The 57671-nt window shown below is 37.0% G+C and carries 54 protein-coding genes and 2 pseudogenes (2 of these 56 cut by a window edge); 34 read left to right on the top strand and 22 right to left on the bottom strand.

What is annotated here, in order from left to right; all coding sequences use genetic code 11:
• A protein-coding gene (locus tag LPB89_RS13490; RefSeq protein ID WP_230702296.1) for a cysteine desulfurase family protein crosses the window boundary here: on the bottom strand, positions 1-401 show its 5' end (the start). It extends 724 nt beyond the left edge of the window; 401 of the gene's 1125 nt are visible here — the first part of the coding sequence; its start codon is at positions 399-401; its stop codon lies beyond the left edge, outside the window.
• 83 nt (positions 402-484) lie between these two features.
• Between LPB89_RS13490 and LPB89_RS13485 the strand changes: the two genes are divergently transcribed.
• Complete coding sequence (locus tag LPB89_RS13485) at positions 485-1477, top strand: hypothetical protein (protein WP_230702295.1); 993 nt, start codon at positions 485-487, stop codon at positions 1475-1477.
• A gap of 154 nt (positions 1478-1631) precedes the next feature.
• On the opposite strand, the gene LPB89_RS13480 is transcribed toward LPB89_RS13485, so the two are convergent.
• Together LPB89_RS13480 and LPB89_RS13475 are read right to left on the bottom strand one after the other, a co-directional pair.
• Positions 1632-2183, bottom strand: coding sequence for a Smr/MutS family protein (locus tag LPB89_RS13480; RefSeq protein ID WP_230702294.1), 552 nt, complete (start codon positions 2181-2183; stop codon positions 1632-1634).
• On the bottom strand, positions 2173-2358 hold the full coding sequence (locus LPB89_RS13475) for a hypothetical protein (protein ID WP_230702293.1): 186 nt from the start codon (positions 2356-2358) through the stop codon (positions 2173-2175). Before LPB89_RS13475 ends, LPB89_RS13480 begins: the two co-directional genes overlap by 11 nt.
• Before the next feature lie 104 nt (positions 2359-2462).
• Between LPB89_RS13475 and LPB89_RS13470 the strand changes: the two genes are divergently transcribed.
• On the top strand, positions 2463-2741 hold the full coding sequence (locus tag LPB89_RS13470) for a DUF2752 domain-containing protein (RefSeq protein WP_230702292.1): 279 nt from the start codon (positions 2463-2465) through the stop codon (positions 2739-2741).
• A 129-nt stretch (positions 2742-2870) separates the two neighbouring features.
• Here the strand turns inward: LPB89_RS13470 and LPB89_RS13465 are convergent, their stop codons facing one another.
• Positions 2871-3572, bottom strand: coding sequence for a DUF1003 domain-containing protein (locus tag LPB89_RS13465; RefSeq protein ID WP_230702291.1), 702 nt, complete (start codon positions 3570-3572; stop codon positions 2871-2873).
• A 191-nt stretch (positions 3573-3763) separates the two neighbouring features.
• Between LPB89_RS13465 and epsC the strand changes: the two genes are divergently transcribed.
• From epsC to LPB89_RS13445, 4 genes are all read left to right on the top strand, one after another.
• Positions 3764-4555: a serine O-acetyltransferase EpsC gene (gene epsC / locus LPB89_RS13460; protein ID WP_230702290.1), complete on the top strand. Its 792-nt coding sequence runs from the start codon at positions 3764-3766 to the stop codon at positions 4553-4555.
• 1 nt (position 4556) lies between these two features.
• On the top strand, positions 4557-5444 hold the full coding sequence (gene cysM, locus LPB89_RS13455; RefSeq protein ID WP_230702289.1) for a cysteine synthase CysM: 888 nt from the start codon (positions 4557-4559) through the stop codon (positions 5442-5444).
• Between the two features lie 141 nt (positions 5445-5585).
• Positions 5586-6572: an aldo/keto reductase gene (locus tag LPB89_RS13450; RefSeq protein ID WP_230702288.1), complete on the top strand. Its 987-nt coding sequence runs from the start codon at positions 5586-5588 to the stop codon at positions 6570-6572.
• 346 nt (positions 6573-6918) lie between these two features.
• Positions 6919-7362: a hypothetical protein gene (locus LPB89_RS13445; RefSeq protein WP_230702287.1), complete on the top strand. Its 444-nt coding sequence runs from the start codon at positions 6919-6921 to the stop codon at positions 7360-7362.
• Here LPB89_RS13445 and LPB89_RS13440 read toward each other — a convergent pair whose 3' ends face one another.
• Positions 7363-8193 (bottom strand): sensor histidine kinase KdpD, encoded by an 831-nt coding sequence (locus LPB89_RS13440; protein ID WP_230702286.1) that lies wholly within the window; start codon positions 8191-8193, stop codon positions 7363-7365.
• Between the two features lie 376 nt (positions 8194-8569).
• On the opposite strand from LPB89_RS13440, the gene rlmD reads away from it, so the two are divergent.
• From rlmD to LPB89_RS13425, 3 genes are read left to right on the top strand one after another with little or no spacing between them, the layout of a single operon-like run.
• Positions 8570-9982 (top strand): 23S rRNA (uracil(1939)-C(5))-methyltransferase RlmD, encoded by a 1413-nt coding sequence (gene rlmD / locus LPB89_RS13435; protein WP_230702285.1) that lies wholly within the window; start codon positions 8570-8572, stop codon positions 9980-9982.
• Positions 9983-9994: 12 nt separating this feature from the next.
• Positions 9995-10522, top strand: a complete 528-nt coding sequence (locus LPB89_RS13430) for a DUF6452 family protein (RefSeq protein ID WP_230702284.1) — start codon at positions 9995-9997, stop codon at positions 10520-10522.
• The gene (locus tag LPB89_RS13425; protein WP_230702283.1) at positions 10494-11303 is read left to right on the top strand and encodes a DUF6048 family protein; all 810 of its coding nucleotides are present in this window, start codon (positions 10494-10496) and stop codon (positions 11301-11303) included. The genes LPB89_RS13430 and LPB89_RS13425 overlap by 29 nt, the downstream gene beginning before the upstream one ends.
• A 171-nt stretch (positions 11304-11474) precedes the next feature.
• Here LPB89_RS13425 and LPB89_RS13420 read toward each other — a convergent pair whose 3' ends face one another.
• Positions 11475-11714, bottom strand: coding sequence for a hypothetical protein (locus LPB89_RS13420; RefSeq protein WP_154340849.1), 240 nt, complete (start codon positions 11712-11714; stop codon positions 11475-11477).
• A gap of 86 nt (positions 11715-11800) precedes the next feature.
• Positions 11801-12964 (bottom strand): class I SAM-dependent RNA methyltransferase, encoded by a 1164-nt coding sequence (locus LPB89_RS13415; protein ID WP_230702282.1) that lies wholly within the window; start codon positions 12962-12964, stop codon positions 11801-11803.
• 159 nt (positions 12965-13123) lie between these two features.
• Here LPB89_RS13415 and LPB89_RS13410 point away from each other — a divergent pair, with 159 nt between their 5' ends.
• The 11 genes from LPB89_RS13410 (at position 13124) to LPB89_RS13360 (ending at position 24147) form a co-directional block, all read left to right on the top strand.
• Positions 13124-13888: a bifunctional 2-polyprenyl-6-hydroxyphenol methylase/3-demethylubiquinol 3-O-methyltransferase UbiG gene (locus LPB89_RS13410; protein WP_230702281.1), complete on the top strand. Its 765-nt coding sequence runs from the start codon at positions 13124-13126 to the stop codon at positions 13886-13888.
• Between the two features lie 92 nt (positions 13889-13980).
• Positions 13981-14649, top strand: a complete 669-nt coding sequence (locus LPB89_RS13405; RefSeq protein ID WP_230702280.1) for a ZIP family metal transporter — start codon at positions 13981-13983, stop codon at positions 14647-14649.
• A gap of 206 nt (positions 14650-14855) precedes the next feature.
• A complete protein-coding gene (gene murQ, locus LPB89_RS13400) occupies positions 14856-15668 on the top strand; it encodes an N-acetylmuramic acid 6-phosphate etherase (RefSeq protein WP_230702279.1) in 813 nt (270 codons plus the stop codon).
• Between the two features lie 61 nt (positions 15669-15729).
• Positions 15730-15951, top strand: a complete 222-nt coding sequence (locus tag LPB89_RS13395; RefSeq protein ID WP_230702278.1) for a DUF6095 family protein — start codon at positions 15730-15732, stop codon at positions 15949-15951.
• Positions 15952-16035: 84 nt separating this feature from the next.
• On the top strand, positions 16036-16608 hold the full coding sequence (locus tag LPB89_RS13390; protein ID WP_171570638.1) for a pentapeptide repeat-containing protein: 573 nt from the start codon (positions 16036-16038) through the stop codon (positions 16606-16608).
• Between the two features lie 90 nt (positions 16609-16698).
• A complete protein-coding gene (locus LPB89_RS13385) occupies positions 16699-17274 on the top strand; it encodes a DUF1572 family protein (protein ID WP_230702277.1) in 576 nt (191 codons plus the stop codon).
• Positions 17275-17567: 293 nt separating this feature from the next.
• Positions 17568-17939 (top strand): DNA topoisomerase IV, encoded by a 372-nt coding sequence (locus tag LPB89_RS13380; protein WP_230702276.1) that lies wholly within the window; start codon positions 17568-17570, stop codon positions 17937-17939.
• Between the two features lie 152 nt (positions 17940-18091).
• The gene (locus LPB89_RS13375; RefSeq protein WP_230702275.1) at positions 18092-20011 is read left to right on the top strand and encodes a DUF294 nucleotidyltransferase-like domain-containing protein; all 1920 of its coding nucleotides are present in this window, start codon (positions 18092-18094) and stop codon (positions 20009-20011) included.
• A 2-nt stretch (positions 20012-20013) separates the two neighbouring features.
• Positions 20014-20640: a PolC-type DNA polymerase III gene (locus LPB89_RS13370; protein WP_230702274.1), complete on the top strand. Its 627-nt coding sequence runs from the start codon at positions 20014-20016 to the stop codon at positions 20638-20640.
• 164 nt (positions 20641-20804) lie between these two features.
• Positions 20805-22289, top strand: a complete 1485-nt coding sequence (locus LPB89_RS13365; protein ID WP_230702273.1) for an alkaline phosphatase PhoX — start codon at positions 20805-20807, stop codon at positions 22287-22289.
• Positions 22290-22356: 67 nt separating this feature from the next.
• Positions 22357-24147 carry a cytochrome-c peroxidase gene (locus LPB89_RS13360; RefSeq protein WP_230702272.1) on the top strand — a complete coding sequence of 597 codons (1791 nt, stop codon included), beginning with the start codon at positions 22357-22359 and terminating at the stop codon, positions 24145-24147.
• Positions 24148-25393: 1246 nt separating this feature from the next.
• Here LPB89_RS13360 and LPB89_RS13355 read toward each other — a convergent pair.
• The 11 genes from LPB89_RS13355 to ychF all read right to left on the bottom strand — a co-directional run bounded on the left by LPB89_RS13355 (position 25394) and on the right by ychF (position 39109).
• Positions 25394-26761: a T9SS type A sorting domain-containing protein gene (locus LPB89_RS13355; protein WP_230702271.1), complete on the bottom strand. Its 1368-nt coding sequence runs from the start codon at positions 26759-26761 to the stop codon at positions 25394-25396.
• Positions 26762-26855: 94 nt separating this feature from the next.
• Positions 26856-29573, bottom strand: coding sequence for a DNA gyrase/topoisomerase IV subunit A (locus LPB89_RS13350; RefSeq protein WP_230702270.1), 2718 nt, complete (start codon positions 29571-29573; stop codon positions 26856-26858).
• A gap of 36 nt (positions 29574-29609) precedes the next feature.
• Positions 29610-30218, bottom strand: a complete 609-nt coding sequence (locus LPB89_RS13345) for a hypothetical protein (protein WP_230702269.1) — start codon at positions 30216-30218, stop codon at positions 29610-29612.
• 137 nt (positions 30219-30355) lie between these two features.
• Positions 30356-32230: a DNA topoisomerase IV subunit B gene (locus LPB89_RS13340; protein ID WP_230702268.1), complete on the bottom strand. Its 1875-nt coding sequence runs from the start codon at positions 32228-32230 to the stop codon at positions 30356-30358.
• 161 nt (positions 32231-32391) lie between these two features.
• Positions 32392-33567 carry a nicotinate phosphoribosyltransferase gene (gene pncB, locus LPB89_RS13335; RefSeq protein ID WP_230702267.1) on the bottom strand — a complete coding sequence of 392 codons (1176 nt, stop codon included), beginning with the start codon at positions 33565-33567 and terminating at the stop codon, positions 32392-32394.
• 82 nt (positions 33568-33649) lie between these two features.
• Complete coding sequence (locus LPB89_RS13330) at positions 33650-34630, bottom strand: transglutaminase domain-containing protein (RefSeq protein ID WP_230702266.1); 981 nt, start codon at positions 34628-34630, stop codon at positions 33650-33652.
• Between the two features lie 3 nt (positions 34631-34633).
• Entirely contained in the window at positions 34634-35158 is a 525-nt protein-coding gene (locus LPB89_RS13325; RefSeq protein ID WP_230702265.1) for an NADPH-dependent FMN reductase, read from the bottom strand.
• On the bottom strand, positions 35155-36105 hold the full coding sequence (locus tag LPB89_RS13320; protein ID WP_230702264.1) for a YihY/virulence factor BrkB family protein: 951 nt from the start codon (positions 36103-36105) through the stop codon (positions 35155-35157). Before LPB89_RS13320 ends, LPB89_RS13325 begins: the two co-directional genes overlap by 4 nt.
• A 114-nt stretch (positions 36106-36219) precedes the next feature.
• Positions 36220-36894 carry a hypothetical protein gene (locus tag LPB89_RS13315; protein WP_230702263.1) on the bottom strand — a complete coding sequence of 225 codons (675 nt, stop codon included), beginning with the start codon at positions 36892-36894 and terminating at the stop codon, positions 36220-36222.
• A gap of 409 nt (positions 36895-37303) precedes the next feature.
• Positions 37304-38002: an outer membrane beta-barrel protein gene (locus LPB89_RS13310; RefSeq protein ID WP_230702262.1), complete on the bottom strand. Its 699-nt coding sequence runs from the start codon at positions 38000-38002 to the stop codon at positions 37304-37306.
• A 12-nt stretch (positions 38003-38014) separates the two neighbouring features.
• The gene (ychF, locus tag LPB89_RS13305) at positions 38015-39109 is read right to left on the bottom strand and encodes a redox-regulated ATPase YchF (protein ID WP_042564141.1); all 1095 of its coding nucleotides are present in this window, start codon (positions 39107-39109) and stop codon (positions 38015-38017) included.
• Positions 39110-39437: 328 nt separating this feature from the next.
• On the opposite strand from ychF, the gene LPB89_RS13300 reads away from it, so the two are divergent.
• Both LPB89_RS13300 and LPB89_RS13295 read left to right on the top strand, forming a co-directional pair.
• Positions 39438-42128 (top strand): TonB-dependent receptor, encoded by a 2691-nt coding sequence (locus LPB89_RS13300; protein ID WP_230702261.1) that lies wholly within the window; start codon positions 39438-39440, stop codon positions 42126-42128.
• Between the two features lie 82 nt (positions 42129-42210).
• A complete protein-coding gene (locus LPB89_RS13295; RefSeq protein ID WP_230702260.1) occupies positions 42211-42957 on the top strand; it encodes a class I SAM-dependent methyltransferase in 747 nt (248 codons plus the stop codon).
• Positions 42958-42985: 28 nt separating this feature from the next.
• On the opposite strand, the gene LPB89_RS13290 is transcribed toward LPB89_RS13295, so the two are convergent.
• Positions 42986-44149 carry a hypothetical protein gene (locus LPB89_RS13290; protein ID WP_230702259.1) on the bottom strand — a complete coding sequence of 388 codons (1164 nt, stop codon included), beginning with the start codon at positions 44147-44149 and terminating at the stop codon, positions 42986-42988.
• Between the two features lie 157 nt (positions 44150-44306).
• Positions 44307-44657: a 4Fe-4S dicluster domain-containing protein gene (locus tag LPB89_RS13285; protein ID WP_132037845.1), complete on the bottom strand. Its 351-nt coding sequence runs from the start codon at positions 44655-44657 to the stop codon at positions 44307-44309.
• 158 nt (positions 44658-44815) lie between these two features.
• Between LPB89_RS13285 and LPB89_RS13280 the strand changes: the two genes are divergently transcribed.
• The 6 genes from LPB89_RS13280 (at position 44816) to LPB89_RS13255 (ending at position 49908) form a co-directional block, all read left to right on the top strand.
• Complete coding sequence (locus tag LPB89_RS13280) at positions 44816-45889, top strand: acyl-CoA reductase (protein ID WP_230702258.1); 1074 nt, start codon at positions 44816-44818, stop codon at positions 45887-45889.
• 92 nt (positions 45890-45981) lie between these two features.
• On the top strand, positions 45982-47052 hold the full coding sequence (serC, locus tag LPB89_RS13275; protein WP_230702257.1) for a 3-phosphoserine/phosphohydroxythreonine transaminase: 1071 nt from the start codon (positions 45982-45984) through the stop codon (positions 47050-47052).
• A 163-nt stretch (positions 47053-47215) separates the two neighbouring features.
• Positions 47216-48166, top strand: a complete 951-nt coding sequence (locus LPB89_RS13270) for a D-2-hydroxyacid dehydrogenase (protein WP_230702256.1) — start codon at positions 47216-47218, stop codon at positions 48164-48166.
• A 104-nt stretch (positions 48167-48270) separates the two neighbouring features.
• Entirely contained in the window at positions 48271-48831 is a 561-nt protein-coding gene (locus LPB89_RS13265; protein WP_230702255.1) for a DUF937 domain-containing protein, read from the top strand.
• Positions 48832-49141: 310 nt separating this feature from the next.
• Positions 49142-49573 (top strand): DUF6146 family protein, encoded by a 432-nt coding sequence (locus LPB89_RS13260; protein ID WP_230702254.1) that lies wholly within the window; start codon positions 49142-49144, stop codon positions 49571-49573.
• A 32-nt stretch (positions 49574-49605) separates the two neighbouring features.
• Positions 49606-49908, top strand: coding sequence for a DUF6787 family protein (locus tag LPB89_RS13255; RefSeq protein ID WP_230702253.1), 303 nt, complete (start codon positions 49606-49608; stop codon positions 49906-49908).
• A gap of 7 nt (positions 49909-49915) precedes the next feature.
• On the opposite strand, the gene LPB89_RS13250 is transcribed toward LPB89_RS13255, so the two are convergent.
• Complete coding sequence (locus LPB89_RS13250; protein ID WP_230702252.1) at positions 49916-50203, bottom strand: hypothetical protein; 288 nt, start codon at positions 50201-50203, stop codon at positions 49916-49918.
• A 168-nt stretch (positions 50204-50371) separates the two neighbouring features.
• Between LPB89_RS13250 and LPB89_RS22005 the strand changes: the two are divergent.
• From LPB89_RS22005 to LPB89_RS13230, 5 genes and pseudogenes are all read left to right on the top strand, one after another.
• Positions 50372-50587, top strand: a pseudogene (locus tag LPB89_RS22005) (ATP-binding cassette domain-containing protein); the annotation flags it as partial.
• Between the two features lie 213 nt (positions 50588-50800).
• Positions 50801-51250 (top strand): annotated as a pseudogene (locus LPB89_RS22000) (ABC transporter ATP-binding protein); the annotation flags it as partial.
• 1 nt (position 51251) lies between these two features.
• Positions 51252-52952 (top strand): hypothetical protein, encoded by a 1701-nt coding sequence (locus LPB89_RS13240; RefSeq protein ID WP_230702250.1) that lies wholly within the window; start codon positions 51252-51254, stop codon positions 52950-52952.
• Complete coding sequence (locus tag LPB89_RS13235; RefSeq protein WP_230702249.1) at positions 52939-53703, top strand: TIGR02757 family protein; 765 nt, start codon at positions 52939-52941, stop codon at positions 53701-53703. Before LPB89_RS13240 ends, LPB89_RS13235 begins: the two co-directional genes overlap by 14 nt.
• Positions 53704-53880: 177 nt before the next feature.
• Positions 53881-55233 (top strand): DEAD/DEAH box helicase, encoded by a 1353-nt coding sequence (locus LPB89_RS13230; RefSeq protein ID WP_127337105.1) that lies wholly within the window; start codon positions 53881-53883, stop codon positions 55231-55233.
• A gap of 132 nt (positions 55234-55365) precedes the next feature.
• Here the strand turns inward: LPB89_RS13230 and LPB89_RS13225 are convergent, their stop codons facing one another.
• The gene (locus LPB89_RS13225) at positions 55366-56478 is read right to left on the bottom strand and encodes a lactonase family protein (protein ID WP_230702248.1); all 1113 of its coding nucleotides are present in this window, start codon (positions 56476-56478) and stop codon (positions 55366-55368) included.
• Positions 56479-56900: 422 nt separating this feature from the next.
• On the opposite strand from LPB89_RS13225, the gene LPB89_RS13220 reads away from it, so the two are divergent.
• On the top strand, positions 56901-57671 hold the start of the coding sequence (locus LPB89_RS13220) for a BatA and WFA domain-containing protein (protein ID WP_230702247.1). Its footprint extends 1158 nt past the window's final position; only the first 771 of its 1929 coding nucleotides appear in the window; it begins with the start codon at positions 56901-56903; the stop codon falls past the right edge of the window.

The following is a 57671-nucleotide window of genomic DNA, read 5'->3' as shown; positions in this document are numbered from 1 at the left end:
TTAGACAAGTGTGTCAAATCGATTGTTCCGTCAGGGTGTATATTCACGTAATCTACCTGAATATTATAATCGGACTGTAAAGCCAGGACACTGTACAAAACGGCGTGATGTTCCGTTTTAGCCGTAATAATGCGCTCTGTTTTCAGGTCTTCTATCGCTGAACGCAGAATCCAGTTATCAGCTTCCGTACCGCCGGAAGTAAAAATAATTTCCTGCGCTGTGCAATTTAAATGTTTCGCAATGCTTTTTCTGGAAAGTTCCAGAATAGTTTTTCCGTTTCGTCCAAAACTGTGGGTAGAAGAAGGATTACCAAAATCCTCTGTCATCACTTTCGTAATTTCCTGAATCACTTCAGGACGCATGGCAGTAGTAGAGGCGTTATCGAGATATACTTTTTTCATTACGGCAAAGTTATGAAATATCAATTGTGAATTCTTAAATATCAATTGCCAAATTTTTCACTATTTTTGACCCAAATAAAATCATGATGAGAAAATATGCATACCTCCTGTTATTCGCCCTTTTATTAAATGGATGTGATGATGGTGATATAACTGTTGAGACCGTAAACTTTAGTGATGTTACTGCTGACGCCTGTAACCTTACCACGAATGAACTAATTTTCAAACTAAAAAGCCAGGAATCATTGCTCTTGCAATTGGCACCGGGTACGCTGCTTAACGAACCAACACCTGTAGGTGATCCCAGAGAATTCAGCATTAATAATGATAGTAATTTCAGACTTGTTTACAGAAGTTATGACGGAGCTGTGGCTAAAACTAATATTTGCAGCCTGATTCCGCCAACAACGCCAAATATCATTAACGAATGGTATGCCAAGTCGGGAACAATTGAAATTACCACTACCGCGCAAAAGACAACAAACGAAACTACTGGTGCCATCACCATTACAGGATATACCCATAATATCATCATTAAAAACCTTACGTATTCGATAGCAAGCTTAGATGTCACACAGCCTCAAGTCATTTTTGGTGATTTTAAAACCACTATAGCGGATGCTGACAAACTGAACCTGACTTTCACTAAAGCGGTTAAGCAATGTGCAAGTGGAGGACAAGTTTACACATACAATGACAATTCAGCAATGACCATTGACAATATTGACCCTACGTTAATTCAGAATGTTGTAACTCCGGCAAATGCTCCGAGAACAGGATTAATAGGTACAACTGTAAACAAACTTCTCTTTAAGGTTTACACAGGCAGCGCCCTTAATGATAGTTATTTCTGTACAGCAACACCACCAACAACAGCAGTATTAAAAGAAACATGGGCAGGAGTTCCGGGTGTAGCCAATACCAGCGGAATTATTGAAGTAACCACAACCACCGATGTGGCAAATACATTTAAACATACGATAAGACTTAGAAATACGACGCTGCAAAAAACAACAAATACTGTTAATTTAGGGACCAGTTACGTATTGGGCGACATCTATACCACAACAAATTAACCCACTTTAATTTTCCGGTTTTCCGGAATTTCACAAAGTGTTTTATTCCTACAAAAAAAACATCCGTTTCCATTCTAATTTTAAAGTAAGATTAGTTTTGAAAACGGATGTTTTTTATGTTTCAATTTAAGCTGTTTCGGACAGCGAAAATGTTTTATTTATTATTTTGCCTGAAATAAACTTCCGTTGCTCCCAAGCCATATTTTTGATAATTGGCATCCTGAAAATCAATTCCGTCATAACGCCCCAGTAAAAAGTCAAGTTCCGCTTTCAGAATTCCTTCGCCAACACCGTGAATAAAAACAATCTTCGGAATACGGTTTCTGATCGCAAATTCAATATGTCTTTTTGCCGTTTCGGTTTGCAGTGTCAAAATATCGTAATTGGACATTCCGCGTTTGTTCGGAACCAGTTTTTCGATATGCAAATCAAATTCCGGAGCTGCAATTTCGCGTTTATCCTTCTTTTCTTTTACGAAACTTCTTGGTTTGGGCTCTGTTTTCTCCTTTGAAATTTCATCTATATCAATTCTTTTAATGGAATTCATTAAATTACTGGAATCCTGAATTTTAATTAATTCATTGACAAAAAATGTCATCATAAATCCGTCTTCCGTTTCAATTAAAACCTCCTTGTTTTTAACAGAAACCACTACTCCGTTTATGGCCTCATCCAAAACCGAAACTTTATCACCTTTACTTAACATCCTCTTCTTCTTTTTCCTGATTCTTACTTGGTGTTTTTGCACTCAACTGCATCATTCCATACATGAAAACTGCCATTGCAATTACCATAATATAAATATTTTTTTCTGCCGATACCTGTTCATAAAGTGCCACAGCAATAGCAAGTACCATTATTAAAATTTTAAAAGCTTTCATATTTTTAAGTCTAAGGATCCAAAAGTAAGAAACTTTAAAATAGTACTTCTTAACTTCCTGAAATGTTGTCCTTTTTTTTCGTAAAATTGTAAAAATCAAAACCTGTGAATTTAGAGAAATTTATGCTGCCCTGTTTATTCAAAACCCTGTTCGGAATCGAATGTCTGGGATGCGGTTTCCAGCGCGCTTTATTCTTACTTTTTCAGGGTGAGTTTTCAGCCGCTTTTCAAATGTATCCGGCACTCTATTCTACGCTTATTTTTCTGGGTTTTGTGGGTTTATACTTTTTAGAAAAATCTAAAAAGTACAGCAAATTACTTTGGATTTCCGGAATCATAAATGCTGTTTTTATGGTTGGCGGCTATTGGTACAAACACTTTTAATTTTCGACTGATTCTGTTTTTTCCACGGATTGTGCTGTTTTTTTTTTTGTAAATCTTTGACTTTTTTTCACGCAGATTTTGCAGATAGTGCAGATTTTTTCTTTGACACGGATTAGCTGTCCGGTTAAATCATTTTTTGATTTGATCCAGAATATCGTTCATCATTTCGATCTGGACTTTCTGAATTTCGATTAATTCCTGTTGCTGGTGCATAATCAAATGGTCTATTTTATCGTGAATCATCCTGATTTCCAATTCGGATTTCAGGTTAATCATATAATCTTTCTTAGCACGTGTACGGTCTTTTTCTTCCTGGCGGTTCTGACTCATCATAATGACCGGAGCCTGCAATGCAGCAACGCAGGATAAAATTAAATTCAGCAAAATAAAAGGATACGGATCAAAACCTTTATTGACCAAAATCAGGACATTTGCACTAATCCAGATTAGGATAAAAAGTAAAAATGAAATTATAAAAGTCCAGCTTCCGCCAAAATCAGCAACTTTATCGGCTATCTTTTGCCCAAAATTCCTGACTTCTCCTTCGTCTTCCAGTGTACTAACTATAGATTTGTCTTCCTTCAGCGATTCGATAACGCCTTTTTCGAGATCCGAAAGTGCCCCGATTTCCGTAGATAAATAGTTGGATATGTATTTCTGGCGATACGCATTTAACTCTTTTACAGCAATATAATCGCTATCACAAAAAGAAGGATGATCTTCAATAATAAGTCCCAAAATAGGATTTTGGATAGATTTTCCTGAAACTTTCTCTTTTGCAGGAAAAGACAGGTTAGAAATTGCACTTTTAAAAGTCGTATTATTTTTCATTATGGATGTATTTTACCTGCTAATTTAAGCATTTAACTTCTTATGAATCACATAAATTATTTCTGTTTCCAATTCTTTTATTTATCACAAATACAATTCACAAAACGAAATTTCTTTAAGTTAATCGTGCTTCTATTTACAAAAAACACCTTACTTTTAACGCTTCAAAACATTCATTCAATTCTACAATTGTGTCAAAAGATCTTATCATACAAAATATAAAAGCTTTAAAAAGCCATTCAAATATAAATTACGGAATCAAAACGAAGACTGAAGATTTTACCGAAAAGCTTTTTTATACCCTTTTTGATTCAAATGCGGCTTTAGATGAAAGCATTGATGAACTAGAAATACGATTTAAGGAAATTGCCGTTCTGGCCTGCAAAAAGCCTGAAAATTTATGCGAATCGATCTGGGACCGCTTCCTTGAAAAATTGCCCGGCGTTTTGGAAAAATTAAATCAGGATGCCGAATATATTCTGGAAAATGATCCGGCCTCCAACAGTATCAGTGAAGTGTACTTAGGTTATCCGGGTTTTTATGCCATTGCTATTTACAGACTGAGCCACGAATTATACCTGCTCGATTTATTGCTTTTTTCAAGATTAATGAGCGAATATGCCCATCGCATTACCGGAACCGACATTCATGCAGGTGCCCGGATAGCTTCACCGTTTTTTATTGATCACGCGACCGGAATTGTAATTGGTGAAACGGCTGTAATCGAAAAACATGTAAAAATTTACCAGGGTGTTACTTTAGGTGCTTTAAGCGTGAGTAAAGAAATGAAAAATGAAAAACGACATCCTACCGTGGAGCAAAATGTCTGCATTTATGCGAATGCTACTATTTTGGGAGGAGAAACCGTTATTGGTAAAAACAGTATTGTGGGTGGAAATGCCTGGATCACCAAATCGGTTCCGGAAGATTCTATTGTACTCAATACCACTACTACAGAAGTTAAAATAAAAGAGAAAAAATAATATGGGTCCACAGAAACTGCTAAACCTAATTGGAAATACACCTCTGATGGAAACAGTCCATTTGGTGAAAAATAAAAACGTAAAACTTTTACTGAAACTGGAAGGGAACAATCCGGGAGGAAGCGTAAAAGACAGGGCCGCTTACAATATGATCGCGTCGGCACTGGAAAGAGGCGATATCAAAAAAGGAGATAAACTTATTGAAGCCACCAGCGGCAATACCGGAATTGCCCTTGCCATGATTGCCCAGTTGTTCCAGATCGAAATAGAATTGATTTTACCGGAAGATTCGACAAAAGAACGAACCCAGACCATGCGTGCTTATGGCGCTACGGTTATTTTAACGCCCGCCAGTGAAGGAATTATCGGTTCGCGTGACTATGCCGACAAAAAAGTCGCTGAAGGCGGCTACCTGATGCTAAACCAGTTTGCCAATGAGGACAACTGGAAAGCGCATTATAAAACGACAGGACCTGAAATCTGGAATGATACCGAAGGGACAGTAACTCATTTTGTTTCGGCCATGGGAACAACAGGAACGATTATCGGAACTTCAACGTACTTAAAACAAAAAAATCCAACTATTCAGATTATAGGCGCACAGCCAAGCGATGGTTCCCAAATTCCCGGAATCAGAAAATGGCCGGAGGAATATTTACCTAAAATCTTCGATGCCTCGAAAGTAGACACTGTTATTGACGTCAGCGAAGAAGAAGCTCGCGAAATGACCAAACGTTTAGCCCTTGAAGAAGGTGTTTTTGCCGGAATGAGCAGCGGAGGTTCTGTTGCCGTAGCTTTAAAAATCGCAGAACAGCTTGAATCCGGAGTGATTGTAGCCATTATATGCGATCGCGGCGACCGTTATCTTTCTTCTGATTTGTTTGATTGAAGAATAAGGTACTAAGGTTCTGAGTGGCTAAGGTTCTAAGTTTTTTCAATAATTACAAATCTTAGTAACTCAGAACCTTAGAATCTTAGAGCCTCGAAAACTTAGTACCTCAGAACCTTAGCAACTTAGCACCTAAAAAAAATGAACTACCGTAAACTAGGCAAAACCAATTTTAATATCTCGGAAATCTCCCTTGGCACCTGGCAGGTTGGAGGAAAATGGGGTTCCGCTTTTGACAATAAAACTGCGGACGAACTTCTCAATACTGCTATCGATCATGGCGTTGATTTTATTGACACTGCCGATGTGTATGAAAATGGACTGAGCGAAACTGCCGTGGGAAGAGTCGTTCGTTCGCGTTCTGAACGTATTTATGTGGCTACAAAATGCGGGCGCCATATTAATCCGCATGTCAATGAAGGCTACCAGCCTAAAGTGCTGCAGAAATTTGTAGAAGACAGTTTAAAAAGAATGGGACTTGAAACAATTGACCTGATTCAGCTGCACTGTCCTCCTACTGAAGTTTTCTACAGACCTGAAATTTTCGAAATGTTTGACCGTTTAAAGGATCAGGGGAAAATATTAAATTTAGGAGTGAGCGTCGAGAAAGTCGAAGAAGCCCTGAAAGCAATCGAATTTTCGAATGTGACCACGGTTCAGATTATTTTCAATTTGTTTCGTCAGCGCCCTTCGCAATTGTTTTTCTCTGAAGCCAGAAAGAAAGACATTGGAATAATTGCCAGAGTTCCCTTAGCAAGCGGACTTTTAACCGGTTTATTTGATGCGAAAACTACTTTCGAACCTCAGGATCACCGTAACTTTAATCGCAACGGAGAGGCTTTCGATAAAGGCGAGACCTTTTCGGGAATTGATTATGATCTGGGACTTAAAGCGGTACGGGAATTAAAGTCCCTATTTCCGGAAGCTTCCAATCTGGCGCCTTATGCTTTACAGTGGATTTTGAGTTTTGAAGACATCAGCTGTATTATTCCTGGCGCGTCAAAAACCAGTCATGTCCTGTCGAATTTATCCGTGTACGATTTACCAAAACTTACTCCCGATAAAATTGCCGCTATGAATGCTATTTACGAAAAATACATCAAATCGTCGGTACATCAGCTGTGGTAGGTTTTAAAAAGGTTCAAAGGGGCAAAGGTGCAGAGGGACAAAGGTTTTCTAACCTTAAAGAAAGGTTTAAAGGTTCAAATGTTTTATAAACTTCCCTGCAAAAAACCTTTGCAACTTTGTAACTTTGCCGCTCTGAACCTTCAAAAAAAGGTGCAAAGGGACAAAGGTGCAGAGGGACAAAGGTTTTCTAACCTTAAAGAAAGGTTCAAAGGGAAAAAGCCTTTTATAAACTTTCCCTACTAAAAACCTCTCTGAAACTTCCAAAAAAAGGTTCAAAGGTTTTATGAACTTCCCTGCAAAAAACCTTTGTTCCTTTGTAACTTTGCCTCTCTGAACCTTCAAAAAAATGCTTACAAAATCAAATTTCAAAGAGTGGTTTAACCGGTATAAATATGCTGAACTGGCAAGTACGACAGCGGCACTGCTGACTTCACTTTTCAGTAAAATTTATAGCGGACTTACAACAGCTTATCTGATTACTTTTGCTGAATATCTGGCTTTTTACGGGGTGATCCTGATCTCCTCTTACAGAAAAATGGCACTAAAGCATAAAAATGAAAACAAAGCAACAGGTTTTAGGGAAATTCTTTCGCTTGTCAAAAATCTGGTTTTGGAATTTGGGTATCCGGCTTTTTTGGACTTTTTACTCGTTCGTCCGTTTTGTATGTACTGGATGCCGATTTTGTGCGGGAATTATTTTTTCGGAATTATACTGGGTAAAATTACAGCCGATTCCTGCTTCTATTTTTTCACGATTATCAATTATGAGATTATCAAGAAAAGATCCTGATTAAAGTTCAAAAACTAACTTAAACTCTGCCCCTTTGTTTTTTCCTTCACTGGCAGCGCTTAATTCACCTCTGTTTCTTTCTATGATTTTCTTACACAAATACAAGCCAATTCCTGTAGAAGATTCTTTCGCGGTACCTAATCGGCTCATGGGAGTGAATTTTTTGAACAATTCCTCGATCTGATCTTTGTTGAAACCAATTCCTTTGTCGGTAACCGTGATTACTAATTTTTCCTTTTCGAAGTAAATCCGAACCTTGACTTCACTGTCAAAATAAGAGAATTTAATGGCGTTGCTAATCAGGTTCACCAAGACCTGAATCAGCAAACCTTCATCGATTCTTAGCTTCGCTTCATTTAATTCTAAACTCAAAGACAGTTTTATATTTTTATCAATCAGGCGTTGTTCTACCTGCTCGTTGATAAAGGGCAGAATATTCGGGAATATGATAGTCTTTACTTCCTGATTGATTTTTGCAATCTGATCCTGCTCATTCAGTAATTTAATAAAATTTTCAATGTATCGAAATTGCAGATTGGTTGATTCGCAAATTAATCCTGCCAGATTTTTTACGGAATCTGACGGATTTTCACTTATAATCAGATTGGCCAGTCCCTGAGGATTGCCTGCAAAATTTTTTAAATCGTGCGACAGCATATAAATCAAATCCTGTTTTTCATTGATATAACTTTCGGCTTCATAAATAGACTCCTGGATATTGCACATTAAAAGACCTGCCTCATCGCTGTATTCGGTTGGCAGGACAGACAATCTTCTGTTATTACGGTAATCATCCAGAGATTTGGAAGCAATTGCAATTGGTTTTATCAACTGCTTTAAAACTACAAGTGTAATTAAAGTAGCCAACAATGTCATTATCAGCGAAAAAATTAAAATAGAAGAGGGCGAAATAGTAATATCAAAATAAAGTACAAAAAATAAAATTCCGATTAAAGGGATTTGTAGACCTATGAAAGCAACAAACAAAAATTTGAAGGCATAACTTTTTTTCAAAAAGCCAATTTGTGAAAGATTGTGATACAACTTCATAAAAAAATAACAAATCGATAGGTTAAAAATGTAGCATTTGGGATTTTGCTAAAACAAAGTTACTTTTTAAACTCGATTAAACTAACAATTTAAAAAAAATGGTAAAATATTTTAAAAATTAAATTTATAAAAGTTTACAAACCCTTATTTTTGCGCTATGGGAAGAAAAATTACAGACAAAGTTGTCTTTCATCAAATTCAGGTTCTTGATGCCGGAGCAAAGGGAGTATCAGTAGCAAAGGCTCCTGACGGAAAAGTTATCTTTATTCCGAATGTAGTACCTGGTGATGTGGTTGATGTGCAAACTTTTAAAAAGAGAAAAGCCTATTATGAAGGCAAAGCCGTAAAATTTCACGAATTTTCAGAACACCGCATTGAACCGATCTGCGAGCATTTTGGAGTTTGTGGAGGATGTAAATGGCAAAACATGAAATACAGCCAGCAGTTGTATTACAAACAAAACGAAGTAAAAAACCATTTGCAGCGAATTGGAAAAGTTGAACTTCCTGAATTCGAAACTATTCTGGGTTCAGACAAACAGTTTTTCTACAGAAATAAAATGGAATTTTCATTTTCAAACAGCCGCTGGCTAACTGAAAAAGAAATCGACAGTACGGAAGATTTAGGAAACAGAAACGCCTTAGGTTTTCATATTCCGAAAATGTGGGATAAAATTCTTGACATCACCAAATGTCATTTGCAGGAAGATCCTTCCAATGCCATCAGAAACGAAATCAGGGATTTTGCAAACGAGCATAACTTAGCCTTTTTTAACCCAAGGGAGCAGTCCGGTTTACTTCGTACTTTTATGATTCGTACGGCTTCTACAGGTGAAATCATGGTTTTGATTCAGTTTTTTGAAAATGATAAAAAGAACCGTGAACTTCTTTTGGATCATTTGTATGAAAAATTCCCTCAGATTACCTCGTTACAATATGTCGTAAATTCAAAACAAAACGATACGATTTACGACCAGAATATTAAACTATATAAAGGAAGGGATTATATCCTGGAAGAAATGGAAGGTTTGAAATTCAGCATTAATGCGAAGTCTTTTTACCAGACCAACTCTGATCAGGCTTATGAATTGTATAAGATAACACGTGACTTCGCGGGCCTTTCCGGTAATGAGACCGTTTATGACCTTTATACCGGAACCGGAACGATTGCACAGTTCGTTTCTAAAAAAGCAAAAAAAGTAATTGGCGTAGAAAGTGTTCCCGAAGCAATTTTAGACGCTAAAGCCAACGCAGAACGCAATAATATTACCAATTGTGAGTTTTTTGTTGGAGACATGAAAGTCGTATTTAATGAAAGTTTTATCGCTCAGCACGGTAAACCTGACGTTATTATCACAGATCCACCAAGAGATGGAATGCACGCTGCGGTTATTGATCAGATTTTAAAAATTGCACCTGAAAAAATAGTGTACGTAAGTTGTAATTCGGCTACACAGGCACGTGACCTGGCTTTGATGGATGAAAAATACAAAGTAACACGCGTTCGCCCGGTAGATATGTTTCCGCAAACGCATCATGTTGAAAATGTTGTACTTTTAGAACTTCGATAACAAAATTTATACATGAAAAAAATAATCTCGTTTTTATTGATTTTTGCTTTTGGGCTGTCCAGTTGCGAGAAAGATGATATTTGTGATCCGGATACACCGACAACACCACGATTAGTAATCACTTTTTACGATATAAACAATTCAACCTTAAGAAAAAGGGTGAATAATCTTAGGGTGACCGGAAAGGATCAGGCACAGAGTATTGTTTTTAATAAAACGGCCACAGATGATACAAGATTCCTAACCAGCGGCGATTCTATAGCTATTCCTCTTAGGACAGATGTAGATATCACCACTTATAAGTTTACTATAAATTATGGCAATCCTAATGCATCCCTGATTAATTCTGATGAAATAAATTTTAATTATTCCCGTCAGAACTCATACGTTTCCAGGGCTTGCGGCTTTAAAACCATCTTTAACCTAAGTGCTTTTCAACGAACAGATCCGACCGGAGACGGAGTATGGATGCAGGATATTTTTATCATAAACCCTAACATTGAATACGAAAATGAAACACATGTTAAAGTATTTTTTTAGTATTCCGCTATTGTTTTCAATGTTTTTGGTTCACGCTCAGGAAACCGCCAAACCAAAAGAAACTGTTCAGGAAAAACAAAAAGCAGAATTTCAAAAACCAATGGCTCAGGAAGCCGTTACAGATACGATTCTTCCCAAAACAAACCGATACGGACTTCGCGTTGGTGTTGATTTGTACAAACTGACACGCGGCTTTTATGACAAAGATTATAAAGGCGTTGAATTTGTGGGAGATTTTCGTTTAACGAAAAAGTATTATCTGGCCGCTGAACTTGGTTTTGAAGATAAAACCACAGATGACGACCGATTAAACTCAACCGCAACCGGAACCTATATAAAAGGAGGTTTTGATTACAATACCTACCAGAACTGGCTGGACATGGAAAACCTGATCACTATAGGTTTACGCGGAGGTTTCAGTACTTTTAGCCAGCAATTGAATACCTATAAGATTTATAATGCAAATCCGTACTGGGGGCAGCAGACTCCGATTGTTTCGGGAGAAAAATACAATGGCCTTACAGCAGCCTGGCTTGAAGTTGCCCTTGGGCTTAAAGCAAAAGTTTTTAATAACGTATTCGTAGGTTTCGGAGTTCAGTTAAAGCTTTTAGTAAGCAATAAAGAACCGGGCAATTTCGAAAATCTTTATATTCCCGGTTTCAACAGAACCTACGACGGAAATTTCGGAGTAGGCTTTAATTATACCGTTTCGTACTTTATTCCGCTTTACAAGAAAAAAGTAATTGTTCCCGAACTGAAGAATGTATCTCCAAAAAAGTAGCTTTTTTTAAGGTACTGAGATACTAAGACGCTAAGGTTCTGAGGTTTATTATTGGGTGAAAAACAAAATAAAAGCCACAAATTCATATCTGAATTTGTGGCTTTTATTTTGTTTATTGTTTACCGCTTTTTTAAGCCTTAGTCCCTTAGAATCTCAGCACCTTAGCACCTCTTAAGAACCTATTTCCCTGATGCCTTTTATAAAAATCCATTTCATGAAAAGTTTTTCGCCATCTTTGGTTTTCACGGCCTGAAATTTAGGCGAAATCAAAGTGGCAGCGATAAAAGCTGTCATTGGAATCCAAAGTCCCGTTAATCCGGTATAAGTTGCTACCAGATATCTTCCTGCTATAAATAAAATAGCGAAACATCCTAACTGATATAAAAAACCTCTTACTTGTAGTTTTGTCATTTTTTTCTTTTTTAAGGTTCAAAGTTACAGAGGTTCAAAGCGACAAAGTTTTTCCTTTGTACCTTTGAGCCTTTGCCTCTTTGTAACTATTCGTTTACCTGAAACTTCGTTCTCTTACTTCCCTCGTACATCTCATATTTAACCAGACGCGCTTCCAAACTTGCGTTGAAAAGTTTGATTTTTCTGGAAGGTTTTAATCCCACAAACTTCAGCGCTTCAAGATTGGCCGTGATAAACCAGGCATTCGTTCCCGGATAGCTTTTCTTTAAAGTATCTCCAATATTTTTGTAGAACTCTTCCATATGAATGTCCAGACGTTCGTCATAAGGCGGATTGAAAACCATGTGCAACTTTCCTTCTACCGCTTTTTCGCTTTCAAAAAAGTTGTCTTCAGAGATGGTCACATAATCCTCCAGATTGGCATTCTTTATGTTGTCTTTGGCTTTGTTTACGGCACTTGGCGCTTTATCAAAACCTTTTATCGTATAATGAAATTCCTTTGTCTTTTTCATCAGGCTGTTGACAATATTGTCAAATAAATCATTGTCCCAGTCTTTCCATTTCTCAAATGCAAATTCCTTACGGTTGATGTTTGCCGGGATATTGCAGGCAATCATGGCTGCTTCTGCCAGAAAAGTCCCTGATCCGCACATTGGATCCAGAAAATGGCTCTGCCCTTCCCAACCTGATAACAATAAAATTCCTGCTGCCAGAACTTCGTTAATCGGAGCAATATTCGTAGCTGTTCGGTAACCACGCTGATGCAGTGAATTTCCGGAAGTATCCAAAGCAACCGAAACCTGATCTTTATCGATATGCACGTTAATCCTTAAATCCGGAAATGCTTTATCAATACTCGGACGCTGTCCTGTTCTTTCCCTGAACTGGTCTACAATAGCATCTTTACATTTTTGGGAAACAAACTCAGAATGGTTAAAATAAGTTGAATGAACGGTAGCATCAATTACAAAAGTCTGATTAGCATTCAACAACTTAGACCAGTTTACGCCCGAAATTCCTTTGTAAAGAGCCTGTTCGTTGTTGGCTCTGAATGAATAGATCGGTTTTAATACTTTAAGTGCCGTACGCAACGATAAATTGGCTTTGTACATAAACCCTTTATCGCCTTTAAAGCTTACCATTCGCACTCCTTTTTCTACATCCTGGGCACCAAGTGCACGCAATTCATTCTCTAATATTTCTTCAAAACCAAAAAAACATTTGGCTATCATTCTAAAATTTTCTTCCATTTTCTTATTTGAATTAAAACAGATTTCCGGTCAAAACCGAATCTGCATTAAAAACTTTCCCTTAAACACAATGATTCATGAGGTATCGTTGCGAAATAGTTATTTTTCGGCAAAAATACACTAAATTTGCGGGACTTTGAATTAATTGAAATAGAATAAATGTCTGACGCATCGAACTCCTCAACACCGAATCAGGAACGTAACACCGAAAATTGGTTTACTTCATGGTTTGACACTCCGTATTATCACATTCTTTATAAGGACAGAAACTACAGGGAAGCCCAGATTTTTATGGACAACCTGACCCATTATCTGAACTTGCCCGAAAAAGCAAAAGTACTGGACCTTGCCTGCGGGAAAGGACGCCATTCGATTTATTTAAATCAATTGGGGTTTAATGTCTTAGGTGCTGATTTATCCGAGAACAGCATTGCCGAAGCGAGTAAAAACAGTAATGAAACACTTCACTTTAAGGTACACGATATGCGTGAACCGTTCGAAGAAAAATTTGATGCCATATTCAATTTGTTTACCAGTTTTGGTTATTTCGAAAGCGATGAGGACAATCTTACCACCCTGAAAGCCATCAAAGACAGCTTATCCGAATATGGTTTTGCCGTGATTGACTTTATGAATGTAAATCAGGTGATTGAAACGCTGGTACCGGAGGAAGTAAAAACGGTTGACGGTATCGATTTTAAAATCAAAAGATATGTAGCGGATGGTCATATTATTAAAGAAATAGACTTTGAAGATCAGGGAAGACATTTTCATTTCACCGAAAAAGTAAAAGCCTTAACGCTAAAGGATTTTGAAGACTTAATGGCCGAAGCCGGTATTTTTCTGCTGGATATTTTTGGGGATTATAAACTCAAAAAATTCCACAAAACCGAAAGCGAACGATTAATCATGATTTTTAAATAAAATTGGGTAATCGTTTAATTGTTTAACCGTTTATTCGCTGGACAAAAAAACAATTAACCAATTAAACGAATCAACGATTAAACAAAATACAAATGAACTATTTATTACCCTTATTTTCTGTACTTCTAGGTTATTTTGTGGCTTTGTTTCTAAAACCAAAAAGCAAAACCAATCTAAAACTTTTATTAGCATTTAGTGGTTCGTTTTTATTATCCCTGACGGTAATGCATTTGTTGCCGGAAGTTTACGAATCCCACAATCACCATATCGGACTCTTCATCATGATTGGGATTTTATTCCAGATCATTCTTGAATTCTTCTCCAAAGGAGCCGAACACGGGCATGTACACGGACACGCACAAATGTCCCAGATTCCGTGGCTGCTTTTTATCAGTTTGTGTATTCACGCCTTCCTGGAAGGTTTTCCGGTGAGCCATCACCACGATTTAGCCCTCGGAATTGCGATCCATCACTTACCGATTGCTATTATTTTAACGACATTTTTCATCAATGCGAATTTAAACAAGAAAGCCATTTTTGCTTTTATGATTACTTTTGCTGTTATGACTCCTCTGGGCACAATCGCATCCGATTACCTGCCTGTTTTAAACGACTTTTACACCGAGATTACTGCCATTGTGATCGGAATCTTATTTCATATTTCCTCTACCATCATTTTTGAAAGCAGCGAAGGACATAAGTTTAATGTTGCTAAAGTATCCATGATTGTAATCGGAATCCTTCTAGCCTTTTTCCTGTAATCAGGGCGTGCCCCCATTTACTAAAGGCGCATGTAACAAACCGCTGATAATGCGCCTTTAGTAAATGCGGTCGGGCTATCCGTACTACTTCGGTAGTAACTCCTATCCCTCACGCAAAAAACTCCGTCATTCCCATATATTTCGTTGTCAGAAGCCTTAAAACTTTGTAACTTTGAGACCTTGCAACCTACAACCCGAAAAACACAATGACTTTTACTAAAACCACAGAACAGGCATCCAAATACGAACATTTAGAAAAAATGTCCGTTCACGAACTGCTTACCAATATCAATAACGAAGACAAAACCGTTCCGCATGCCGTAGAGAAAGCTTTACCGCAAATTGAAGCCCTTGTGGCACAGGTGGTCAACCAGTTAAAACTAGGCGGACGATTATTTTATATCGGTGCCGGAACCTCAGGACGCCTGGGTGTTGTGGATGCCTCTGAATGCCCTCCGACTTTTGGAGTTCCGTTTGATCTTGTAAACGGGATCATTGCAGGTGGCGACACAGCCATCCGTCGTGCGGTAGAAAATGCCGAAGACAATGCCACACAAGCCTGGATTGATTTACAGGCCCATAATATTGGTCAAAATGATGTTGTAATTGGAATCGCAGCCTCCGGAACCACTCCGTATGTTATTGGAGGACTGGAAAGCTGTAATCAGAATAATATTGTAACGGGGTCTATTAGCTGTAATGCAGGAAGCCCTTTGTCGTTAACAGCGCAGTTTCCTATTGACGTTGTTGTCGGACCTGAATTTGTTACCGGAAGCTCCAGAATGAAAGCCGGAACAGCCCAGAAATTAGTTTTAAATATGATTTCGACTGCCGCCATGATTCAGCTTGGAAAAGTAAAAGGCAACAAAATGGTCGATATGCAATTAAGCAATGTCAAATTGGTCGATCGCGGTGTGAAGATGATTATGGGAGAAATTACGGTTTCCTATGAAGAAGCGTCTGATCTGCTGAAAAAACACGGAAGCGTACGAAAAGCGGTGGACAATTATAATGTATAACGAACTCTTTCAATAAACCGCAAAGTTCGCAACCTGAAACTTCAAACCTGAAACAAAAAAAATGGCAACAAATAAAGAATTACTCGGAAAAGGCATCAGATATCTAACAGGCTCCTTACCTCTTTTGTTTATTGGTCCTTCGTTGATTTATAATGCATTTATGAATCAGCATACCAACTGGCACTATCTGGTTTTGGGAATCGGAATTGTGGCTTGTTTAAGTGCGATGTTTTTAATTTTTTACGGATTGAAAACCATGATGAGAGGTTTGTTTAATGACTAAGTCACTTACGCAAACCCGACAGGTTTTAAAAACCTGTCGGGTTTAATATTCAAAGTTAAAAATTCTTTTATCCAAAAACCATTCATGGAAAGTTTAATACACATTCAGAAAACATTCGACAAAGTCATTTATATTGACAAAAAAATAAACAACCGGGAGTTTGAAGATTGTGTCTTTAAAAACTGTGATTTTTCCAACAGCAACTTCGCCTACAATACTTTTTTGGATTGCGAATTTATCGACTGCAACCTGTCCATGACCAGTTTGGCCGGAACGAGTTTAAAAAATGTGACTTTCAAAAACTGTAAACTCCTCGGAATTGCCTTCAGTGAATGTGACGATTTTTTATTTCAGGTGTATTTTGAGGAAAGCGCTTTAGACTATGCCATTTTTTCGAACAAAAAGATGCCCAAAACCAAATTTATCAATTGTTCGGTAAGGGAAGTTACTTTTATCGGAACCAATCTGACCAGTTCACTTTTTGACCATTGCAACCTTGAAGGAGCGATTTTTAATGAAACCCAGTTAGCTGCTGTGGATTTCAGAACGGCTTATAATTATAAAATTGACCCCGAATTTAATCCGATGCGAAAGGCACAATTCTCTACTCAGGGAATTGAGGGGCTTTTAGATAAATATGATATTAAAATTATATAAAAAGACGCCGAGAATTTTCTTCTACAGCACAAACTAATTAAAGCGTTAATTGGTGAGAATTTGGGAAATTCGTGGCAAAAAAAAATAATCATGGAAGCAACCGACTCGTATTTAGATAGCGTTAAAAAACAATTTTTATACTATAAAACATTAGGCGAAAAGGCAATGGACCAACTGGAACCGGAGCAGCTTTTTACCGCCGTAAATGAAGATACTAACAGCATCGCCACCATTGTGAAACACGTTTCGGGGAATATGCTATCCCGCTGGACCGATTTCTTAACGACCGATGGTGAAAAAGAATGGCGTAACCGTGATGCCGAATTTGAAAATGACCTACTGTCAAAAGAAGAAGTTTTCGCATTTTGGAATAAAGGCTGGGATTGTTTCCTCAATACGCTGGACAGTTTAAAAACAGAGCAGCTTTCTGAAATAATTTACATCCGAAACGAAGGCCATACGGTTATAGAAGCAATCAACCGGCAACTGGCACATTATCCGTATCACGTCGGACAGATTGTTTTTTATGCCAAGCAATTAAAAAAAGACAATTGGGAAAGTTTATCAATCCCGAAGAATAAATCGGAAAATTACAACGCTGAAAAGTTCGCCAGGGAAAAAGAAATTAAGAACTTTACCGACGACGAATTAAAAAAATTGAAATAATTAGTTTTGTCCGTCTGAGCAAAGTTCGAGACCTCTCTGAACGAAATTGTCCGTCTGAGCGTAGTCGAAGACTTGTCTGAATGGCGTCGAAGACCTGTCAGGGCAATTTGTCCGTCTGAGCGTAGTCGAAGACCTAATGAAACAAAAATTCCATCGCCTTCATTCAGGCAAAATGAAAACGAAAGCCATAGCCCTGATTGCAATGGAAATCCTTTTCATTTTTTTCTTTAAAAAATAAAAAGATTGAAATGGAAAGCAGGAATTAGCTCCTTAAAAAAATAACTTACATTAAAATGAAAAAAATTATATTCTTTTTGCCCTTACTCGCTTTAGTATCCTGCTACGATGCGGAACACAACTGTAAAGACTTTAAAACCGGAAAATTCAAATTTGAATTCGAAGTAAACGGTGTAAAGAAAACAACCGTTTTTGAACGTAAAGACAATATTGAAATTGAAACTTTTGAGGGTAAAACCGATACTTCTGCCATCCGCTGGGTAAGTGACTGCGAATATATCCTGCAGAAAAAACATCCGAAAAACATGGCCGAAGAAAAAGCAATCAGCATGAAGATCCTGACCACTTCCAAAGATTCTTATACTTTTGAGTTTGGCATGGTCGGTTCTGATGAGAAACAACGCGGAACTGTTTTTAAAATTGATTAAATTTTCGCATTACATATATTAGAAAAGTTCCTTTGGAGCTTTTTTTTATACTTTTCTGAAAAATAAACTTGGACTTTAAATCCTGGAAAAAGTTAAAGGTGTTTCTTTTACATTTCTATTTTTAGTACTACATTACAACCTAAATCTGAAGCATGAAAAATACCATTTCGCATAGAGTTGCCGACTTCCTGAAAAATTATCCGCCCTTTAGTTTTTTGCATCAGGCCGATCTTGAAAAACTATCCGAACAAATTTCTATTGTTTACAAGGAGAAGGATGCCGTGATTTTTGCTGAAAACGAAAAAACCCACGATTCTTTTTATGTGGTGCATAAAGGCGCAGTGGCTTTAAAGAAAAATCAAAAAAACGTCGTGCTGGACATGTGTGATGAAGGGGACATTTTTGGACTCCGTCCGCTTTTGGCTCAGGAAAACTATATCATGGAAGCCGTTGCCCATGAAGAAAGCATACTATATGCCATTCCGATAGCCGTTTTTAAACCGTACGCACTCGAAAACAGGACGGTGGGGAATTTCCTCATTGAAAGTTACGCATCCAATACCCGAAATCCGTATTCTGACATTCATAAAGACAAACTTTACGGCGACGATCTGGTTTCCGAATCCATGCATTCCGAAAGCCATTCTTTTGACTTACAGCCTATAAAATATTCGAAGAAAATCGTGACCTGCAGCCCGTCAACAACAGCAAGGGATGTTGCTAAAATCATGAACAAAAAGAAAGTCGGGGCCATATTGATTGTTGATGAAATGCTTCCGATCGGGATTATTACCGATAAAGATCTTCGAAATAAAATTGTGACGGGCGACTATTCGATCCTGACCACCGCAGAAACCATCATGACCAAACCGGTTGTCACCTATCCTAAAAAAATGACGGTTACCGAGGCGCAGATGGCTATGATGAAAAGCAATATCAGCTATTTGTGCCTGACCAAAGACGGCACCAACAATACAAAAGCGGTTGGAATCCTTTCTAAACATGATGTCATGGTAGCCCTCGGCAATAATCCGGCTGTTTTGATAAAAGCCCTGAAAAGAGCTAAAAAACCCAAAGACATTAAACCCATTCGTGCCCGCATCATGCAATTGCTTCAGGGATATCTGGATCAGAATATTCCAATGACACTGATTTCAAAAATTATCACCGGATTAAATGAAGCCTGTACAACCCGCGTTATCGAAATGTCAATCGAAAAAATGAGCAGTCCGCCGCCTGTAAAATTTGCCTGGCTGGCTTTGGGAAGTCAGGGCCGAAGCGAACAAATGCTGCATACTGATCAGGACAATGCTATTGTTTACGAGAATGTTTCTGAAGTTTTCAGGGAAGAAACAAAAGTCTATTTCCTGAAATTTGCCGCCCTGGTAAACAAAGGCCTTTTTGAAATTGGTTACGATTATTGTCCCGCCGATATGATGGCTTCCAGTCCAAAATGGTGCATGAGCCTGGACGATTGGAAAAATCAGGTGCATCACTGGATTACGAATCCGGGGAAAAATGAAGTTTTGTTATCTTTTATCTTTTTTGATTACAGTGTTACCTATGGTGATACTGAAATAGCCAATGCACTTTCGGATGCTATTTTTGAAAACATCAAAGCAAATCCTGTTTTTTATGTGCATCTCGTGAGCGGGGCTTTGCAAAATCCTTCCCCAACGGGCTTTTTCAGGCAGTTTTTGGTCGAACAGGATGGTGCCAACAAAGACAATTTCGATATTAAAAGAAGAGCCTTAATGCCGCTGACGGATGCAGCTCGGGTTTTGATTTTATCCCATTCCGTAAAATCCATAAGCAATACGGCGGAGCGCTTTGAAAAACTGGCCGATCTCGAACCGAATAATAGGGAATTGTATTTGTCCTGCTCGTATTCGTTTAAAGCTTTATTGAAATTCAGAACCAAACAAGGGCTGTTGCACAATGATTCCGGGCAGTTTATCGCTTTGGAATCGTTATCGAAAATGGAGAAAATAAAACTCAAAAGAACTTTTAAAACCATAAAGGAACTTCAGGAACTGATTAGCGTCCGTTTTAATATTTCAAATATCGTATAAGCATGGGTTTATTTAATTTTTGGAAGAAGGAAGAAAAGCTATTCGACGAAACGGTTACGATTGAAGAAAACCGCTTTGTGGTTTTGGATACGGAGACCACCGGTTTTGATTACGAAACGGATCGCATATTGTGCATCGGCGCGTTGGTGCTTCAAAATGGCATTATTTCAATACGCGACAGTTTTGAAATTTATATCGAACAGGATCATTATGATAAAGCAACGGCTCAGATTCATGGCATCCTGAAAGCCTTCGTCGTTCAGCGTCCCACCGAATTAGAAGCTTTACAACAATTTCTGGCTTTTCTGGGAGATTCGGTTATCATTGCCCACCACACCATTTTTGATGTGACCATGATCAATCGCGCTTTAGAAAGAAATGGCCTGCCCTTGTTAACCAATCTCACTTTAGACACTGGCATTTTATATAAAAAGACCTTAATAAAATCGCATCTGTTTGAGCGAAAGGACCATTATACTTTGGACGATCTGGCCGATAAATTTGATATTTCGAAAAAAGACCGGCACACGGCTCTCGGAGACGCTTATATTACTGCCATTGCCTTTTTGAAGATTATCAAGAAACTAAAAGAGAAGAAAGCCATTAATCTGAACTCCCTCTTTAAATAATTATTTTTAAGCTTTTTTTATAAAGCTAAAGTTTACAATTAACAACCACTATTTACAATTTAGTAATACATACCTTATTATTTGTTAGCAATTATAAAAAATTACCATAACATATATTTTGTTTTTGAAGAATAGCTTTGTTCTAAATAAAAAAACAAAACACTATGAAATTTAATTTTTTAAAATCAATGGCATTGCTGGGCATTACAGGTCTTTCTGTAATCAGTTGTCAGGATGATGACAACAAGACGCCTTCTAATGAGGTAAACGCTGAAATCGATTTTACATCACATTCAAAAGTTCCTCCTTTTGTATTTGCAATGAATGGTTTCGAAAGTCTAAAAATCAGTACACTTATCAGTAGTACCGATGTGTTGCCGCAATCACCTGCATTTGTTTACGGAGCTCAGCCGGATGGTGCCGGATTTATGAAAAATCCAAATGGAGAAGGGTACATTTTGATTACCAATCACGAAATATTACAATCGGTTTCCAGAGTATATCTGGATAAAACATTCAAACCGGTAAAAGGAGATTACCTGGTAGACGGAATTGGAGGATTGACCCGTTTGTGTTCTGCAACTTTGACAACACCGGAAATTCACGGATTCGGTCCTATTTTCTTAACTGCAGGAGAAAGCGGTCAGGAAAGTATGGTACACGGAATTAATCCGTTGGGATTATCTTCCGATAAAAGCAAAACCGACAGAGTTTTACCGGCTTTAGGAAAAGCAAGTATGGAAAACGCAGTTCCGTTACCAAAAGAAGCGTATCCGGGTAAAACTATTATTTTGATCGGAGAAGATCAGTCGTATGCCACTTCACACGTAAGTGCGGGACAATTGATTATGTACATGAGCAACACCGTAGGTGATTTATCTAACGGAAAATTATATGCTTTAAAAAGAACAGACGGAAATCAGGTAGAAACTACCATGACTTTAAACAATTCATACCCGGTTTCATTTGTTGAAATTCCGGACGCCAAAAACCTGACAGGAGCGGTTATCAATACTACGGTAAATGCATTGGGAGCGATTCGTTTTTCAAGAGTCGAAGATGTTGATTACAGAAAAGGAAGCGCCAGCAACAACAGAGAAGTTTATTTTACTGCCACAGGACAGGCAACATCAAACGCTCCGGTTGACGGATACACCATGTGGGGAAGAGTTTATAAATTGAAAATGGATGCTGCTGATCCCTTGAAAGGAACTTTAGAATTAGCCGTTGAAGGTGACAGTACTCCCGGAACCGGAATCATCAATCCTGATAATCTTTGTGTAACTGAAAACTACGTTTACATTCAGGAAGATGGTGACAGCTATTATGCAGATGCAAAACATGATTCATACATCTGGCAGTATAGTATTGCTTCAAAGCAAAACAAACCATGGCTGAACATGAACCATAAAAGAACCGATACGGCCTGGAATGCATTATACAACCAGACTGGTGAAATGAGATTCGGAAGCTGGGAATTTGGTGCTATGCAGGATATTTCAGATTTAATTGGGGTTCCAAATACTTTTACGGTAAACATTCACCCGCATACCTGGCAGCTTGACGCGTTTAAAAATGCGGACGGTTCAGGTATCAACACCAATAAAGAAGGTGGACAAACTGTTATTATCAGAGGCGTACAGCGATAATAATTTCAACCTAAATAAAATTTATGACCCTTATTTTTCAATAAGGGTTATTTTCTTTTTAAGCATTATGAAACAATTAAAACACTTTACTTTCCTGTTTGTATTACTTTGCCTGATTTCGTGCAAAGACAATCCGACTTCTCAGACGACTGTTAAACAGGATTTAATCATTGATTTAAACAAATTAGATAACGAAATCATACAATTTCAAAAACTGGTTGTTGAAAACAAATCACCGGCAGCAATTGTAGACCAGTTTAAAAAATCCCGCTTAGCGTATAAAAAAGCAGAATGGGCGATTGAATATTTCATTCCCGAAACGGCCCGTTTTATGAATGGCCCGGCACTGGATGAAATGGAACTGGAAGAAAACAGGTCTTTTGAACCGCACGGTTTTCAGGTCATGGAAGAACTTATTTACCCCGAATACGATACCAAAAACAAAGAAGATTTAGTTCGGGAATTAAAAATTTTCATGTCGAATATCAAGCAGGTAAAAAGTACATTTGAAGTGATTGCCATCAGTAACGATTATGTCCTCGACGGCATTCAGCAAAACGTGTTCAGGGTGATTGCGTTGGGCATTACGGGTTTTGACAGCCCGATTTTGCAGTCTTCTGTTCCTGAAGCGGGCGAAAGCTTAATTGGCATTCCGAAAGCACTCGAAAAAATCAATGCAGCCAATACCACACTGCCGGACTTAAAAAAACTGACACAGGAAGCCCAAAAATATTGTACGGAAAACAATAATTTTAATTCCTTCAACAGAGCCGTTTTTATAACGCAATACCTGAATCCGATTTCCAAAAAGATAAAAGCTTTTCAAAAGGAAGAAAAAATCAAAAATGTAAAGAAAAGCAGTCCGCTTAAGCCGACAATAGAAACTTTATTTGATAAAGATGCTTTTGATGTCAACGGATTTGTACTTTCGGAGGATTATAATTTTACAAACGACAAAGCCCTTTTGGGAGAAAAATTATTTTACGACACCAGCCTGTCCAAAAATAGTGACCGAAGCTGTGCTACCTGCCATCATCCCGAAAAAGCTTTTACCGATGGACTGAAAACAAATCTTTCGTTAAACGGCAGCAACCTGATGAGAAACACGCCTACCCTAACCTACGCTTCCCTGCAGAATGCCCAATTTTGGGATATGCGCCAGTTGGATTTAGAAAAACAAAGTGTTGATGTCATCGAAAATACAGACGAAATGCACGGTTCCCTAAAAAACATTCACGCCCAGGTTTTACTGGACGATGCTTACATTAAACTTTTCAAAAAAGCCTATCCCAAAACAGCCAAACCGGAAGCCTGGCAAATTCAGAATGCCATTGCCAGTTATGTAAGATCACTAAACTCCTTTGATTCGAAATTTGACGAATACATGAGAGGCCAGAAAAACAAATTGACTGATCAGGAAATAGATGGAATGAATCTTTTTATGGGAAAGGCAAAATGTGCGACCTGTCACTTTACGCCTTTATTTAACGGAACGGTTCCGCCAAACTATTCCAAAACCGAACACGAAGTGATCGGAACTCCGAAAGACGCTTCCGGAAAGGCACTTAGCCCGGATACGGGTCGTTATTTGTACAATAAAATGCCACAGCTAATTGGAGCTTTCAAAACACCAACTGTTCGAAATAGTGCTGTCACAGGACCTTATATGCACAACGGAGTTTTTAAAACTCTTGAAGAAGTGGTTGATTTTTATAATAAAGGCGGAGGAAAAGGTTTGGGATATGCAGTAGACAACCAAACGCTTCCTTTTGATGAACTTAAACTTAATAAAAAAGAGGAACAATCCCTGGTTGCTTTCATGAAAACACTGACGGATAAAAGGTATCAGAAGAATTAATTTTTTCCCGCAGATTTTGCAGATCTAGCAGATTTTTTTAATGATCCGCCTAATCTGCTAAATCTGCGAGAGACTTTAATCGCAAGGATTTTGAATAGCCTCCTGCTTTAGCTGGAGGTATTGTATTAAAGAGAATCGGGCTTTAGCCGAACAATACGTAATTTTTAGCTAAAGCCTTTCTATTAAAACCTATTTGAAACCTACAGCTGAAGCTGGAGGCTATTGAATTTATTTTAAAGCTAGTTTTTTCCCGCAGATTGAGCAGATCTGGCAGATTTTTTTTTAAAATAGATCCGCTGAATCTGCTAAATCTGCGGGAGAATTTAATCGCAAGGATTTTGAATAGCCTCCTGCTTTAGCTAGAGGTATTGTATTAAAGAGAATCATCGGGCTTTAGCCAAACAACACGTAATTTTTGGCTAAAGCCTTTCTATTAAAACCTATTTGAAACCTACAGCTGAAGCTGGAGGTTATTGAATTTATTTTAAAGCTAATTTTTTCCCGCAGATTGAGCAGATTAGGCAGATTTTTTTTTTAAACAGATCCGCTGAATCTGCTAAATATGCGGGAGAATTTAATTGCAAAGATTTTGAATAGCCTCCTGCTTTAGCTGGAGGTATTGTATTAAAGAGAATCGGGCTTTAGCAAAACAACACGTAATTTTTGGCTAAAGCCTTTCTATTAAAACCTATTTGAAACCTCCAGCTGAAGCTGGAGGCTATTGAATTTATTTTAAAGCTAATTTTTTTCCGCAGATTGAGCAGATTAGGCAGATTTTTTTTAAAATAGATCCGCTGAATCTGCTAGATCTGCGAGAGACTTTAATTGCAAAGATTTTAATAGCCTCCAGCTTCAGCTGGAGGTATTGTATTAAAGAGAATCTGGCTTTAGCCAAACAATACGTAATTTTTGGCTAAAGCCTTTCTATCAAAACCTATTTGAAACCTCCAGCTAAAGCTGAAGGCTATTGAATTTATTTTAAAGCTAATTTTTTCCCGCAGATGAGCAGATTAGGCAGATTTTTTTTTTAAACAGATCCGCTGAATCTGCTAGATCTGCGGGAGACTTTAATCGCAAAGATTTTGAATAGCCCCCTGCTTTAGCTGGAGGTATTGAATTTATTTTGAGGTCATTTAGTGATTTTTTCGCGCAGATCGAGAAGATCTGGCAGATTTTTTTTAATGATCCGCTGAATCTTCAAAATCTGCGAGAGAATTTAATTGCAAAGATTTTGTTTATAATCAAGCTATTCCTTAATTAGCCTGCTACTAAAAACCTTGTTCTTATCATCCACAAACTTTAGAATATAAATTCCTTTTTGCAAATTTGAAATATTCATCTCGCCATCAAAATTTTCCGTGATATTTTTTACCACTGTCCCTTTAATGTCATAAATTTTCATTGTCTTGATAGTACCTGAATGTTTTACCCTGAAAGTATCCTTCACAGGATTAGGATAAACCGTTGTGTTACTGGTAAGGTCAAAATCATCAACTCCCAAACTTACGCCACACACAATTTCAACCGGAACCCTTCTTTCAAGTCCCGAAGGAACGCCTAACTGTCTGTAGAAATTTTGCCCCCATCCCCAAAGAGAGCCATCTTTTTTAATGACAAGCGTGTGTACAGTACCTGTATTAATGCTTTGCCAGTCGTTAGCCTCTTCCAGCTTAGCGGGTACGCGTCCGTAATTTTTTGTTCCATTCCCTAATTGTCCGTAGTAATTATCTCCCCACAACCAAATTGTTCCATCTGTTTTCATTGCAACACCGTGGTAGGCTCCCGCGCTAATGCTGCTCCAATCGGTATCAGTTCCTATTGGTGCAGGTACTCGCCTCGTTTCTACAAGAGTACCATCTCCTAACTCATAGTTAGAATTACTTCCCCAGGCCCAAAGCGTGCCATTTGTTTTTATGGCAAGAGTAAAATAATATCCTCCTGTGACGGTTTGCCAGTCAGTAGCACTTCCTACCTGAAGCGGGAATTTTTGATCTGTATAGGTATTATTCCCCAATTGACCTGCCCAGTTATATCCCCATGTCCAAAGCGTACCATCGGTTTTAATGGCCATCACATGACCATCGCCCGTAGAAATAGTTCGCCAATTCGTATCTATCCCCAACTTTTTGGGTATACTTCCATTAATCGTTGTTCCGTCCCCCAATTGACCGTAATTATTTCTTCCCCATGCCCATAAAGTACCATCTGATTTAAGTGCAATAGTATGATATGTTCCCGCGCTGACAAAAGTCCAATTGGTATCACTTCCTATTTTTGTGGGTACCGTTACATTCGTGGTTGTGCCATTCCCTAACTGACCATAAGTATTACTTCCCCATGTCCATAAGGTACCATCTTTTTTTATGGCAATAGAATAACTTCCGCCTGCAGCAATTTTCTCCCAATCTGTATCAGTTCCTATTTGTCGCGGTACACTTTTATTTACGATTGTTCCGTCTCCCAATTGGCCTGCCCAGTTATCACCCCAAGTCCAAAGAGTACCATCATATTTTAAGGCAATAGTATGTCCTATGGCTCCGTCAATACTTTTCCAGCACTGACCAAAAATTTGCAAACTCAAACAAATAAATAATAGTGTAAATATTCTTTTCATATTTTATATTTAGAGATATCAATCCATTTCAAAACTTCACAACTTACATGATTTTAAGTCTTAAAAAAAGCTCCTGAAAAGGAGCTCTTCTTTATTATTCCAAAACCAGTCCAATCTGGCCGTCGTCGTCTAATTCGGTTTCCACTGAATCATCCTCTTCTAATTCCGGTTTTTCCGGAACTTCTTCAACGGGTTCTTCATACGGCAGTGGGTCCAGTAAATTGACTTGTTTTAACTTATCGGCTGTCAGTTGATTTCCCAGTGCTTTAAAGCCTTTTACAGCTATAAAGTCTTCCACATCTATATGTAAATCTTCTTTCTGGACTCCTTTTACTTTGGCGAAAATTAATTGCGCCACCGGACGATAATCTGTCGATACGATTTCTAATTGCGAATTCGGATGTTCTGTAATAAAGCTCTCTTCTTTTTCGGTTTCCACCAGAAAACGTTTCAGGTAATAGCGCTCTTTTTCACCATCAAAATAAATGGCCGAGATTGGTTTTTTCGGATTGAATTTCTCCAGAACAATCATATCTTCATCAAAATGAGTTGATAATTCCGGAATAATAACCTTCAGTTTTCCGCTTTGGTTGATAATCAGAATTTTGTCACTTGGCTTAAATTCACCCAGTAATTCTCCTCTGGCATCAACGTTTAAACGTTTTACCGTATCATCAAACCAAACTTTTCTTGGCAGCAATGTCGAAATTCCTTTTTCCTTCAGTTCGATTTTCTTGATTGGATATTTAGTCACTAAATTTCCTTTAGAGGCACGTCCTTTAATCGCTAATTTGGCGAAATCAATATCGAATTTCAATTTTTTGATCGTTCCGACCTGACGTAATAAAATCGTGATTACTTCTGCTTCCCCATTCGGATTATGCGAAAAATAAACCACTTGTGAACCTGCCGTTTCATTGGTTAAATCATACGGCTTATCACGTGTTACACCCGAAACGTTGAAACGTTTGATATAAGAAGGCCCGGATTTTCCATCACGATAGATCATGTTGTAAATGGTACGCTTATCGCTTTTATCAAAAATAGCAACGTGTATAATATCTTTCCCTACAAACGTTTTGGCGTCGACTTTTGTCACCAGCATTTTTCCGTCACGCAAAAACACAATTACATCATCAATATCAGAACAATCGGTCAGGTATTCGTCTTTTTTCAGACTGGTTCCAACAAAACCTTCCTCGCGGTTTACGTATAGTTTTGTGTTACGCAACACTACTTTTGTAGCTTCAACATTATCAAAAACACGAAGTTCGGTCTGGCGTTCGCGGCCTTTTCCGTATTTCTCTTTTAATTTGGTAAAATAAGCAATCGCAAAATCAGTCAAATGCTCTAAGTTATGCTCGACTTCCTTCATTTCGTCTTCTAACTTCGCGATAAAATCATCGGCTTTGTCAGAGTCAAAACGGGTAATACGAATCATTGGAATCTGGGTCAGTCTTTGTAAATCCTCATCTGTAATTTCCCTGACGAATGATTTTTTGAAAGGCTCAAATCGATCATATAAGTATTTATAAAGCGATTCCCTGTCTGAATACAGTTTGAAATCGATGTACATTTCTTCACGAATGAAGATTTTCTCTAATGTAGAGAAATGCCATTTGTTTTTTAATTCTTCTAACTGGATTTCTAATTCCTGACGAAGCAAATCAACCGTTCTGTGTGTCGAAATTTTCAACATTTCAGAAACTCCGATAAACAGCGGTTTGTTGTCCTCAATTACACAACCTAAAGGCGCTACAGAAGTTTCGCAGGCAGTAAAAGCAAACAAAGCGTCGATTGTTTTGTCCGGAGAAACGCCCGGAAAAAGATGAATTAAGATCTCAACATCTGCTGCTGTATTGTCTTCGATTTTCTTGATTTTGATTTTACCTTTATCGTTGGCTTTCAAAATACTGTCAATCAAAGTCGTGGTATTGGTCGAAAACGGAATTTGCGTAATGACCAGTGTATTTTTGTCTAATTGGGCAATTTTAGCACGCACACGCACACGTCCGCCACGAAGTCCGTCATTATAGTTGGACACGTCAGCGATACCCTGTGTCATGAAATCAGGATATAAGGTAAAAGCTTTTCCTTTTAAAATCTTGATCGAAGCATCGATTAACTCATTGAAGTTGTGCGGTAACACTTTAGTCGAAAGTCCCACTGCAATTCCCTCGGCTCCCTGTGCCAAAAGCAACGGAAACTTTACCGGAAGGTTGTTGGGTTCTGCACGACGGCCATCGTACGAAACACCCCAATCGGTAATTTTTGGAGAGTACAAAACCTCCAAAGCAAATTTAGATAAACGTGCCTCGATGTAACGCGAGGCAGCTGCTCCGTCACCTGTTAAGATATTTCCCCAGTTTCCCTGGCAGTCAATCAATAAATCTTTTTGTCCAATTTGCACCATCGCATCCCCAATACTCGCATCTCCGTGTGGGTGATACTGCATGGTGTGCCCTACAACATTGGCAACCTTATTATAACGGCCATCGTCTAATTCTTTCAAAGAGTGCATAATACGACGCTGAACGGGTTTAAAACCGTCTTCAATAGCCGGAACTGCACGTTCTAAGATTACATAGGAAGCATAATCCAGAAACCAGTCTTTGTACATGCCCGTTACTTTCGTAATAACGTCCTCTCCTTCTTCTTCCTGGTTTTCGTAAAAATGCTGTCCTTCGAAATTTTTAGCATCTACGTTGATAATTTCATCGTCGTCTCCGTCCTGATTTTCATCAGGCTGATTCTCCTCTGAATTATTTCCGTCATCGTTTGGAATTATGTTATCGTCTTCTTCGTCTTTCATTTTTATGCTGAATTTATTTCAGTATTTTTACTTATGCTAATAATTTAAATAACCTTTTTTTCTTAAAATCTCATACTCTTTTTGTTCATCATCATCGTCAACAAAAAGCTTAATTCCGAATTTTCTAAATAAATCACCCATATCGTACAAGCAATATTTTTGAAATCCATCAAGATTAGGTGAACTTCTGGCCCCATTACAACTTATGCAAAATTCGTTATATCCAATAATCCTGTTTTTATCATCTCTAAACAAAATCATGTGTCTGGGATTGTAACACGCTGAGGAAATTTCTTCGGGAATACAAGTATCGCAAACCATTACATTCAAAAGTTCTTTTTCCTGAATTTTATTCAAAGTAACTCTTTCCTGTATCATTGTACTATCAAAAGTTAATTTATAATTGTCTACTAATACTTTTCTTGACGGTTGTTCTCCTTTATGCTTAATAGTATCCCAATAAATTCTGTTATAATAAGAAACCAATTCAATTTTTGAAAAATTCTTTAAAGGAAAATCTCTTTTTTTAATCACTTTACTTATTGATCTTATAACTGGAACTCCTTTCTCCATTGGAGTTTCGGCTTTTTCTTTTTTACAGGAAACTAAAATCAAAGCGGTAATCAAAAAAAATATTCTCTTCATATAATTATTTAAATTTCTTATCTTAAAGAACCTATTTCATGTCAGTGATAGGGTCAATTTAAAATTCCAAAATCCGAGTCAATGATTCGGATTTTTATATTTCAAAAACCTCAGTCACTGACTAAGATTTTCTTTTCTTAAATAGCAGCTTCCTCAATCGTATCCAACTCCACCTTCAGATTCTTAATAATAAAATCCTGTCTGTCCGGCGTATTTTTCCCCATATAAAAGGATAATAATTGCTCGATAGAAGTATTTTTATCCATCATAATCGGGTCCAGGCGAATCGTTTCTCCAATGAAGTTCTTGAACTCATCCGGTGAGATCTCTCCCAAACCTTTAAATCGGGTGATTTCCGGTTTTGGTTTTAGTTTTTCAATCGCCTCTCTTCGTTCTTCATCGGAATAACAATAGATCGTTTCTTTTTTATTACGAACCCTGAAAAGCGGTGTCTGTAAAATATACAAATGCCCTTCTTTGATTAATTCCGGGAAAAACTGCAGGAAAAATGTAATCAGCAACAAACGAATGTGCATTCCGTCGACATCGGCATCGGTTGCGATTACGATATTGTTGTAGCGTAATTTTTCCAGTCCGTCTTCGATGTCCAAGGCGGCTTGCAGTAAATTGAATTCTTCATTTTCGTACACAATTTTTTTGGTCATTCCGTACGAGTTCAAAGGCTTACCACGCAAACTGAAAACGGCCTGCGTATTCACATCACGCGATTTGGTAATCGATCCGGAAGCCGAATCTCCCTCGGTGATAAAAAGCGTGCTTTCTAAATTTCTCGGATTTTTGGTATCCGGAAGATGCGCGCGGCAATCTCTTAATTTTTTATTGTGCAGATTGGCTTTTTTGGCACGATCTGTCGCCAGTTTTCTGATTCCGGACAGTTCTTTACGTTCTCTTTCGGCCTGCAAAATTTTACGCAGTAACGCTTCAGCTGTCGGAGGGTTTTTATGTAAATAATTGTCTAGCTTATTCTTCACGAAATCATTTACAAAAGTACGAACGGAGACTGCCGGTGTTCCGTCATCGGATCCCATATCGGTTGACCCCAATTTGGTTTTGGTCTGTGATTCAAAAACCGGTTCCATTACCTTAATACTGATGGCACTCACAATCGATTTTCGAACATCAGAGGCTTCGAAATTCTTATTGTAAAACTCCCGAATGGTTTTTACGATGGCTTCTCTGTAAGCCGCTAAGTGCGTTCCTCCCTGTGTGGTATTCTGACCGTTGACAAAAGAGTGGTATTCTTCGCTGTATTGTGTTTTACTGTGGGTTAAAGCGATCTCAATATCATGATCTTTCAGGTGAATGATCGGATATTCCAGATCTTCTGCACTGATGGTTTCTTCCAATAAATCCCTAAGACCGTTTTCAGAAATGTATTTTTCGCCATTGAATATAATGGTCAGACCATTGTTCAGGTAGCAATAGTTCTTCACCATCTTAATCACATATTCCATACGGAATTTGTAATTTTTAAAGATCGTTTCATCCGGCGTAAAGGTCACTTTTGTCCCTTTTCGCTTCGTAGTATCAATTATATCCTCTTCTAAAACTAAATTTCCCGCAGAAAACTCCGCTCCTTTTTGTTTGTCATCACGAACTGATTCTACCCGAAAATAATTCGATAAGGCATTTACTGCTTTCGTTCCGACACCATTTAAACCAACTGATTTCTGGAAAGCCTTGGAATCGTACTTTCCTCCTGTATTCATTTTCGAAACTACATCGACTACTTTTCCCAACGGGATTCCACGTCCGTAATCCCGAACCGAAACCGTTTTATCCTTGATAGTCACCTCAATAGTTTTTCCGGAGCCCATAACGAACTCATCGATACAGTTGTCTAAAACCTCTTTTAAAAGAATATAAATACCATCATCCGGCGAAGATCCATCTCCCAATTTCCCGATATACATTCCGGGACGCATACGGATATGTTCTTTCCAATCGAGTGATCGAATATTATCTTCGGTATATTGATTTTGCTCTAGCATAAATGAATTGGATTTTTGGCTAATGTACCATTTCTGCGTAAAAAATAAAAGCGTATTTTCTTTTTGTTATAAATAATAACAGCTTTGAATTCTATTTAAATTGATTTTAAAAAAATACAAGCTTTAAAAATAGAAGAAATCAGTTTTAAAACAAAAAAACACTATCTGATTCCGAGTACTTGTTTTGCCAAGGCAATCATTTCGGGCGTTCCCGTATTTTTATTTTTTTCGTCTGAAAGTTTCACGACTCCCTGCCAGTGCACATTGTCAGGTTTGGTTTCGGTTAATTTGATCACCATATTCATCGGCGGCAGGCCCACATCGTTGGTAAAATTAGTTCCTATTCCAAAAGACATCCTGATTTTATCTTTACAAAAATCGGATATGATTTTTACTTTATCGAAATTGAGTGAATCCGAAAAAACAATGCTTTTTGATTTGGGATCGATTCCCATTTTGTTGTAATGCGCAATTACTTTTTGCGCAAATTCTACCGGATCACCGCTGTCGTGCCTAACGCCATCAAAAAGTTTGGAGTACTTTTTATCAAATTGGTTGAAAAATATATCCGTGGTATAGGTATCCGTCAGCGCAATTCCGAGATCTCCGCCGTATACTTGCGTCCAGTGTTCCAGACTCATAAAATTGGCCATTTTGAAACCGTATTGGGCGGCATGAAACATAAACCATTCATGAGCATGTGTGCCTAACGGACGTTTATTGTTCACCATGGCAAAATGTACATTACTCGTTCCGATGAAGCTTTGGTTCCCAAAAGCATTTAAAGTTTCATTGACTAAAACATGTACATCGTAAGAATGGCGGCGTCTGGTACCAAATTCCAAAACAGGGACACCGAGTTTATTGTAGTTGTCGATTTTGTCTTTCGTATGACTTTTGATGGCTTCATCATTTAAACGGATCAAATGATTTGCTTTGTAAAAAAGTTCCGAAATTAAGGACATCAGAGGCACTTCCCATAAAATGGTGCGGTACCAAAATCCTTCAATAGTCACTTTTATTTCGGACCCTTCCTGTATTATTTCCACTTCGGAGGGATCATAAGCGTAACCCTGTAAAAAATCCAGGTAAGTAGGGTCGAGATAAGGGCAATGGTGCGACAGATAGCGTTTTTCTTCTTTTGTCAATCGTAAATCAGCCATGCCATCAACCGATTTTCGAAGCAATTCAGCAAAGCCCGGCGGAAAAACATGTTTTCCACGATTGATAAAAGCATAACGTACTTTTGCTTTTGGAAAAAGCCTGATTACGGCATGCTGCATCGTAAATTTATAGAAATCATTATCTAAAATTGATTTCAGAAATGTTGTTTCCATAGCCCTACTGTATTAATTATTCAAATCGGTTCTTGCTAAGATACGCCAATTCGATAAAAGAAGAAAATTGAGAATCTATTAATTACTTCATGATGACTTTAAAGGAAACAATACTGCTTTCACCAAGATAAAAAGTAATAAACTGCCCTATATTTTTATCAAAAGTGACCTGAAATTCCAGGCTGCCTTTTCTTTCTTTTGCATTTTCAATTCTGACCGGCTGGTTCTTTTTATTCAGGTAAAAAAACTGGGCTGTTTTTGAAATGTTTTTTATTCGAAAAGTAACATTTTCGCCATTTTTAACTTCAATAAGCCCGGAATTGGGTTCCGTAATTTTATGGTCTCCCTCGATTGTAATGTTATAAATCAGAGGGCCGTTAAGAAAATCTTCCTTGCTTAATTTTTGTCCCAGATAAGTTCCGGAATCCGGAAAATGTTTTTGAAAAAAGTAATCCGGATCGGTGTCGAAATAAATGGGCGCAAAGTCATTAATCATTCTTCCTTTGCTGCTGTCATAATATCCCTGTCCCCAGGTAACATCTACCAGTATCCATTTTTTATCAATCAAAACCATATTCCACGCATGATTGGACGACGTATCTTTTCTGCCAATATCTGCTAACCTGGTTTTTGAATCTCCCTTTACTATTTCACATTTTAGTCCTGTTAAGCCGGCCAAATGCTGATACAAAGCTGTAAATCCTTCACAAACTGCTTTTTGGGCAGTAAAAGCCTTCTGAATCAGTTTATCGTTCAGCTGTTGGATCTTTCTTTGTTTTTCGGCCTCCGTGGAATAGCTGAATCCCTGCGTTCGCGGTGGATTTAAAAAAGAAGCGTAATCGTATTTTATGTTAAAAGCAATCCAGCTGTAAATAGCACGTGCCTTATCCCGTTCTGAAGTAAAATCTTTTTGGATTCTTTCCGCTAACGCTTCCGTAGTTTTGAAGTGTTTTGGATATTTTAAAACTATTTTATCAACATCATTATACTTTTGTGAGTAAGAAGAATGCAGAAAAACACAATTCATAAAGAGGAACAGAAAGGCAATCTTTTTTATAGTCATGGATTAAAAACTAGATTTAATAATATCTTTTAATTCTTTATCCAGCTCCACATTCGAGATTTTATTTTGCTCTAAATCAAAATTTGCATTAAAAGCCGGTAATGAAAAAGTGCCTTTTATCTGAGCACCGTATCTTGGTAACGCATTACGTCCGATTTCAAGAACTGAGGCTCCGCCTCTTGATCCCGGAGAGGTGGCCAGTAATAACATTGGTTTTTGCTGAAAAACTTCTTTGTTAATTCTGGAACTCCAGTCAAATATATTTTTAAAAGCTGTCGAATAATTATTGTTATTCTCCGCCAGTGAAACTACTAAAATATCTGCTTGCTCCAGTTTGTCAAGAAATGCTTTTGCAAGTTCATGCTGACCGATTTCTTTTTCCAGATCAACACTGAATAAAGGCATTGCATAATCGTTTAAATCCAAAACTTCAACTGCTGCATTTTCAAATAAACCAGCAGCATAAGTCGCTAATTTTTTGTTGATCGAATGTCTGCTGTTACTTCCTCCAAAGGCTATAATTTTCATATTTGTTCTTTTTTTGCCGGTTCTTTTTTTCCGGATTCGTCAATCTCAAAAATTTCTTTTTTGATTTCTACCGAGTATTCATTCGGATAAATCTTCCCTCCGTATGATTTTGCATACACCTTGGTAAATTCTGCTCCAAAATACAGAATAATTGCCGAATAATACACCCAAACCAGAATAATTATTACAGAACCCGCTGCTCCGTAAACAGAAGCTACTGTAGAGCTGCCTAAATAAAAGCCTATTGCAAATTTACCAATCATAAAAAGAACTGCCGTAACAGTTGAACCTATAAAGGCGTCTTTCCATCTTATTTTTCCATCCGGTAATGTTCTGAAAATAATGGTAAATAGAAGTGTAATACTTCCCAGTACAATAAAAATATTGACTACATAAAATAAATAAACCGTGCTTTCTGGAAAGTACATTTTTAGGCGTGTGCTTACTAAATCGAGCGTTGTATTGACAAAAAGGCTGACCAGCATTAAAAAACCAACCGAGGCAATCATCGAAAAAGACATCAGACGATTCTGAATGAATTTTTTAACGCCTTTATCCGGTTTGGCGCGAAGTCCCCAAATAAAATTGATGGAACTCTGTATTTCCGCAAAAACCCCGGAGGCACCGATTAACAGCATTACAATTCCAAATGTGGTGGCGAAAACATTATTTCCTGAAAGTTGTACATTTTTTATTGCTTCCTGAATCTGAATTGCGGCACCGTTGCCTACCATGCCGTTAATTTGTCCGTATAATTGTCCTGTTACGGCATCTTCACCAAAGAAAAAACCGCAGATAGTGATAATGATAATCAATAAGGGCGGTAAGGCAAATATGGTGTAATAGGACAACGCAGCACTAAGTTTAATTGCATTATCATCATTAAATTCCAAGAAGGCGTTCTTGAGAAGAAACCAGGATTTGGATAATAAATTTTTAACTTTCACGATAGTTCTTATTTTTAGATAGTGTCTCAAATTTAAGCAATAATTAAAAATCTGAATTCTTGCTTTTTTTGGAAATTTTACATTTTTCCCATGCTGTATTTACATTCCTGACTTTTATTGTGAAACCTTTTTATATTCCTGATCCGTTCCTAAATGTTTAATCCTTAATACACTTCTAAATTCACGCGGTGTTGGTTTTATTAAATAGGAAGTCGAATCCAGCATTTTCCCTTTAATGGCTGTTACCGAATCAAGTTTCTTTAAATCTTCTCGCTCATAAATATTTTTAAATTTGATGATTTTATTCTCTAAAGATAAAACTTCTATTCTCCAGAACACTGAATCTCTCGTGCTTAAAACCAATTGATTTTTAATTCTCTTGGCTTTTTGATTGTACGAGAATCTAAAAAGAGTATCAATATGGTTAGTTACCAGTTCCAAAGAATCTCCCTTTTTATAAAAAGCAAACTTTTCTTTAGTCTCTCGATTTATTAATTGATTATTAACAATATTATATTCTGCTTTTAAAGAATCCAAAAGACGTTTATGAATTCTATATTTAAAAAAATATTCTCTTAAAATCCGATTTTCTTCAATTTTTATAAAAGTTGAATCCTTACTTATATATAAGCCTTTAAATCTATTTGGAAAACCCTGTAATTCGGAAAAACTAATAGGTTGAGGATGCTCGAAATAAAAAGCCAGACAATCTTCACATGCTGGAGCATCTTCTTTTTTACACGCTATTACAATACTGGTAACAAATAAAATTAAAATGATTTTTTTCATGGAACTTTTTGGTCTAAGGTTAATTCCCTGAAACTAAAATCATACCAAATCTTATTGTATTCCACAAATTACTCTTTTAAAAAAGACTGCTATCCTGAGCGGAGTCGAAGGCTCGCTAAACTAAAAAGGACTTCGACTCCGCTGAGCCTGACAATCGGGCACTAATAGTTCTTGATAAAAAGTTGTCACTCTGAGCGGAGTCGAAGGCTCACTACACTAAAAAGGGCTTCGACTCCGCTCAGCCGGACAATCGGGCACTAATAAATCTTGATAAAAAGTTGTCATCCTGAGCGTAGTCGAAGGCTCGCAAAACTAAAAAGGACTTCGACTACGCTCAGCCGGACAATGGTAATTTCGGAGCATAAAAAAACTGCTGAATCTTTACAGCAGTTTTTTATATTATTATTATCTAGAGATTCATTTCAAATCCTAAAAGAAGATTAACTGAATTCGTTTTTATATCTCCAGTAGTAGAATACTTCATAGTATCTTCAATGACATTACTTAATCCTAAATTATCTCTAAATTCGATCGAAAGTCCGCATTTATCATTAATAATAAATGATTTTCCAATACCTAATGTCACTCCATAGTCGCTATGATTAAATGATTCCGCTAAAGGATAGTTACTTCTTTGTGTTGGTTCTGGATTTACAAATTCTATTTCCTTAGTTTCAGTTGTAGTTTTATCCTTATTTAAGTGAGCATAAACCCCCCCCCCGTTAATAAAAAAAGAATGATCTGGGCCAAAATAATATTTTGCCATTGTTGCCAACGAAATATAATCGTATGTATTTTTATTTTTTGTTTGAAGAGATTTTCTAATGGGCAATGCTTCATTATCATAGCTAATACTACTGGTGACTCCCGTGTAACTATTGTTTTTCTGCTCTAAATTCAAATTAGATTTTAATGAAAAATTAGGCGCTAAAAAATATTCGAAAGACAAGCCGACAACTCGACCAAATCCTGATTTAACATCATCGATAATTTCGCTGCCTCTAAAACTTGAATAAGTGGCTCCACCATCTAATCCAATTTTCATTTTTTGGCTAAAACAATTTATTATAGGAGTAATGAAGATTACAGCAATTAAATATTTTTTCATACAGAAAAAAAATTATACGTTAAAACGGAAATGCATAACATCACCATCTTTTACAACATATTCTTTTCCTTCTACTTTGAATTTTCCTGCTTCTTTTGCTTTTGCTTCTGAACCGTACTGAACGTAATCTTCGTATGAAATTACCTCTGCACGGATAAAACCTTTCTCAAAATCAGTATGGATCACTCCGGCAGCCTGTGGTGCTGTAGCTCCAATATTGATGGTCCAGGCACGAACTTCTTTTACACCAGCGGTAAAGTACGTTTGTTGTTTTAGTAATTTATAAGCGGCACGAATTAAAACGGATGCTCCCGGCTCTGTTAATCCCATATCTTCAAGAAAAACCTGACGCTCTTCGTAGCTTTCTAATTCGGTAATATCGGCCTCTGCTCCTACTGAAAGGATGATTACTTCAGCATCTTCGTCTTTTACCAGTTCACGAACCTGATCTACATATTTGTTTCCGTTTACGGCTGAATTTTCATCCACATTACAAACATATAATACCGGTTTTGCTGTAATCAGCTGAAAAGATTCCATTAAAACTTCCTCGTCATTCCCCTGAGGTACAACAGTACGTGCCGATTTAGCCTGTAATAAAGACTCTCTGATCCTGTCTAAAAGTGCTTTTTCAGTTTGTGCTTCTTTGTTTCCTGTTTTAGCGGCACGGTTTACTTTCTCCAAACGTTTTTCAACAGTTTCCAAATCTTTCAACTGAAGTTCGATATCAATTGTTTCCTTGTCACGAATCGGATTTACATTTCCGTCAACGTGAACAATATTATCATTATCAAAACAACGCAATACGTGAATAATAGCATTACACTCTCTAATGTTTCCTAAAAATTGATTTCCAAGACCTTCGCCTTTACTGGCACCTTTTACCAAACCTGCGATATCGACAATATCAACTGTTGCCATCTGTACGCGCTCTGGTTTTACCAATTCTTCCAATTTATTGATTCTCGGATCCGGAACGTTTACTACACCAATATTAGGTTCGATAGTACAAAACGGAAAGTTCGCACTTTGCGCTTTTGCATTAGATAAACAATTAAATAATGTTGATTTTCCAACATTTGGTAATCCTACAATTCCTGCTTTCATCTGTAGATAAATTTGTTTTTTTAGTTGACTCTGATCGCCTCAGCTACCAATTTTATTGAGCTATAGCCCAATTGCTTAGTACTGATTTAATCGTATTATCCTTATTTTTTGTTATCCTTTAAATTTTGTCAAAATGCTACATTTTAACGCTAAAATTTTGCAAATATAAGATTTAATAGCTCGTAACTATACAAAAAATGACGATATATGTTTTTTTGCGATAATTCTTAAAAAAAATTAAACTTTTTTATAATGTTTTGTTAAATAAACCTACTTTTATCTCAATATTTAACAAACCATTAATAAGATTAACCAAAAAAGATTAACCATGAAAAAAATTGCATTACTATTATTTCTCTTTAACACCGTCATCATTTTTGCACAACAGCAGGTAACAGGTGTAGTAAAAGACAATACAGGTACCCCTCTGCCTGGAGTGAACATTGTTGAAAAAGGAACTACCAACGGTGTATCCACCGATATTGACGGATCATATAAAATAACAGTAAAAGAAGGCGCATCCCTAATTTTTACTTATGTAGGCTACAACAGCGTTACCAGGCTGGCAAATGCCTCTCAAATTGATGTTGCTTTATCTGAAGAAGGCGGACAAAATCTTGATGAAGTTGTTGTGACCGGATCCAGAACAGCCGCAAGAAGTAATACGACGAGTGCATTACCAATTGATGTATTGTCCTCAAAGGATTTAACTTCCACCGGGCAAGCCACATTTGACAAGGCGCTGCAATACAAAATTCCCTCTTTTAATACGGTACAAACTCCTGTAAATGATGCCACTTCATTACTGGATCCGTATGAAATCAGAAACATGGGGCCAAGCAGAACTTTGATCCTTATTAATGGTAAGCGTAAAAACTTAAGTTCTTTGCTTTATGTACAGACTTCTCCGGGACGTGGGGAAACAGGAGCTGATATTTCTGCCATCCCGACAGACGCGATCGAAAGAGTAGAGATTCTTCGTGACGGAGCTTCTGCCCAATACGGTTCTGATGCGATTGCCGGGGTAATGAATATTATTTTAAAGAAAAACAACACAGATGGATCTTTAACAGTAAGAAGCGGAATAACTTCTGAAGGTGACGGAGAAATGCTGGGTGCAAGTTTAAACCAGGGTACAACTGTTGGAGAAAAAGGTTTCCTGAATTATACGATTGACTTTTCTAAAGTAAAAATGGCCAACAGACCAGGAAATGTTGATGCAGAAGGAGATGCTGGGGATTTTGGCGCTAATCTGGCAGACGTTCAGGCTTTTCTGGCCAAACATCCTGACGCAGGAAATATTAATGGTTCACCGGAAACAGCTGCTGCAAAATTTTTAATTAATGGTGGTAATGACATCAGCGACAATACAAAATTGTACTATAACGCTGCTTATGTGTATAAAAAGGTAAAATCATTTGCCAACTACAGAACACCGTATTGGAGAACTTTGGCTGATGATCCTTACCTTATTGATTTTTTCGGGAAAGGGACTGGTGCCGATAGAGTTTATGAAGGATATGTACCAACTTTTGAAGGTGACTTATTTGATTATAACGGTACACTGGGTTTCAAAAATGTTAAAAATGGCTGGAATACGGATGCGAGTATAACTGTTGGTGGCAACAAACAATTGTACACGGTAAACAACTCTGTCAACAGATCTGCTACTCTTGATGAAAACGGTGAAAATGTATACAGAGAGAATAGCCCAATCTCTTTTAAACCGGGTGGAACTTCTTTTAATCATGTCGTTGGAAATATTGATATTTCTAAGATTGTATCAGACCAAATCAGTATCGGATTTGGGTCTGAGTTCAGATCTGAAAATTTTGAAGTTATTGAAGGCGTTAAAGCATCATGGGACGGAACAGGAGCGGATTCTTTTGCAGGAAACAGACCTGAAAATTCCGGAAAATGGAACAGATATAATGTAGGTGTTTATTTAGATGTTGCTTTTGATATCACAAAAGATTTTTTGATTAACGGAACAGTTCGTCATGAGGAATATAGCGATTTTGGCGGGGCAACCGTTTGGAAAGCAAGTACAAGATATAAATTCCTTGATGACAAAATTACTTTAAGAGGATCTGTATCAACTGGTTTCAGAGCTCCAACTTTACACCAGATTTACACGCAAAAATCTCAATACTCTTTCGTAGCCGGACAGGGAATTCAGGTAAGTGGAATTATCAGTAACGTTTCTCCTCAGGCGCGTCAGTTGGGAATTCCTTCCTTGTCTCCTGAGAAATCAACGAATATTACGGTTGGTCTTGGTGCAAAACCTTTCAAAAATTTAAATGTAACTGTAGATTATTATAACATCAAAGTAGAAGACCGAATTGTACTGGGAGACAGACAAGACACTCCGTTTGGTAACGTGGCCTGGTTTTCTAACTCCTTTGATTCCAGAACATCTGGTTTGGATGTGGTAACAAGCTACAATAATATCGGAATTGGAGAAGGAAAATTAGGTTTTAATTTATCCGGAAACATTACCTTTCAAAACGAAAGAATTTCTCCTGTTACCAACAACTCATTTGGACCAATTCTGGACGCTTTGACTTTTACTTCAAGACCAAAAACAAAATGGATCTTAGGTGCTAATTATGAAATTGGCAAATTTGGATTCTCTTTAAACAATACTTATTTCGGAGAAGCCAGCTTTCACCAGGATGGTATAGCAACATTTGACAGTTCTAAACCACCGACTGACTATAATCCTGATTTAGATACGCGATTTATTCCTAAAGTTGTTACAGATTTAGGTATCAATTTTAATGCTACAGAAAAATTCACGATCGCTTTAAACGTAAACAACATCTTTAATGTTTTACCGGAATGGGAATTTGTAGCAAAAAATGCAGATGGGCAAGCTTTATTGGCAGACCCTGCTGAAAGAAAGCACCAATATAATTTATTGACTTTTAATGGTCGTTATCCTACCACTTCTTACGATGGTTCGCATTTCAGCCAGTTAGGAACTATGTTTAACTTATCATTAAACTATAAATTCTAAGTTCAGCTTTGTTCAAATAATTGAAAGGGTTGTCTTAGGACAGCCCTTTTTTTATAATTTTATACTTAAAAACCAAATTGTTATGGCAAATTTATATGATGGCAAAATGGCCGCGATTTACGATGCGATGTACCAGACTTTTGTCAATTATGACGAAGAGTATGCTTTTTATAATAACCTCCTTCAGGAAAATAACTGTTCGTCTGTTTTAGAAATCGGCAGCGGTACCGGAAACCTCGCCAAACGATTCGACGAAAACAAACAAAATTACCTCGGCCTTGACTATAGTGAAAGTATGATCGAAATCGCTAAAGAACGAAACAAAAATTGTTCTTTCATACAAGGTGATATGCGCGATTTCAAACTTGAAAATCCGGTAGATGCTATTTTAATTACAGGAAGATCTACCAGCTATCTCATCACCAACAGCGATATCAACAGAACTTTTGATGCGCTTTACAAAAACACCAATGATAATGGTATTATAATTTTTGATTTTATCGACGCGAACCGCTTTATTCCTTTCATCACGGAAAACGTACTAATCACACATGAGGCAGCGTACGAAAATGTGAATTACAAGAGAGATAGCCACTGGGACGTGAATCATTCCCTGGAAAATTTTATGTTAGACTGGAGTGCCGAATATTACACCGTTGTAAATGGCAAAAAAGAAATTATTGAAAATGATTTTTCAACCGTTCGTGTTTTTACCCTCAATGAAATCGAGCTGTTCCTGTACCTTAATAATTTCGAAATACTAAAAACGATCGACAGAAAAACCTATGCTTACGATACATATGTTATTGTAGCAAAGAAAAAGCCATAAAAAAACTGACTTGCAAGTCAGTTTTTTTTTACATCTTAAATTCTAAGGAATCTATCAATACTTTTTCCTCATCAGTAGGCGTAAATCCCGAAATATTCCAGTAATTGGTCAGGACTTTATTCTTTTTATTAAAAAGTGTCTTATCTTTAAAAACATCACTCTGACTGTATGTGAATTTCTGTTTATTGAAATTGGTCGTGATAAAATTATTGCGAACCTGAATATTTTTAACCTGATCTTTCAAAACGAGATCATATGCGATTTCTTCATTCGAACTCAATACGTAATAATCGGGACCATCAAGCCTGTAACTTACTTTTACTGTTGACCGGGTTACATTCTTGGAGCCAACAGCAGCTTTATCTACTGTTGCAGCTAAGGTTCCCGGAGTTACGATAATGGAGTACTCCAGTATTATTTTTTTTAACGGATCATAAACAATTTCAAAATTATCAACTGCTGTTTTAGATTTATCCAGCGGCGTAACATTCATCACATAATAATCTTTATTTGTCGGATGTCCTTTGGTTATAAAATCGTATTCTTTTTTTGCTTTGGAATTTAAAATGGGATCAAAATAGCTCAGGTTAGAATAATTTTCCATGATATTATTCAAATTATATCCTTTTAAATCAGCACTTATATCCTTTTCCAGCAACCCATAAGACCGGTTTTGCTCTACTAATAAAGTCGTGGAAACTTTTTTCTGGCTGACCCCAAACTGAAAATTCACCAGTCCGTCATTGTAGTAGGAATATTGATTGTTCAGCATAAAAAATTCCCTTACATAGACTTTTAACCGATGTGGCATTGCTAGTTTTGCGCGCGAATTCAGGACAATTTTCCGGAGGATTTTCTGAGGAGATTCTTTAGACAGCACAATTTCATCCAGCTTATTGTCTTTACTTTTTAAATAAACCGTAAATTCATTTTCTTTCAGACTTGCCCAGCGAATGGTTAAATTTTCATAATTGGTTTCAGAAACCTGGACATTCGAGCCTCCTGTTAACATGAATGTAACTTTACCATCCTCATTGCTTAATAAAATTTGTTTGGTTTTCATAATTACAATAGTTGCATTCTCAATAGGAAGCTGTGTCTCTATATCCTTTACAACAATAGAATATTCTGTATTCTGAGCAAAAATACTTTCACTGAAAAATACAACAAACAAAATTAGTAGTCCCTTCATAGGCTGCTTATATTATCAAACAAGTGTTAAAAAATCAATCAAATTAACAAAAATAAAACATTAAATCCGAATTTAATAAGAAATACTTACAGGTTGAGGCATAAAAAAACCTGAGTTAAACTACTCAGGTTCTTTTATTTATCGATTATATCAGCTCTTATTCGTTATGCAGAAACGCCTGACGCGCCAGCAACGTTTCTTCGTCTTCTACGTGATTATCATCCGGCACACAACAATCTACAGGACATACGGCAGCACATTGAGGTTCATCATGAAACCCCTTACATTCCGTACATTTTCCCGGAACGATATAATATACTTCATCAGAAATTGGAGTTTGTGCATCATCTGCATCTACTTCAGTTCCGTCCGGTAAGATTATTTTTCCTGAAAGGGCTGTTCCATCTTTATATCTCCAATCATCAGCTCCTTCATAAATTGCTGTATTTGGGCACTCTGGTTCACAAGCTCCGCAGTTAATACATTCGTCGGTTATAATTATTGCCATCTTTTATATTATTTTATGCTTTAAGTTTTAGGCTTTAAGCTATTTCTAAAATATTATTTTTCAAAAATTAAAGCTTATTGCATAAAGCTTACCGCTTAACGCTAAAAAAACTTATTTTTGTGCAAAATTACAATCAAAACTATTCATAAACAAACATTATGACATTAGAAACAAAAAAAAGTGTTTTTGTTGAATTAGGCAAATTCTTAAAACAATTTTCTGAAAACAATACAACTAAAAAATCGGATGTTTTACACAACGATTTATTTTTTGATGATTTCGAAAAGCTGATTCATTTGTCGCAATCTCATAATGGATGGTATACTCCCGAACAGGTATATTTTGCGCTTCAGTCCTGGGCAGATGCTTTAACCGAAGAAAACCTCACGAAATGGCTCTCCCGCTATTCCTTTGAACTGGATGAGAATAAAGAAAAGGCGAAAAATGTGGCGCTGATTCTGGCCGGAAATATTCCATTGGTTGGTTTTCATGATTTTTTATCGGTTCTGATAAGCGGACATAAAGCACTCGTAAAAACATCTTCAAACGACCAGCATCTGCTGCCTTTTTTAGCCAGATACATCATTGCCGTTAACCCGGAATTTTCGGATAAAATCACTTTTGTAGAAGGAAAATTAGAAAATTTCGATACCGTAATCGCTACCGGAAGTAACAATACAGCACGTTATTTTGAATATTATTTCAAAGACAAGCCTTCTATCATCCGTAAAAACAGAAATTCGGTGGCCGTTTTAGACGGGAATGAAACCAAAGAACAACTGGAAAATTTAGGCGAAGATATTTTCAGGTATTTCGGATTGGGCTGTCGCAATGTTTCGAAACTTTTTGTTCCGAAAGGCTATAAATTTGATGCTTTTTTTGAAGCCATTTTCAAATATCAGGACGTTATTCACTATGAAAAATATGCTAATAATTACGACTATAATAAAGCCGTATTTCTGATGAGCAATTTCAAATTGCTCGACAATGGCTTTCTGACACTGAAAGAAGACTCCAGTTACGCCTCTCCTATTTCGAGTGTTTTCTATGAATTTTACGAAAATCGCGAAGAGCTTGAAAAACGTCTTGAAGCTGATGCTGAACAAATTCAGTGTATCGTAAGCACCGATTCCGGCAAAAACAATATTCCCTTTGGACAGACCCAAAATCCGCAATTGTGGGATTATGCAGATAACGTAGATACTATAACGTTTTTGTTAACAACAAAGTAAAAAATTGTTTAATTATTTCGAATAATTTATCGCTTTTTCAGCTCCTATTGCCGAAATTTGCGTTTTTAAAATTTTCGTCTATTAACTATATCATGAAAAAACACAACTACAGCGCAGGACCAAGTATTTTACCACAGGAAGTTTTTGAGAAAGCATCAAAAGCCATTTTAAATTTCAATGATTCAGGACTGTCTATCCTTGAGATTTCGCACAGAAGCAAAGATTTTGTTGCTGTAATGGATGAAGCCCGATCGCTTGCTTTAGAATTATTAGGACTTGAAGGAAAAGGATATCAGGCTTTATTTTTACAAGGCGGTGCCAGTACTGCATTCTTAATGGCTCCTTACAATTTGATGAAAGAAAACGGAAAAGCCGCTTACTTAGATTCAGGAACCTGGGCAACAGCTGCCATCAAAGAAGCTAAAAACTTTGGAGAAACTGTTGTCGTAGCTACTTCAAAAGAAGAAAATTACAATCATATTCCGAAAGGATACGAAATACCGGCTGATGCAGATTATTTTCACTGTACCAGTAACAATACCATTTTCGGAACTCAGATGAAAGAATTCCCAACAACTACTATTCCTGTTGTTTGCGATATGAGTTCGGATATTTTTTCACGTAATTTAGATTTCTCCAAATTTGATTTAATCTATGCCGGAGCCCAGAAAAATATGGGACCTGCAGGAACGACTTTGGTTGTTGTTAAAGAAGAAATCCTGGAGAAAAGCGGAAGAACTATTCCAAGCATGTTAGACTATGCGAAACATATCAAAGCAGAAAGTATGTACAATACGCCTCCTGTTTTTGCAGTTTACGTTTCTTTACTAACCTTACAATGGATTAAAAGTAATGGTGGTGTTGCAGCAATCGAAAAATTAAATGATGCGAAAGCGGATTTACTGTATGCTGAAATCGACAGAAACCCATTATTCAAAGGCGCTGCTGCAGTGGAAGACCGTTCTAAAATGAACGTTACTTTCTTACTGAACAATCCGGATCACGCTGCAACTTTTGATGCACTCTGGAAAGAAGCCAATATCTCAGGATTGCCAGGACACCGTTCTGTTGGTGGTTACAGAGCTTCTATTTACAACGCAATGCCGATCGAAAGCGTTCAGGTATTAGTGGATGTAATGAAAGCTTTGGAGTCTAAAGTTTAGTTTGCCGTTTTCAGTCTCAGTTTGCAGTTAATTGAGAACTGAAAACTGAGACTGAAACTGAGACTGAGACTAACCTCCTGATCAAAAAGAAAAAATTATAACATAGGTTAATTTCTTGTATCTAACGATTAAACAATTAACCAAATAAACACATAAACATATAATGAAAGTATTAGCCAATGACGGAATTTCAAAAAGTGGAATTCTAGCTTTAGAAAAAGGTGGATTTGAAGTTATAACTACAAAAGTGGCACAGGAACAAGTGGCTAATTTTGTAAACGAAAACAACGTAAGCGTAGTTTTAGTGCGTAGTGCGACTAAAGTTCGTAAAGATATTATTGATGCCTGCCCGGGGCTTAAAATCATTGGCCGTGGTGGTGTTGGTATGGATAATATTGATGTTGATTATGCCAAAAGCAAAGGAATTCACGTAATCAACACACCGGCTTCTTCATCAGAATCTGTTGCTGAATTAGTATTTGGACACTTGTTTTCAGGTGTTCGATTTTTACATGATTCGAACAGAAATATGCCTCTTGAAGGAGATTCTAACTTTGACGGCCTGAAAAAAGCCTATGCAAACGGTATTGAATTAAGAGGAAAAACACTTGGAATTGTTGGTATTGGACGTATTGGTCAGGCTACTGCAAAAATGGCACTGGGCTTAGGTATGAAAGTAATCGCTGCGGATAGTTTTATTCCGACAGTAGATATAAAAGTGGAATTTTTTGACGGTCAGTCTATTACGACAACAATCGTTTCGCAATCATTAGAATCTTTATTTAAAGAAGCTGATTTTATTACGTTACACGTTCCTGCTCAGAATGGTTATATCATTGGAGAGAAAGAATTTGAAATCATGAAAGACGGTGTCGGAATCGTAAATTGTGCCCGTGGTGGTGTAATTGATGAAGTAGCATTGGTAAAAGCGCTGGATTCAGGAAAAGTGGCATTTGCAGGACTGGACGTTTTTGAAAGCGAGCCAAAACCGGAAATGACAATCTTAATGCACCCTAAAATTTCATTGACGCCGCACATCGGGGCTGCAACAGGAGAAGCACAAGACAGAATTGGTACGGAGTTAGCTTCACAAATCATTACTTTATTAAGCTAATTAACTGTAATTAAATATTTTAAAAGGGATTTATTAACGCTGTTTAATAAATCCCTTTTCTTTTTTTATTAATTTTGAAGTTACCAATCTAAAAAATCCAAGTCATGTTTGAACAATTAACACAATTAGTGCAACAATACGGAGGCGATGCAGTTGTCAATAACAGTGCGGTCCCAAACGAACATAATGAAGCTGTAGTAGCCGAAGCAGGCAACTCCATTTTTGCGGGACTACAGAAAATTGCTTCAGAAGGCGGTTCAGAACAATTGGCCGCTTTATTTAACGGAAGTACTCCAATAGACAACTCCAATCCTGTTGTACAGCAGATAACGCAACAACTAACCGGTAGTCTTGGTGAAAAATTCGGATTAAGCAATGCAGATTCTTCAGGAGTTGCTGCCAGTATTATTCCGCAGGTATTAAATTCACTGGTCAATAAAGCAAAAGATCCAAACGACAGCAGTTTTCAAATTTCAGATATCATTTCAGCTATTTCCGGAAACAGCGGGCAGGCATCCGGAATTATGGACACAATCTCTAAATACGGAATGCAGTTTGGCTTAGACCAAAATGCCGACGGAAAAGTGGACGTAGCCGATGTCATTGTAATCACTAAAACCAAAGGCGGTATTTCCGGTTTTATCGGTAAGCTGTTTGGAAGATAGGTTTTTTTTAAAAGGTGCAAAGGTACTGAGGTTCAGAGGTGCTAAGGTTTTCTCTGCGATTTTCAAAACATATAAAGCTGTTTGTCTAAGACAAACAGCTTTATTATTTTTAACACTCAGTCTTTGTACTTCTTAACCTTTGCACCTCTGAACCTTTGCACCTCTGAACCTTTGTGCCTCTGAACCTTTGTGCCTTTGTAGCTTTGCACCTCTGAACCTTAGTACCTTTGCACCTCCAAATCTTAGTACCTCAGAAACTTAGTATCTCAGTACCTTTTTTTTCCGTAACTTTATATTCAAATTAAAAGTCATGAAAAACTTTGTTTACATCCTTGTAATTTTAGGGACCATCATAGCCTGCTCCACTGCCAAAACCACTGTAAGTGAGCCGGTAAATAATGGCATAGCTCTAAACGATACGGTACGCATTGCCAATGACTCTTTAGAATACGAAGTGATTATCATTGATAACGGTTTTAGTACCTGGCTCGCTTCAAGGGCTTATCCGAGAAATTATTACTCGCAAAGCTATCTGGAGTCGAAAAATATTTTATATATAAACGAATGGAACAATCGTGTTTTACAGCCGCAACGTTACAGCCCGAGTTTATATGAAATGAATATCAATTATAACCCGGCAATCAACTATGGATACGAGGTAAATTACCTCATTTATAATTATATGATTTATTTTCAAAATACTTACAAACAAAAACTTTGGGGTTATGTTCCTTCCAGATAATGTTGTTATATTTGTAATCATTATAAATAAAAATGAATAAATTAAAACAACGTTGGGGAATCACCTCAAACTTCCAACTCATTATTATATTTATTGTTTTTGCCATCACCGGATCGGCATCTGCCTATTTATCCAAGCCGTTTTGTGTCTGGCTGGGAATCACCAAAGAAGATTTTGGCGGGTGGTTTACCCTAATCAGGCTGATTATCATCTTCCCTATTTATCAGGTTTTGTTGGTAGCAATAGGAACCATTTTCGGCCAGTTCCGTTTCTTTTGGAACTTTGAAAAGAAAATGCTCAAAAGTATGGGGCTCGGTTTTTTATTTAAAGATTAAATTATTTTTATCTCTTTCTCTGGATGTAGTACGTATAAAGCCACGTCAGTGTAAACGACGGAATTACATCGGTAAAGGGTAGAATTTCTTCTACAAAAGTCAAAATTCCTGCTACTCTTCCCACTCTTCCTTTGTACATATAAGTCATCAAAAAACCGGCAAGAGGTGCCCAGACCACATCGGCAAATTCCCCGACAAGAGGGATTGTAAAAGTCAACATTCCCATTGCATCAAAAAGCAAACCCAACAGCAGCTTTTTCGTTTTTTCGTCTTTTGCGATTACTTCTTCTTTCATATTCCTAAATTTAGTGCAATTTTCTTTAAAAACCAACTTGTTACAGATCAGACATTTTACATTTACAAATTGTCCGTAACCTACAATCAAATATTGTTCCTAAAATTCTGTTAGAACAGCTTACGATTTCAGCAGAATCTTTGTTTCTTTGTAAAAACAGTTTCAATAATGATACACGCAAAAAATATACATAAATTCTACGATCAGCTTGAGGTTTTAAAAGGAGTTGATTTGCATATTAAAAAAGGAGAAATTGTTTCAATTGTTGGCGCATCCGGAGCCGGAAAGACAACATTACTGCAAATTTTAGGCACACTTGACAAACCGGAAGTAAATACAGCATCATCCTTATCTATAAACGGCCAGAACATTTTAGAACTTCAGGGTGTAGAAACAGACAATGCCAAAGAGGAGAAAACTTTTAAAATTATTACCTGGATAACAAGCATTTACACTTTCTTATTGATAATCTTTTTATTGTTTTTCAGAAATAAAATAGAAAATGATCTTTTCGGACAAGTTACAATTGCCGTTTTATTTTTGCCTTTGCTTTTAGCAGCTGTTTTTTACAGAAATTATTTTAAGAAGAAAAGTAAACAAGACAAAATCTTATCGGGTTTCAGAAACTTAAATTTGGGGTTTATTTTTCAGTTTCACCAATTATTGCCTGAATTCACAGCGTTGGAAAATGTTTGTATCCCTGCTTTTATGGCGAATAAATCAAAATCAGAAACCGAAAAAGAAGCCAAAAGGATTTTAGAATATTTAGGACTATCACATCGTATCCATCACAAGCCCAACGAACTTTCGGGTGGGGAGCAGCAGCGTGTTGCTGTTGCAAGAGCCCTGATCAATAAACCTGATGTTATCTTTGCCGATGAACCTTCAGGAAACCTGGATACCCATTCTGCTGAAAACCTGCACCAGTTATTTTTTCAGCTTCGCGACGAATTCGGTCAGACTTTTGTGATTGTCACTCACAACGAAGAGTTAGCCAATATGGCCGACCGAAAACTTATCATGTCAGACGGACAAATATTATCTTAAAATGATTTTAATTCTTTTAAGCTGGATTTATATGGTTTTCACAACCATAAATATTGGTTTTTATACCGGTAAAACAGCCGAAATAAAGAATTCAGATTTTGTTATCTACTCCATTCTTGGCCTTTTTACCACTACGCTGCTTGCCGGTTTCTGGGCAATTTTCGGGAGAATTAATATTGAATTTCATGTCTTTCTTTTAGTTCTCAATATTGGAATTTATGTTAGGTTTAAAAATGAAATTCACCTCATTTACAAATCACTTTTTCAGGAATTACAGGCTCTGACACTTTCCTTAAAAGCAATATTTTTTAGTACTACACTTTTAATTTTGGCCCAATGTGCCTCAATTCCCTATATAATCGATAATGAATCCTATTATATCCAAACCATAAAATGGATAAACGAATATGGTTTTGTAAAAGGACTTGCCAATCTGCATATTTTCTTAGCACAAACCAGCGGCTGGCATATTGCTCAAAGTGTATTCAGCTTTTCTTTTTTGTATCCCAATTTTAATGACCTAAGCGGATTTTTTCTTTTATTGGGCAATATTTATGCTTTTCGTCATCTTAATGCATATTTCAAAAACAAAGAAAGTAATCATCTCATTATTGGGCTGTTGCCTTTGGCGAATATCTTTTTCTTTTCTTTTATCAGCACACCGTCTCCCGATTTACCCATTTATATTTTATCGCTGATTCTCTTTTTTAAGTTCATTGAAAACTATAAAAATCCGGATACTGAAACATTTAATCTCATTGCCTTACTCGTTTTCTTTGCTGTATTTATAAAGACAACTTCTATTGTTCTGGTCTTAATTCCGATGGTTTTATTCGTCAAAGATTATAAAGTTCTGCTTCCCAAATTGGCAAAACCAGTGCTCATAGGCCTTGTGGTTTTAGTTCTTTTTCTCATAAAAAATACTATCATTAGTGGTTATCCTTTATTTCCTGCGCTAACCAGTCCATTTTCTTTCGATTTTCAGATTCCGTCTGCCATGGCTCATTTTTATTATGATGAAACCAAAACAGCGGCTTTTTCATTAACGGAAACTCAATTTGACAGTTTGGGAATCTTTGAAATTTTTAAAATATGGATTTTCAGACCGGGATTACATGGCCTGTTCAATACATTAGTTTTAGTCCTTCTTGTAATTACTCCGGTTTTTATCTTTAAGTTTTTCAATAAAAAACCTTTTTGGATCCTTTACGCAATATTGTTTTTTCAAATGATCGTATTGTTTGTATCGTCTCCTCAGTATCGTTTTTTTATGAATGCTATATTATTATTTACTTTTCTAATTGCAGCCACACTACTCCGTTCACAACGAAAAATTGTTATTTCTCTCTACTTCGCCACCGGTATTTTAATAACAATCCTGATGATCCCTTTTAATTTAAGTGTACTTACCACCAATGTTCATTTAAAAAACAACAGTACCTTTTCTGTAAACGAAATAATTTTTCCGCATCAAAACAGCAAATTCGACTTCGATTATCAAAGTATAAAAAATGGCAACCTGCAATACCAATCTCCATTAAACAATACGTTTTTCTGGGGAACGGGCAACGGAAAATTACCTTGTGTCAATAAAGACCAGCTAAAGTATTTTGAGGTTTACTATAAAATAATACCTCAAATGCGGACCACTAATTTAAAAGACGGCTTTTACGCCAAAAACATATCAAATGAATCAAACTGAACTTAAGGATTTTTTAGACGAAAAAGTCATTCAATACAACAATCAGGATTTTATTGAAAGTGATCCTGTACAGATTCCGCATTTGTTTACTCAAAAAGAAGACATCGAAATTGCCGGTTTTCTGAGCGCGACCATTGCCTGGGGGAATCGTAAAATGATTATTAAAAACTCGCATAGCATGATGGAATTAATGGGCAATGCACCATACGATTTTATCATGTCCCATTCTGATGAAGATTTGGCAAGACTTGAAAATTTCGTTCACAGAACTTTTAACGGAAATGATTTCGCAGGTTTTGTAAAAGGGTTGCAGCATATTTATAAAAACCACAATGGCCTTGAAGCTGTTTTTGCCAAAAACCAGGAAAATGACAGCCTGCAGAAAAGCATTCATGAATTTAAAAAGATCTTTTTTGAAACAGATCACCTTCCGAGAACTCAAAAACACATTTCGGATCCCCTAAACAATTCAGCTGCCAAAAGAATTAACATGTACCTGCGCTGGATGGTACGCCAGGACACAAAAGGAGTTGACCTGGGAATCTGGAAAACTATTTCACCAGCGGCCCTATCCTGCCCTTTAGATGTTCATTCCGGTAATGTTGCCCGAAAGCTGGGCATTTTGACCCGAAAACAAAATGATGGAAAAGCTTTGGCTGAATTAGACCAAAAGCTAAGGGAAATGGACGCCCAAGACCCTGTAAAATACGATTTTGCCCTTTTTGGACTTGGTGTTTTCGAAGGATTCTGACATTTAAACCTTTCATCCGTCAGGCTAATTTCAGCGAATGTCAGGCTGAGCGAAGTCGAAGCCCGGTTCCAATTGGCATGCTCTTCAACTTCGCTCAGAGCGGCAAAATGGTATATAAATAGAAAATCAACAAAAAAACCATCATTTTAACGTACATTTGCACAAAATTTAATGTAAATGAGCACTTTCGAAAAATTCAATCTTCCAAAATCACTACAAAAAGCAATCGACGAATTGGGTTTTGTTACACCAACTCCAATTCAGGAAAAATCCTTTGCTGTGATTATGTCAGGTCGCGATATGATGGGAATTGCACAGACCGGTACCGGTAAAACATTTGCCTATTTACTGCCTCTTTTAAAATTATATAAATTTACCCCAACCAATACGCCAAAAATAGTTGTACTGGTTCCTACCCGTGAATTAGTTGTTCAGGTAGTAGAAGAAATAGAGAAATTAACCAAATACATGTCGGTTAAGACACTTGGTATCTTTGGTGGTGTCAATATCAATACACAGAAAAAAGCCGTTTACGAAGGAGTTGATATTTTAGTCGGAACTCCCGGGCGTACGATGGATTTGGCTTTGGATGCCGTAATTCGTTTTGATGAAACTCAAAAATTAGTAATTGATGAGTTTGATGAAATGCTGAATTTAGGTTTCCGAACACAATTGACAGCACTTTTGGCGATGATGAAAACCAAACGTCAAAACATCTTATTCTCCGCCACAATGACGGATGAAGTCGATGCGGTCCTGAATGACTTTTTTGATTTTCCGGAAGAGGTTACACTAGCTGCTTCAGGAACTCCACTTGAAAATATTACACAGATTACTTATAATGTTCCGAACTTTAATACTAAAGTGAACTTACTGAAACATTTATTGGAAACAAACGAAAGCATGGAACGTGTTTTGGTTTTTGTGAACAATAAAAAGATTTCAGATATGCTTCATACTCGTATCGAAGAAGATTTTGAAGGTCAGTTTGGGGTAATTCACTCCAATAAATCGCAAAATTACCGTTTGAGCACGATGGCTGAATTTCAGGAAGGCAACCTTCGCGGACTGATTACGACTGATATTATGGCCAGAGGTCTGGATATTTCGAACATTTCACATGTTATCAACTTTGAACTTCCGGAATTCCCTGAATTATATATGCACCGAATTGGACGTACCGGTCGTGCAGATGCTACGGGAACTGCCATTAGCTTTATCACGCCACGTGAAGAAGAATTCAAAGTGGAAGTGGAAGTCCTAATGAACCAGGAACTTTCAATTGCTGATTTCCCGGAAGAAGTAGAGATTTCTTCTAAGCTGATTGAACCTGAAAAAGACAAGCAGCCGATTAAGTTTTTAATGAAAAAACAAAAACTTAACGGAGATGGTGCTTTCCACGAAAAAGATAAAAAGAATAAAAAAGTAAACCTTGGAGGTCCTTCCAAAACCAAAAAGAAAACACATGGTTCTGTTAACAGAAATATGCTGAAAACGAGGGATAAGAAGAGAAAAGATAAGAATAAATAGTTTTTTTTTAAGGTTCAAAGGCTCAAAGGTGCAGAGGTTCAAAGTTTTTTTTAACTTATCCTTCTTCACTTTTGAGCCTTTATTTTTTAGCCTTTGAACCTTTGTCTCTCTGTACCTTTGAGCCTTAACAACTTATATTTTCGTAAAAACCAATCCAACCGGCGAACACAGTTCTATTTTTTTACCTGTATCTGTCAGTTTTCCTGTGGTTTTATCTCTTTTAAAGATTATGATATTGTTGGTGTACTGATGGCCTACCAAAAGGTAATTTCCGGTTGGATCAATAGCAAAGTCCCTTGGTCCTTTTCCTAAGGTGCTTATTTGTTCAACTAGCTCTATTTTTCCGTCTTTTAGGATTTTATAAACCGAAATATTGTTGGCGTCTACACGATCAGTTACATATAAAAATTTTCCGTCAGGCGAAATTTTGATAGCAGCGGCACCTGTACCTCCTTTAAAATCCTTGGCGAGGATACTCGTTGCTCCGATTACTTTTAAGTTTCCTGTTTTATCATAACTAAAACTTGTTAGTGTCCCGTCTAATTCCTGAACCAGATATACAAATTTTCCGTCTTTACTAAAAGTCAAATGTCTCGGGCCGCTTCCTGCTTTTACGTCAACTGTTCCTTTTAGTGTTAGGATTTCATGTTTAGCCGTTGGATTGTATTTGTAAATAAAAATCTTATCCTCACCTAGATCATTCGATAAAACAAACTTTTTATCCGGTGAAAAAACAACCATATGAACGTGTGCTTTCTCCTGACGCGCGGCATTTGGACCTTTTCCTTCATGCTGAATTAATTGTTGTGCCTCCGTTATGCTTCCATCGGCATTTTTCTTAAATACAGCAATACTTCCTCCTGAATAATTCGCTACAATTACATTCTGAGCATCGTTAATCAAATGACACGGATCAGCTCCCATAGCATCATTTTTATTTAAAAAGGTAAGTTTTCCAGATTTGGCATTATACCCAAAAGCACTTGCAGTACTTTGAGTTCCGTTTTCATTCACCGCATAAATAAATTTATTATCTGCAGAAACAGACAAATAACTTGGACTTAATACGTTTTCTGAGCTGTTTTTCAATTTAAATTCACCCGTAGCTGCATTAAATTCGTACACATAAATTCCTTTACTTTCACAAGTGTTGGTATAGGTTCCTACCAGTAAATTGAATTTATTCTGAGCCTGTAAAGCAGTAAAGACTAAAGTTGAAAAAAGAAGCATATATAATCTTTTCATATTTTTGATTTGTTTTTTGAATTAGCTAAAATACTCAATATTCTCTTTTGGAAGTTCTTTTTTTGTTACAAATGAATTTTCAAAAGTTACATTTTTCAAATACCTTCCTTTTAACCGTATAAGTAATTTAAGAGATAATAAGCGGATGATGTTTGTTCGTGAAAAAATTATATGAACTTACATGACTTATATGGTTTAAGCTACATCGGTATAAATTTATATTTTTCAAGCCGTAACTGCATTTTAAACCCTTTAAGTATTTAAGCGATTATAGTTTAATGTTATTTGTTGGTGAAAAAATTATATGAACTTACATGACTTATATGGTTTAAGAAACATTCCGTATTTCGTTTAACTAAAAATTTGTATTTTTGACCAGTATCTTCACGAAATCAAACGTAGTGAAGTAAATCTAAGCCAGAATGCATTTTAAACACCCCGAAATTCTATACTTTCTGTTTTTATTGATTGTTCCAGTTTTGGTGCATTTGTTTCAATTACGACGTTTTAAAACCTCTTATTTTACTAACGTTCGCTTCCTGAAAGAACTTTCCATTCAGACCCGTAAAAGCTCTAAAATCAAGAAAAGGTTATTACTGGCTACGCGTCTCCTATTATTGGCTTTTGCCATTTTTGCCTTTGCCCAGCCTTTTTTTGAAGCCAAAGACAGTAAAAATGTCTCGAACGAAATGTATATTGTCCTTGACAATTCCTTTAGTATGCAGGCAAAAGGAAAAAAGGGTGAATTATTAAAACGTGCCGTTCAGGAATTACTCGAAAACACCCCGGAAACAGTAGAATTTTCGTTGCTTACCAATACTGAAAACTATTGGAATACCGATATTAAATCATCCAAAAGTGCTCTGCAAAATCTCAAATACAGCGCAACTCCGTTTGAACTTTCGGCAATAATTGCCAAAATAAAAGCGCATAAATCGGCCCATAAAAAAGATATTGTTGTTATTACCGATGCGGTTGGCCTGACTGAAAAAGATATAAAAAATATTGATCCCGAAGAGCAGCCTTATTTTATAATTCCGGAGGCGGAACAAAAAAACAACATATCGATTGACAGTGTTTTCATCAATCAGACTTTGGAAAATTTTTATGAAATCAGTGTAAATTTATCGGCTTACGGCGAGGATTTTAAACCAGTTTCGATGGCCCTTTACAATCAGAACAAACTGATTGCA

This window comes from Flavobacterium sp. ENC (genome assembly GCF_020991415.1).
In the GTDB taxonomy this organism is placed as follows: Bacteria; Bacteroidota; Bacteroidia; order Flavobacteriales; family Flavobacteriaceae; genus Flavobacterium.
Note: the sequence above shows the minus strand (reverse complement) of the source record. Positions and strands in the feature narration are given on the sequence as shown.

Coding starts and splice junctions, on each gene's coding strand:
- ychF (WP_042564141.1), bottom strand. CDS start 39,109: ATGAAAGCAGGAATTGTAGGATTACCAAATGTTGGAAAATCAACATTA.
- LPB89_RS13465 (WP_230702291.1), bottom strand. CDS start 3,572: ATGAAAAATAATACGACTTTTAAAAGTGCAATTTCTAACCTGTCTTTT.
- LPB89_RS13310 (WP_230702262.1), bottom strand. CDS start 38,002: ATGAAAAAATATTTAATTGCTGTAATCTTCATTACTCCTATAATAAAT.
- LPB89_RS13365 (WP_230702273.1), top strand. CDS start 20,805: ATGAAATTTAATTTTTTAAAATCAATGGCATTGCTGGGCATTACAGGT.
- LPB89_RS13480 (WP_230702294.1), bottom strand. CDS start 2,183: ATGTTAAGTAAAGGTGATAAAGTTTCGGTTTTGGATGAGGCCATAAAC.
- LPB89_RS13450 (WP_230702288.1), top strand. CDS start 5,586: ATGAACTACCGTAAACTAGGCAAAACCAATTTTAATATCTCGGAAATC.
- LPB89_RS13420 (WP_154340849.1), bottom strand. CDS start 11,714: ATGACAAAACTACAAGTAAGAGGTTTTTTATATCAGTTAGGATGTTTC.
- LPB89_RS13375 (WP_230702275.1), top strand. CDS start 18,092: ATGAAAAATACCATTTCGCATAGAGTTGCCGACTTCCTGAAAAATTAT.
- serC (WP_230702257.1), top strand. CDS start 45,982: ATGAAAAAACACAACTACAGCGCAGGACCAAGTATTTTACCACAGGAA.
- LPB89_RS13445 (WP_230702287.1), top strand. CDS start 6,919: ATGCTTACAAAATCAAATTTCAAAGAGTGGTTTAACCGGTATAAATAT.
- LPB89_RS13415 (WP_230702282.1), bottom strand. CDS start 12,964: ATGGAAGAAAATTTTAGAATGATAGCCAAATGTTTTTTTGGTTTTGAA.
- LPB89_RS13485 (WP_230702295.1), top strand. CDS start 485: ATGATGAGAAAATATGCATACCTCCTGTTATTCGCCCTTTTATTAAAT.
- LPB89_RS13360 (WP_230702272.1), top strand. CDS start 22,357: ATGAAACAATTAAAACACTTTACTTTCCTGTTTGTATTACTTTGCCTG.
- murQ (WP_230702279.1), top strand. CDS start 14,856: ATGACTTTTACTAAAACCACAGAACAGGCATCCAAATACGAACATTTA.
- LPB89_RS13270 (WP_230702256.1), top strand. CDS start 47,216: ATGAAAGTATTAGCCAATGACGGAATTTCAAAAAGTGGAATTCTAGCT.
- LPB89_RS13380 (WP_230702276.1), top strand. CDS start 17,568: ATGAAAAAAATTATATTCTTTTTGCCCTTACTCGCTTTAGTATCCTGC.
- LPB89_RS13315 (WP_230702263.1), bottom strand. CDS start 36,894: ATGAAAAAAATCATTTTAATTTTATTTGTTACCAGTATTGTAATAGCG.
- rlmD (WP_230702285.1), top strand. CDS start 8,570: ATGGGAAGAAAAATTACAGACAAAGTTGTCTTTCATCAAATTCAGGTT.
- LPB89_RS13385 (WP_230702277.1), top strand. CDS start 16,699: ATGGAAGCAACCGACTCGTATTTAGATAGCGTTAAAAAACAATTTTTA.
- LPB89_RS13280 (WP_230702258.1), top strand. CDS start 44,816: ATGACATTAGAAACAAAAAAAAGTGTTTTTGTTGAATTAGGCAAATTC.
- LPB89_RS13475 (WP_230702293.1), bottom strand. CDS start 2,358: ATGAAAGCTTTTAAAATTTTAATAATGGTACTTGCTATTGCTGTGGCA.
- LPB89_RS13230 (WP_127337105.1), top strand. CDS start 53,881: ATGAGCACTTTCGAAAAATTCAATCTTCCAAAATCACTACAAAAAGCA.
- LPB89_RS13235 (WP_230702249.1), top strand. CDS start 52,939: ATGAATCAAACTGAACTTAAGGATTTTTTAGACGAAAAAGTCATTCAA.
- LPB89_RS13265 (WP_230702255.1), top strand. CDS start 48,271: ATGTTTGAACAATTAACACAATTAGTGCAACAATACGGAGGCGATGCA.
- LPB89_RS13255 (WP_230702253.1), top strand. CDS start 49,606: ATGAATAAATTAAAACAACGTTGGGGAATCACCTCAAACTTCCAACTC.
- LPB89_RS13390 (WP_171570638.1), top strand. CDS start 16,036: ATGGAAAGTTTAATACACATTCAGAAAACATTCGACAAAGTCATTTAT.
- LPB89_RS13340 (WP_230702268.1), bottom strand. CDS start 32,230: ATGCTAGAGCAAAATCAATATACCGAAGATAATATTCGATCACTCGAT.
- LPB89_RS13350 (WP_230702270.1), bottom strand. CDS start 29,573: ATGAAAGACGAAGAAGACGATAACATAATTCCAAACGATGACGGAAAT.
- LPB89_RS13430 (WP_230702284.1), top strand. CDS start 9,995: ATGAAAAAAATAATCTCGTTTTTATTGATTTTTGCTTTTGGGCTGTCC.
- LPB89_RS13355 (WP_230702271.1), bottom strand. CDS start 26,761: ATGAAAAGAATATTTACACTATTATTTATTTGTTTGAGTTTGCAAATT.
- LPB89_RS13290 (WP_230702259.1), bottom strand. CDS start 44,149: ATGAAGGGACTACTAATTTTGTTTGTTGTATTTTTCAGTGAAAGTATT.
- LPB89_RS13240 (WP_230702250.1), top strand. CDS start 51,252: ATGATTTTAATTCTTTTAAGCTGGATTTATATGGTTTTCACAACCATA.
- LPB89_RS13225 (WP_230702248.1), bottom strand. CDS start 56,478: ATGAAAAGATTATATATGCTTCTTTTTTCAACTTTAGTCTTTACTGCT.
- LPB89_RS13295 (WP_230702260.1), top strand. CDS start 42,211: ATGGCAAATTTATATGATGGCAAAATGGCCGCGATTTACGATGCGATG.
- LPB89_RS13345 (WP_230702269.1), bottom strand. CDS start 30,218: ATGAAGAGAATATTTTTTTTGATTACCGCTTTGATTTTAGTTTCCTGT.
- LPB89_RS13405 (WP_230702280.1), top strand. CDS start 13,981: ATGAACTATTTATTACCCTTATTTTCTGTACTTCTAGGTTATTTTGTG.
- LPB89_RS13300 (WP_230702261.1), top strand. CDS start 39,438: ATGAAAAAAATTGCATTACTATTATTTCTCTTTAACACCGTCATCATT.
- cysM (WP_230702289.1), top strand. CDS start 4,557: ATGGGTCCACAGAAACTGCTAAACCTAATTGGAAATACACCTCTGATG.
- LPB89_RS13425 (WP_230702283.1), top strand. CDS start 10,494: ATGAAACACATGTTAAAGTATTTTTTTAGTATTCCGCTATTGTTTTCA.
- LPB89_RS13325 (WP_230702265.1), bottom strand. CDS start 35,158: ATGAAAATTATAGCCTTTGGAGGAAGTAACAGCAGACATTCGATCAAC.
- LPB89_RS13370 (WP_230702274.1), top strand. CDS start 20,014: ATGGGTTTATTTAATTTTTGGAAGAAGGAAGAAAAGCTATTCGACGAA.
- LPB89_RS13330 (WP_230702266.1), bottom strand. CDS start 34,630: ATGACTATAAAAAAGATTGCCTTTCTGTTCCTCTTTATGAATTGTGTT.
- LPB89_RS13285 (WP_132037845.1), bottom strand. CDS start 44,657: ATGGCAATAATTATAACCGACGAATGTATTAACTGCGGAGCTTGTGAA.
- pncB (WP_230702267.1), bottom strand. CDS start 33,567: ATGGAAACAACATTTCTGAAATCAATTTTAGATAATGATTTCTATAAA.
- LPB89_RS13250 (WP_230702252.1), bottom strand. CDS start 50,203: ATGAAAGAAGAAGTAATCGCAAAAGACGAAAAAACGAAAAAGCTGCTG.
- LPB89_RS13395 (WP_230702278.1), top strand. CDS start 15,730: ATGGCAACAAATAAAGAATTACTCGGAAAAGGCATCAGATATCTAACA.
- LPB89_RS13260 (WP_230702254.1), top strand. CDS start 49,142: ATGAAAAACTTTGTTTACATCCTTGTAATTTTAGGGACCATCATAGCC.
- LPB89_RS13410 (WP_230702281.1), top strand. CDS start 13,124: ATGTCTGACGCATCGAACTCCTCAACACCGAATCAGGAACGTAACACC.